This window comes from Flavobacterium branchiophilum FL-15 (genome assembly GCF_000253275.1).
Taxonomy (GTDB): domain Bacteria; phylum Bacteroidota; class Bacteroidia; order Flavobacteriales; family Flavobacteriaceae; genus Flavobacterium; species Flavobacterium branchiophilum.
Window position 1 is genome coordinate 3,393,870 of sequence record NC_016001.1, and the last position, 57,671, is coordinate 3,451,540.

General features: G+C 33.0%; 53 protein-coding genes, 1 tRNA gene and 1 pseudogene (2 of these 55 cut by a window edge). 20 read left to right on the forward strand and 35 right to left on the reverse strand.

Translation table 11 applies throughout. The features are described from left to right. The 5 genes from FBFL15_RS14845 to FBFL15_RS16570 form a co-directional block, all read right to left on the reverse strand. Positions 1-1,981, reverse strand: partial view of a carboxypeptidase-like regulatory domain-containing protein gene (locus FBFL15_RS14845; protein ID WP_014085327.1) — the 5' portion only. 647 nt of this gene lie to the left of the window's left edge; the window shows 1,981 of its 2,628 coding nt (coding positions 1-1,981); the start codon lies at positions 1,979-1,981; its stop codon lies beyond the left edge, outside the window. A gap of 28 nt (positions 1,982-2,009) precedes the next feature. Further along, the gene (locus tag FBFL15_RS15935) at positions 2,010-2,732 is read right to left on the reverse strand and encodes a GLPGLI family protein (RefSeq protein ID WP_014085328.1); all 723 of its coding nucleotides are present in this window, start codon (positions 2,730-2,732) and stop codon (positions 2,010-2,012) included. A 270-nt stretch (positions 2,733-3,002) separates the two neighbouring features. Further along, positions 3,003-5,657, reverse strand: a complete 2,655-nt coding sequence (locus FBFL15_RS14855) for a carboxypeptidase-like regulatory domain-containing protein (protein WP_014085329.1) — start codon at positions 5,655-5,657, stop codon at positions 3,003-3,005. 19 nt (positions 5,658-5,676) lie between these two features. Next, positions 5,677-6,474, reverse strand: a complete 798-nt coding sequence (locus FBFL15_RS15940; RefSeq protein WP_014085330.1) for a GLPGLI family protein — start codon at positions 6,472-6,474, stop codon at positions 5,677-5,679. A 53-nt stretch (positions 6,475-6,527) separates the two neighbouring features. Beyond that, a complete protein-coding gene (locus FBFL15_RS16570) occupies positions 6,528-6,698 on the reverse strand; it encodes a hypothetical protein (protein ID WP_014085331.1) in 171 nt (56 codons plus the stop codon). A 352-nt stretch (positions 6,699-7,050) separates the two neighbouring features. On the opposite strand from FBFL15_RS16570, the pseudogene FBFL15_RS14870 reads away from it, so the two are divergent. After that, positions 7,051-7,377, forward strand: a pseudogene (locus FBFL15_RS14870) (helix-turn-helix domain-containing protein); the annotation flags it as partial. Between the two features lie 130 nt (positions 7,378-7,507). Further along, the gene (bioB, locus tag FBFL15_RS14875; RefSeq protein ID WP_014085333.1) at positions 7,508-8,593 is read left to right on the forward strand and encodes a biotin synthase BioB; all 1,086 of its coding nucleotides are present in this window, start codon (positions 7,508-7,510) and stop codon (positions 8,591-8,593) included. A 458-nt stretch (positions 8,594-9,051) separates the two neighbouring features. On the opposite strand, the gene FBFL15_RS14885 is transcribed toward bioB, so the two are convergent. The 8 genes from FBFL15_RS14885 to FBFL15_RS14920 all read right to left on the reverse strand — a co-directional run bounded on the left by FBFL15_RS14885 (position 9,052) and on the right by FBFL15_RS14920 (position 18,093). Beyond that, a complete protein-coding gene (locus FBFL15_RS14885) occupies positions 9,052-9,822 on the reverse strand; it encodes a tetratricopeptide repeat protein (protein ID WP_223302332.1) in 771 nt (256 codons plus the stop codon). Beyond that, positions 9,823-11,595, reverse strand: coding sequence for a BatD family protein (locus tag FBFL15_RS14890; RefSeq protein ID WP_014085335.1), 1,773 nt, complete (start codon positions 11,593-11,595; stop codon positions 9,823-9,825). It abuts the gene before it with no gap. A gap of 36 nt (positions 11,596-11,631) precedes the next feature. Further along, complete coding sequence (locus FBFL15_RS14895) at positions 11,632-12,384, reverse strand: tetratricopeptide repeat protein (RefSeq protein ID WP_014085336.1); 753 nt, start codon at positions 12,382-12,384, stop codon at positions 11,632-11,634. Positions 12,385-12,394: 10 nt separating this feature from the next. After that, positions 12,395-13,426 carry a vWA domain-containing protein gene (locus FBFL15_RS14900; protein ID WP_014085337.1) on the reverse strand — a complete coding sequence of 344 codons (1,032 nt, stop codon included), beginning with the start codon at positions 13,424-13,426 and terminating at the stop codon, positions 12,395-12,397. 61 nt (positions 13,427-13,487) lie between these two features. Then, positions 13,488-14,489 carry a vWA domain-containing protein gene (locus FBFL15_RS14905; protein ID WP_014085338.1) on the reverse strand — a complete coding sequence of 334 codons (1,002 nt, stop codon included), beginning with the start codon at positions 14,487-14,489 and terminating at the stop codon, positions 13,488-13,490. Beyond that, entirely contained in the window at positions 14,489-16,105 is a 1,617-nt protein-coding gene (locus tag FBFL15_RS14910; RefSeq protein ID WP_044032357.1) for a hypothetical protein, read from the reverse strand. Before FBFL15_RS14910 ends, FBFL15_RS14905 begins: the two co-directional genes overlap by 1 nt. 39 nt (positions 16,106-16,144) lie before the next feature. Continuing rightward, a complete protein-coding gene (locus FBFL15_RS14915) occupies positions 16,145-17,008 on the reverse strand; it encodes a DUF58 domain-containing protein (protein ID WP_014085340.1) in 864 nt (287 codons plus the stop codon). Between the two features lie 80 nt (positions 17,009-17,088). Continuing rightward, entirely contained in the window at positions 17,089-18,093 is a 1,005-nt protein-coding gene (locus FBFL15_RS14920; RefSeq protein WP_014085341.1) for an AAA family ATPase, read from the reverse strand. Between the two features lie 172 nt (positions 18,094-18,265). On the opposite strand from FBFL15_RS14920, the gene FBFL15_RS14925 reads away from it, so the two are divergent. The 7 genes from FBFL15_RS14925 (at position 18,266) to FBFL15_RS14955 (ending at position 27,337) form a co-directional block, all read left to right on the forward strand. Beyond that, positions 18,266-19,135 carry an aldo/keto reductase gene (locus FBFL15_RS14925; RefSeq protein ID WP_014085342.1) on the forward strand — a complete coding sequence of 290 codons (870 nt, stop codon included), beginning with the start codon at positions 18,266-18,268 and terminating at the stop codon, positions 19,133-19,135. Between the two features lie 791 nt (positions 19,136-19,926). Further along, positions 19,927-20,556, forward strand: coding sequence for a hypothetical protein (locus tag FBFL15_RS14930; protein WP_014085343.1), 630 nt, complete (start codon positions 19,927-19,929; stop codon positions 20,554-20,556). Positions 20,557-20,929: 373 nt separating this feature from the next. Continuing rightward, positions 20,930-21,850, forward strand: a complete 921-nt coding sequence (locus FBFL15_RS15945) for a hypothetical protein (RefSeq protein ID WP_050881332.1) — start codon at positions 20,930-20,932, stop codon at positions 21,848-21,850. Positions 21,851-21,936: 86 nt separating this feature from the next. After that, the gene (locus tag FBFL15_RS14940) at positions 21,937-22,404 is read left to right on the forward strand and encodes a hypothetical protein (protein ID WP_044032359.1); all 468 of its coding nucleotides are present in this window, start codon (positions 21,937-21,939) and stop codon (positions 22,402-22,404) included. Positions 22,405-23,332: 928 nt separating this feature from the next. Continuing rightward, positions 23,333-24,376, forward strand: coding sequence for a helix-turn-helix domain-containing protein (locus FBFL15_RS14945; RefSeq protein WP_014085345.1), 1,044 nt, complete (start codon positions 23,333-23,335; stop codon positions 24,374-24,376). 475 nt (positions 24,377-24,851) lie between these two features. Further along, a complete protein-coding gene (locus tag FBFL15_RS14950) occupies positions 24,852-25,517 on the forward strand; it encodes a hypothetical protein (RefSeq protein WP_014085346.1) in 666 nt (221 codons plus the stop codon). Between the two features lie 257 nt (positions 25,518-25,774). Continuing rightward, positions 25,775-27,337 carry a hypothetical protein gene (locus tag FBFL15_RS14955; protein ID WP_014085347.1) on the forward strand — a complete coding sequence of 521 codons (1,563 nt, stop codon included), beginning with the start codon at positions 25,775-25,777 and terminating at the stop codon, positions 27,335-27,337. 65 nt (positions 27,338-27,402) lie between these two features. Here the strand turns inward: FBFL15_RS14955 and FBFL15_RS14960 are convergent, their stop codons facing one another. Together FBFL15_RS14960 and FBFL15_RS14965 are read right to left on the reverse strand one after the other, a co-directional pair. Then, positions 27,403-28,437 (reverse strand): glycosyltransferase family 2 protein, encoded by a 1,035-nt coding sequence (locus FBFL15_RS14960; RefSeq protein ID WP_014085348.1) that lies wholly within the window; start codon positions 28,435-28,437, stop codon positions 27,403-27,405. Between the two features lie 7 nt (positions 28,438-28,444). Continuing rightward, entirely contained in the window at positions 28,445-28,897 is a 453-nt protein-coding gene (locus FBFL15_RS14965) for a type I restriction enzyme HsdR N-terminal domain-containing protein (protein WP_014085349.1), read from the reverse strand. A gap of 111 nt (positions 28,898-29,008) precedes the next feature. Between FBFL15_RS14965 and holA the strand changes: the two genes are divergently transcribed. Both holA and FBFL15_RS14975 read left to right on the forward strand, forming a co-directional pair. Continuing rightward, positions 29,009-30,013, forward strand: a complete 1,005-nt coding sequence (gene holA, locus FBFL15_RS14970; RefSeq protein ID WP_014085350.1) for a DNA polymerase III subunit delta — start codon at positions 29,009-29,011, stop codon at positions 30,011-30,013. A gap of 55 nt (positions 30,014-30,068) precedes the next feature. Further along, positions 30,069-30,142, forward strand: a tRNA-Ala gene (locus FBFL15_RS14975). Positions 30,143-30,204: 62 nt separating this feature from the next. Here FBFL15_RS14975 and FBFL15_RS14980 read toward each other — a convergent pair. From FBFL15_RS14980 to FBFL15_RS14995, 4 genes are all read right to left on the reverse strand, one after another. Further along, positions 30,205-30,765 (reverse strand): hypothetical protein, encoded by a 561-nt coding sequence (locus tag FBFL15_RS14980; protein WP_014085351.1) that lies wholly within the window; start codon positions 30,763-30,765, stop codon positions 30,205-30,207. Between the two features lie 85 nt (positions 30,766-30,850). Further along, the gene (locus tag FBFL15_RS14985) at positions 30,851-34,255 is read right to left on the reverse strand and encodes a hypothetical protein (RefSeq protein WP_014085352.1); all 3,405 of its coding nucleotides are present in this window, start codon (positions 34,253-34,255) and stop codon (positions 30,851-30,853) included. 334 nt (positions 34,256-34,589) lie between these two features. Continuing rightward, a complete protein-coding gene (locus tag FBFL15_RS14990) occupies positions 34,590-35,024 on the reverse strand; it encodes a DUF3127 domain-containing protein (RefSeq protein ID WP_014085353.1) in 435 nt (144 codons plus the stop codon). A 27-nt stretch (positions 35,025-35,051) separates the two neighbouring features. Next, entirely contained in the window at positions 35,052-35,930 is an 879-nt protein-coding gene (locus tag FBFL15_RS14995; protein ID WP_014085354.1) for a flavin reductase family protein, read from the reverse strand. Positions 35,931-36,071: 141 nt separating this feature from the next. Here FBFL15_RS14995 and FBFL15_RS15000 point away from each other — a divergent pair, with 141 nt between their 5' ends. After that, positions 36,072-36,836 (forward strand): Eco47II family restriction endonuclease, encoded by a 765-nt coding sequence (locus FBFL15_RS15000; RefSeq protein WP_014085355.1) that lies wholly within the window; start codon positions 36,072-36,074, stop codon positions 36,834-36,836. A gap of 289 nt (positions 36,837-37,125) precedes the next feature. On the opposite strand, the gene dcm is transcribed toward FBFL15_RS15000, so the two are convergent. The 9 genes from dcm to FBFL15_RS15050 all read right to left on the reverse strand — a co-directional run bounded on the left by dcm (position 37,126) and on the right by FBFL15_RS15050 (position 46,285). Next, positions 37,126-38,361, reverse strand: a complete 1,236-nt coding sequence (gene dcm / locus FBFL15_RS15005) for a DNA (cytosine-5-)-methyltransferase (protein ID WP_014085356.1) — start codon at positions 38,359-38,361, stop codon at positions 37,126-37,128. Between the two features lie 106 nt (positions 38,362-38,467). After that, positions 38,468-38,881, reverse strand: a complete 414-nt coding sequence (locus FBFL15_RS15010; protein ID WP_014085357.1) for a methyltransferase family protein — start codon at positions 38,879-38,881, stop codon at positions 38,468-38,470. 37 nt (positions 38,882-38,918) lie between these two features. After that, positions 38,919-39,569 carry a carbonic anhydrase gene (locus FBFL15_RS15015; RefSeq protein WP_014085358.1) on the reverse strand — a complete coding sequence of 217 codons (651 nt, stop codon included), beginning with the start codon at positions 39,567-39,569 and terminating at the stop codon, positions 38,919-38,921. Further along, positions 39,570-40,541 (reverse strand): Tll0287-like domain-containing protein, encoded by a 972-nt coding sequence (locus tag FBFL15_RS15020; protein ID WP_014085359.1) that lies wholly within the window; start codon positions 40,539-40,541, stop codon positions 39,570-39,572. It abuts the gene before it with no gap. 164 nt (positions 40,542-40,705) lie between these two features. Next, positions 40,706-42,991, reverse strand: a complete 2,286-nt coding sequence (gene katG, locus FBFL15_RS15025; RefSeq protein WP_014085360.1) for a catalase/peroxidase HPI — start codon at positions 42,989-42,991, stop codon at positions 40,706-40,708. A 538-nt stretch (positions 42,992-43,529) separates the two neighbouring features. Then, positions 43,530-45,134 carry a hypothetical protein gene (locus FBFL15_RS15035; protein WP_014085361.1) on the reverse strand — a complete coding sequence of 535 codons (1,605 nt, stop codon included), beginning with the start codon at positions 45,132-45,134 and terminating at the stop codon, positions 43,530-43,532. Positions 45,135-45,193: 59 nt separating this feature from the next. Beyond that, complete coding sequence (locus FBFL15_RS15040; RefSeq protein WP_133063066.1) at positions 45,194-45,508, reverse strand: hypothetical protein; 315 nt, start codon at positions 45,506-45,508, stop codon at positions 45,194-45,196. A 273-nt stretch (positions 45,509-45,781) separates the two neighbouring features. Beyond that, positions 45,782-46,084, reverse strand: a complete 303-nt coding sequence (locus FBFL15_RS15045; RefSeq protein WP_014085363.1) for a thioredoxin family protein — start codon at positions 46,082-46,084, stop codon at positions 45,782-45,784. 9 nt (positions 46,085-46,093) lie between these two features. Further along, on the reverse strand, positions 46,094-46,285 hold the full coding sequence (locus FBFL15_RS15050) for a hypothetical protein (RefSeq protein WP_014085364.1): 192 nt from the start codon (positions 46,283-46,285) through the stop codon (positions 46,094-46,096). 404 nt (positions 46,286-46,689) lie between these two features. Between FBFL15_RS15050 and FBFL15_RS15055 the strand changes: the two genes are divergently transcribed. Further along, a complete protein-coding gene (locus FBFL15_RS15055; protein WP_014085365.1) occupies positions 46,690-47,298 on the forward strand; it encodes a superoxide dismutase in 609 nt (202 codons plus the stop codon). Positions 47,299-47,483: 185 nt separating this feature from the next. Here the strand turns inward: FBFL15_RS15055 and FBFL15_RS15060 are convergent, their stop codons facing one another. From FBFL15_RS15060 to FBFL15_RS15950, 3 genes are all read right to left on the reverse strand, one after another. Next, the gene (locus tag FBFL15_RS15060; protein ID WP_014085366.1) at positions 47,484-48,707 is read right to left on the reverse strand and encodes an NADP-dependent isocitrate dehydrogenase; all 1,224 of its coding nucleotides are present in this window, start codon (positions 48,705-48,707) and stop codon (positions 47,484-47,486) included. Between the two features lie 275 nt (positions 48,708-48,982). Further along, entirely contained in the window at positions 48,983-49,333 is a 351-nt protein-coding gene (gene rplS / locus FBFL15_RS15065) for a 50S ribosomal protein L19 (protein WP_014085367.1), read from the reverse strand. Positions 49,334-49,465: 132 nt separating this feature from the next. Next, positions 49,466-49,831 carry a helix-turn-helix domain-containing protein gene (locus FBFL15_RS15950; RefSeq protein ID WP_014085368.1) on the reverse strand — a complete coding sequence of 122 codons (366 nt, stop codon included), beginning with the start codon at positions 49,829-49,831 and terminating at the stop codon, positions 49,466-49,468. A gap of 174 nt (positions 49,832-50,005) precedes the next feature. On the opposite strand from FBFL15_RS15950, the gene FBFL15_RS15075 reads away from it, so the two are divergent. From FBFL15_RS15075 to frr, 7 genes are all read left to right on the forward strand, one after another. Continuing rightward, positions 50,006-50,332 (forward strand): hypothetical protein, encoded by a 327-nt coding sequence (locus tag FBFL15_RS15075; protein WP_014085369.1) that lies wholly within the window; start codon positions 50,006-50,008, stop codon positions 50,330-50,332. After that, entirely contained in the window at positions 50,332-50,589 is a 258-nt protein-coding gene (locus FBFL15_RS17245; RefSeq protein ID WP_014085370.1) for a bacteriocin fulvocin C-related protein, read from the forward strand. The genes FBFL15_RS15075 and FBFL15_RS17245 overlap by 1 nt, the downstream gene beginning before the upstream one ends. A gap of 56 nt (positions 50,590-50,645) precedes the next feature. Next, positions 50,646-51,488: a TlpA family protein disulfide reductase gene (locus tag FBFL15_RS15085; RefSeq protein ID WP_014085371.1), complete on the forward strand. Its 843-nt coding sequence runs from the start codon at positions 50,646-50,648 to the stop codon at positions 51,486-51,488. Beyond that, the gene (locus tag FBFL15_RS15090) at positions 51,485-51,832 is read left to right on the forward strand and encodes a hypothetical protein (RefSeq protein ID WP_014085372.1); all 348 of its coding nucleotides are present in this window, start codon (positions 51,485-51,487) and stop codon (positions 51,830-51,832) included. The genes FBFL15_RS15085 and FBFL15_RS15090 overlap by 4 nt, the downstream gene beginning before the upstream one ends. 253 nt (positions 51,833-52,085) lie before the next feature. Next, on the forward strand, positions 52,086-52,937 hold the full coding sequence (locus FBFL15_RS15095) for an OmpA/MotB family protein (RefSeq protein WP_014085373.1): 852 nt from the start codon (positions 52,086-52,088) through the stop codon (positions 52,935-52,937). A 193-nt stretch (positions 52,938-53,130) separates the two neighbouring features. Then, positions 53,131-53,838 (forward strand): UMP kinase, encoded by a 708-nt coding sequence (gene pyrH / locus FBFL15_RS15100; protein WP_014085374.1) that lies wholly within the window; start codon positions 53,131-53,133, stop codon positions 53,836-53,838. A gap of 36 nt (positions 53,839-53,874) precedes the next feature. Next, on the forward strand, positions 53,875-54,438 hold the full coding sequence (gene frr / locus FBFL15_RS15105; RefSeq protein ID WP_014085375.1) for a ribosome recycling factor: 564 nt from the start codon (positions 53,875-53,877) through the stop codon (positions 54,436-54,438). Between the two features lie 243 nt (positions 54,439-54,681). On the opposite strand, the gene rfbD is transcribed toward frr, so the two are convergent. The 4 genes from rfbD to FBFL15_RS15125 form a co-directional block, all read right to left on the reverse strand. Further along, positions 54,682-55,539: a dTDP-4-dehydrorhamnose reductase gene (rfbD, locus tag FBFL15_RS15110; RefSeq protein WP_014085376.1), complete on the reverse strand. Its 858-nt coding sequence runs from the start codon at positions 55,537-55,539 to the stop codon at positions 54,682-54,684. Continuing rightward, a complete protein-coding gene (gene rfbC / locus FBFL15_RS15115) occupies positions 55,533-56,084 on the reverse strand; it encodes a dTDP-4-dehydrorhamnose 3,5-epimerase (protein ID WP_014085377.1) in 552 nt (183 codons plus the stop codon). Before rfbC ends, rfbD begins: the two co-directional genes overlap by 7 nt. A gap of 20 nt (positions 56,085-56,104) precedes the next feature. Beyond that, positions 56,105-56,971 (reverse strand): glucose-1-phosphate thymidylyltransferase RfbA, encoded by an 867-nt coding sequence (gene rfbA, locus FBFL15_RS15120; RefSeq protein WP_014085378.1) that lies wholly within the window; start codon positions 56,969-56,971, stop codon positions 56,105-56,107. Between the two features lie 112 nt (positions 56,972-57,083). After that, positions 57,084-57,671: the 3' portion of a hypothetical protein gene (locus FBFL15_RS15125; protein ID WP_014085379.1), read on the reverse strand. Its footprint extends 420 nt past the window's final position; only the last 588 of its 1,008 coding nucleotides appear in the window; its start codon lies off the right edge, out of view — the gene reads right to left on this strand; it ends in the stop codon at positions 57,084-57,086.

The window sequence follows — 57,671 nt, forward strand, 5'->3', positions numbered from 1 at the left end:
TATTGGCAAAAAATTTGTCGCCCCAACTTCCAAAGGTATAATTTATAATCGCACTTGAGGAATTTAATTGATTGAACGCTTCTAAACCTTTTGAAAATGAACGGAAATCTGTTTGAACAAAACCCGAATATACGTCTAAAACTCCAGCATTTGTTGTGTTATAAGAATAGGAAGTGAGGATTTTATTTTTGTTGTTAATTGTCCAATCTAAGCCAATTTTTGGCATTACAAAAAACGGATTTTGTTTTAATCTTACATTAAAATTATCTAATTGATTGAACAATTGATGGGCATCTGATTGTATTAATAAAGTTATTTCCTTAAATTTAAAACGGTTTTTAACCGACAAATACATATCATTTGTAGTGTAAGTTAAATTATTTTGATACTCATTTGGAAGAGCTAAATTAATTGCATTTTGTAACAATTCAAAACGAGTATTTAAAGCGTCAATTCGTAGTTGATAACCCATTTTAATTTCAAACAAATCACCATTTGACTTTTTGTTTAACAAATGAGCTTCAAGTCCTGCAAATTGCATTTTATTTTCGCTAAATTGTTTGGTGTTGTTAGCATTATTTGTAAACAAATCATTAAAAATAAATTGATTTACTGAATAATTTTGTGGTGTTTTTTCGTTGATGTACCTTCCAGATAACATCAATACTTGTTTATCTTTAAACTTGTTTGTATAAACTACTTTTTGGTCAAAAAGTTGGTTGTTTGCATTTAATCTTTCATTTAGTATATCATTATTAAACAACAAATCACTTCTATTTTCTTCGTTGGTTTTGTTAAATTTCACCGTGTATTCAAAGGTTTTAGTTTTTGACATGTCGTAAGATAAATCTATTTTCCCAAAACCCGTTAATTGCATTTTTCTACCGTAAAAATCTTCGGTGTTTGTAAATGAAGTTGTTCCAACTGCAAAAGTTTGAAAACTATTTCTAAAAAAATCAATTTCATCGGTGTTTAAAAAGCCTAATGTTTTGAGTTTAACCTTATCTGATAGTGTAAAAATACTATTTAAAGACAACATTTCGGCATTGTTGAGATGGACTCTTTTTTGTTTAAGATTTGGTCTATCAAAACCTAAACTTAATAATATATTGGCTACCTGGTCATCGCCAATACTTGCGGGTTCATCATATCTATAAGGACGTATTAAGTGATTGATATCTCCAACAGCATCAACACCTATATCATTGAAATTGGTTAAGAAATAATGTTTACTTTTTTTGCCAAAGTTCATCAAATTGCTTCTCACTTCATATCTGTTTTCAGAAACTAACCCATATCCAGCTAGTATATTGCCAAACCAAACTCGTTTGGCATCTTCCTTAAGTGTAAGATTTAAAGCCACTTTTTCGCTATTTTCAATACCTTTTAAATGTTTGTTATTGGAATAATTTTGTATCACTTCTACTTTGTCAATGGGGTTTACTGGCATGTTTTTTGTAAGGATTTTGTATCCTTTTTCAAACATATCATCGCCATCCATCATTACTTTTTCAACTTCTTGATTACCTATTTTTATAGTACCATTTGTATCAATATTCAATCCAGGTATTCTTTTTATCAGATCTTCTACCACTTGTTCGTTTCCTTGCAAAAAAGATTTTGCATTAAAAATAACCGTATCTTTTTTTATGGTAATTGGACGATCTTGTTTTATTATCACTTCTTGTAAATATAATGGTTTACTAGTTAAAATGATGTCTTTTTCAATTACTTTTTTTTCACTTGTAATTCCAAGTTCTTCTGTTCGTATTTCGTAATTGAGTGAGGAAAATGTTAAAGTAAATTTACCCGTTTTATTAATTTTTAGTTCATAATATCCTTTTTCATTGGTAGTACAAAACATGATAATTTCTTTAGAATTTTCATCCTTTAGTATTACATTCGAATTCAAAGTAAAATTGTCGCTATTTCTTACAAAACCATGAACAGTAGTTTGGCAATAAATAGCATTACTTAACATAAATAATAGAAAACAGTGTAGTATTGTTTTAATCTCGTTCAATTTGTGCTTTATTATTAACTTTTACTTCAATAGAAAAACCTCTTTCTTGCTTAGACTCCATTGTCTGAATTAATTCATCAATTTTTTCTTTTTGAATACGTTTTACTTTATCAAAAGGAATAATATTCATAGGTTTTATTTTTATTGCAGCATTAAAGGGTATGCTGATTTTTTTTACCGAAAAGTGCACTTCATTTTCAGAATCATAAACTTCTAACATTAACCCAGGTAATCCACTGAATTTCCATGGTCCATAATTATTACTTAAATCTGTAGAGTACCAAGCTATATAATCTCTTCCTCTAAAGGTACATGTTGCCTTTTTGCATAATAAATTATAGATTGTTTTTGTTTCATTTGATATAATCCAATTAAAATTCGGAATGACTTCTTCAACCCAGTCATGCGTTTTTGGAGAGAATATACACGTATAATGTAATAGTTTTTTCTCTACTAAATCATTATAAACTATATGCGAAATAGTATCTGCAACTGTTATGTTAATATTTCCGTCTTGATCTGATTTTTCACTATCTTCGGATAAATCATGATAAGAAAAAATGGATGCTTCATTATTAAATAATAATTCTGCATTATACTTTTTTAACATAAAAGTCATTTCATATTCGATCTTACTATTAAAATTTTTCTCTTGCGAAAATAAAAAAGAAGTGTAAAAAATTATTAAAATTAAATGTCTTGTTTTCATATTTAGCTGATTTTAAATTATTTAGCACTTTAAGTAATTTGAAGGGCTATTGGTTAAAAAAGGTTTATAATATTTTGATCGCAATTTTGTTTCTTTCTTCTTTTATTGGCAAAAAAGTGCTCCTATTCATCTTTAAATTTTCTTTGGGCTAAAGAGACAAATCCCTCAATTCATAGCTAGAACGGTTCCATTTGGTATCCAAATAAGCCGCAACCCCCGTAAAAATGGGCTTTTTGAGCCTGAATCGTACAACTAAAAATTGACCATTTGTTAGTTAAAGCCAAATTTGACACCGACAACACATTGAGAGGGTCTAATTATGCTATTGTTTGAGGTAAATCCCCAGTTATTTAATACTATTTCTTCATACATTTTTGTGTTTAATATATTTGTCCATTTGAATTCAATATCAATTTTACGCTTGATATTAGTGTATTGATAACTTAAATCTAAAAATTGATTTTTGAAATTTTGATTATTCATTTGGTAATCATATTGGTCATAATAAAATCCAAATGTTTGATTTGAAAAAGGATAAAACAATATTTTCATATTGCTTTTAAGGGTATTGACCATATTACTATTTTCAATTTTATTTATGGCATAGGAAACATTATACTCAAATGTGAGCCAATTAAAGTAATTATTGTTTGTTGTAAAACCAAATCTATTTCCAATTGTATGAATCTTTACCATATTGGAATTTAAAATCATATTATTGGAATTGGAATTTATGCCACAATCAAGTGCTACTTTTGATTTGCTTTTTGTAAAATATTTGCTGATTTCAATACTTACATTTTTATTTAACGATTTGTTTTTTGTCAAAATTTGTTCCAAAATAGATTGTCCGTTATCCAAAAAACTTTGAGAAATAGTATTATTTGATACGTCTTGACTAAATTCATATTGTAAGTTTAAAAATAAATTATATAATAGTAGTTTATATTCCAAATTTCCTCCTAACTTTTTAGAATTTGTATGTTGAATAGCAGTATTTTGTTTTGTAAAATTCAAACCTGAAAAAATATAGGACGGATAAATTGAACTCAAATTACCAAAATTATTATGTATTGAAGCATATAAATTCTTTGAAAATTCAGTTGAGAACTTATATTTTGTATTGATACTTGGTTCAAAAGTAAATTTATTTAAATGTCTATTAAAGTCCACAAAACCATCTTTTGCCTCAAACATATAATATTTTACAGGTAAATTTGTATTAATAGACCAAGATTCGTTTATATAATTTATTGAAACACCCGCATAAGGAAGGTATTTTTTCCAACCCATTTGGTTATTAAATTCACTTCCAAAACCCATTTCGCCATGATTTGAATATTCACCAAAAAAATGAGTTGCTAATTTTTTTGCTTCTATATCAAAACCAATTGAAGGTATCAAAGAAACTTTTTTTATAGCTAAAAAATAAGCCGCTTCATTTTGTAAGCTTAATGTTTTTTCTAAAACATTTTGTATTAAATTTTTAGTGTTGATATTTGAAAATGAAGGTATGTTTATATGATTTGGCGGTGCCACAATATATTTTTGTTTGTCGAAAATATAATTGAACGTAGATTTAATATTGGCTATTTTTTGACCAACTAAAAACAAAGCACTCAAAGAATTTTGTAGTGAATAACCAGGCGATGAAATCGTTTGATTTGTGTTGGCATCATGAAGTACGGTACTACCTTGTATGGTGTTCCAATTTCCTTTGTATGTAGTAGTGTTTTTTAGAAAATTTTTATCAGAATTTTTAGACAGTATTATTTGACTTTTGAATTGATTATTATCCGTCAAAAATTCATTCTCACGTTTATATGCTATCGTGCTTTGCAAATTCCCAAGAGCATCAAATACATTTACTTTTGCAAATTGATTACTATTGGTATTTATTTTATGATTATAAAAATTAGTATTTGCCTTAAACTCCCAGTTTTTAGACAAATTTACCAGCAAATTAGCCGAAAAAAGTTGTGTTTTATTAAACAAATACCTCTTTTCTTCTATTTTTGGCAAATCGGTTTGCGAAACTTGCAACCAATTACCTGTTTGATTGTCAAAAGTTACACCTTCAAAACCTTCATCAAAAGATAAAATTTGCAATTCATTAGTAACATTTTCTCCAATGTTGTTTGATTTGTAATTCAAAAGATATTGATATTTTTTTGTAAATACCATAGGTGTTATTGCTACTTGCCATAATAAAGGCGACAATCCCACACCAATATCAGCTTGGCCAGTTAATGTAATATCTTTTTTTAATTTAATATTAATAGCAGCTCGTTCATTCGGCACAGTTGTTTTGAGTGCTTTGATGGGCTGATGGTTTTCTAATACTTGTAGTTTTGTTACGGCATCTTTTGGCATAGAATTGATTAATGTTCCATACCCACCGGCCATTAAATCTTTGCCGTTAACATAAAATTTATTTATAGGAGCTCCTTGGTATTTTATTAATCCATTGGTATCAACTTCTATCCCAGGCATTTTTTTCAAAACATCTGCCAAAGTTCTGTCCTCTTTACCTTCAAATGAATTGATGTTATATGTTAGGGTATCTCCTCTTTTTTGTATTTCTTTTATATCAATTTTTACTTCTTCTAGTTCTGTTATCTGACTTTTTAGTGTAAAATTCAACTCTTGAGATTGTGAATTTATGGGTTGAATTATTTTTTCATAATTCATTGCAGTAATAACCAAGTTTAATTTTAGGTTAGTATTTTCAATATCTACCTTATAGTCGCCATTTTTATTCGTAATTGAAAATGCCAATACACTATCGTCCGAAGGGTCTTCAATAGTAATACTAGCATTTTCTACGAACGCTTTGTTTTCATTAATCACTTTGCCACTTATTGTAATTTGTGAATAAGTGATTGAAATTATTAATAAAAAAAACAAGGTTACTATTTTTTTCATTTCATACTTGTATTGATTATTAATCCGTTAGTTCTATTGGATTGTAATTTTTTTCTTTTTCTTCCAAAAATTGTTGCCCTTTTCTTAATAATTTTGCATCTTTTTCATTCGTTAAAAAATAGGGGTGAATTGCAGCTTGTTTTCTTATTTTTTCATACTGAATTTTAGATGTTTTTTTGGATTTAGATGATTGATGGGTTATAAAATTATTACTTACTCTTTTTTTATACTTATAAATTAAAAAGTTGTAATCCTTTTTTTCATCATATATTTCAAAAATCAATCCTGGTAATCCATTAAACTTATAAGGTCCAAAAGGCATTGCATGCTTTGGCGAATAATATGCAATCCAATTTCTACCCCATTTAGTAGTTGTCGCTTTTATACATTTAATACCATTAATGTTTTTTAACTCTTTGGTTATTTTCCATTTAAAGTCAATAGGCTCTTCATAATAATAAGAATTAGACTCTATTTGATTGGTAAATTTGATTTGACCTTCCTTAAAAAAAACTGTAAAAGGCAAATCGGGCACATATTTCCCAAATGTTTCAAAATCCTTTTGTATATCTCCAGTTTCTCTAATTTTACCATAATCCAACAAGGAGTCTTTTACATATACACTCATATTCTTAAAAAAACTTTCTTTTTCATTGCCTAATAAAATAAAAGTATTTTTCAAAAAATCGGGTTTCTGATTTTTATATTCTTTAAAATTTAATTCATATCTAGCCTCAAATGTAATATTCATTTTTTGCTGACCAAAAATTGTACTTAACGCAATAAAATAAATTAATAGGGAAAATGTTTGTTTCATATTGTTTTTTATAACCGCCTCAAATAGTTTAAGGCGGTTGAATACTTTAATTATTAATGAAAAGTTATACTAACTCTATCTACTCCACATGTCATTCCATTGATGTATCGTAAATAACTAACTACTTCGCTTACTGTATTAGCTCCTGGTTGGTTTATAGTTAAAATAACCCCACAAGAAGTACGAAATACACCACTCCAAGCAAAAGATTGAGCTGTAATCATAAAAACTGAAATAAATAATAATATTTTTTTTATTTTGGTTAAAAATTTTAATTCATAATGTTTGTTTTTTTTATCTTTTATTGGCAAAAAAGAGCTCCTATTCATCTATAAATTTTCTTTGGGCTGAAGAGACAAATCCCTCAATTCGTAGCTACTGAATATTTTATAGTTTATTTATTAAAACTATATCTCAAAAATATACAATAATAGAAGAAAAAAGGTGTCAAAAATGATGTTTTTTATGTCATATTTGATATTTATTTTGTCATATTTGACAAATGTATTAAAAATGTTTTATATTTTTATCGTTAATTAGTTATATTTTTATGTAAATAGGTAAAAATTAAAAGCATTAAAGGCTGCAAAAGGTTATTCTACTGATGAAATCGCAGAAATGTTAGAGATTTCAAAATCTACTTATGGAAGGTATGAACGAAATGAAAGTACCCCAGATTTGAAAACTTTAGAAAAAATAGCTCAAATATATAATATTGAACTGCACGAACTTTTATCGCAGGAACATTTTACTCTGAATCAAAAAAATAAAACCGGAATTAATAACGGCATTGTTTTCAATCAAATATCTGAAAAACTCATAGAATCATTTGAACAACGTATTGCTGAAAAAGATGCCATAATAAACGATTTAAGAGCTTTAGTACAAGAGCTTAAACGTTAATTTTCTTTAGCCCTATTTGCTCCTCATTTTTCAAAATAAAGCAACAAAAAACCTCATTTTAAAAAAAATGATTGAAGTTATAGCAAAAGTAATTGTAATTCCTTAATTTTGAAGCCTTATATTATGATTTATGACAACTACCAAACACAACTGGAGCAAAGAAGAAATAATTGCTATATACAACAAACCCTTAATGGATTTGTTATTTGAAGCCGCCAGCATTCATAGGCAACATCACGACCCAAATGTAGTGCAGGTTTCTACACTTTTGTCTATAAAAACAGGGGGGTGCCCAGAAGATTGTGGCTATTGCCCACAAGCTGCCCGATACAATACGGGGGTTGCTGGCAACGATTTGATGTCGGTTTCGCAAGTAAAGGCACAAGCTTTGAGAGCCAAATCGAGTGGTTCGTCTAGGGTGTGTATGGGTGCGGCTTGGCGAAATGTGAAAGATGGCCCCGAGTTTGACCAAGTGCTAGAAATGGTACGAACCATTAACAAACTCGATATGGAAGTGTGTTGCACTTTGGGTATGCTTACCGAAAATCAGGCACAACGTTTGGCCGAAGCGGGTTTATATGCCTACAATCACAACTTGGATACATCCGAAGATTATTATAAAGAGGTTATTTCGACTAGGGCTTTTGACGATAGAATTAAAACGATTGAAAACGTTCGTAAAACTAATGTAACGGTTTGTAGCGGTGGTATTATTGGAATGGGCGAAAGCATCGAAGACCGTGCAGGCATGCTTGTAGCTTTGTCCACTCTAAATCCTCAGCCAGAATCGGTGCCAATAAATGCTCTTGTGGCCGTAGAAGGTACACCTTTGGAAGAAGAACAACCTGTTGAAATTTGGGAAATGATTCGTATGGTAGCCACAACCCGCATCATCATGCCTCATACTCAAGTACGATTGTCGGCTGGTAGAACCAATATGTCCAGAGAAGGACAGGCTTTGTGCTTTTTTGCGGGAGCCAATTCTATTTTTGCAGGCGATAAACTTTTGACAACACCAAATCCTGATGTGAACGAAGACATGAAAATGTTTGAAACTCTGGGTCTTGTGCCTCAAAAGCCGTTTATCAAACTCATGCAACCTGAAACTGTGGAAGCAGAAGATTCTAAATTTCAACCTTTGGGCGAAAAACCAAAATGGACCAGACCCGAACATAAAATTGAACGCAATTTAGAAGCTGCTGGCAAACTGGATTAAGCCATTTTATATTTGTATAGCTCAATGATTATTTAGTACATTTTGCGTTGGGGATAGCAGTAGAAATCCTTTTTTGAGGCTTTTTTTGCCTCAAAAAAATTATACCAAATATATTTATAAAATAGTCCAAAGATGCGTAGTTATTTTTTAGAGAAAATTTTCAAAAAAAATCGTTGCATAGCTGGGCTACGGAACTATTTTTTTTGGATAATTTTAGCAAAAAAGAACAAGTAGATTGGACTATTTTATATGTATATTTGGTATTATTTCACAATATTATATTTCTTTTGGAATTCAATAAACATTGTTTGAAATGGATAGCCCAACCCTTTGGGGAACGCCCAAAATATAGGAATGCTCATGGGCTGTTTTATACCAATTATACACATAAAATATATTTGGTATTAGATAAAAGCCCTTAAAATCAGTTACTGATTTTAAGGGCTTTTCTGTGTTTGCTATTTTACTTCTTTGATGTCTGATTTCAAAAGCCAACCCTTTGTACCATCGGTTAGTTGTACTTTTTGAAAATTATTTTGGGTTTCAAACACCATTACTTTTGTGCCTTCGTGCAGCACTTTTATATTTTTGGAGTTGGCTGTGGGGGTCTTTTTGAGCCCAGTAGATGCCGCAAATATAATGGCTGGCCTGTCATTATCAAATACGTTTTTTTCATATATTCCAGATCCTAAACTTATTAAAATGGACAACAAACACAAGGCCATTGTAACAAAGAAAAATCGTTTGAATGTGGTATTTTCTGAAAAATAATACAAACAAAAAAACAACAACACCCCAACACTAAAGCCCACAGCTATCCAAGCCCAAGTATTGTAATGAAATGTACCAGTTAGGTTTTGAAGCAATTTTGCAAAACCCACTTTTGGCACGTCCTTAATGTCGTCTATTTGTAGTTTGTGGGCCAGTTGCAAATTGTTTTCGGCTGCGGCATTTTTGGGGTTTAGCACCAATGCTTTTTCATAATAATAAATAGCAGGTGCCACTTGGTTGAGTTTATAATAGCAATTACCCATATTAAAATACAGTTCAGACGACTGTTTGTGTGTCGATAAAATATTTTGATAAGCCTCTAAAGCGGCTTGGTATTGCCCTGATTTATACAGCACATTGCCCGACTCAAAGTTATTTTGTGCTGTGGCAAATGGTAAGTAAAATAATAATATTAGGATACAATATCTCATGTTGATGATGTCTAATTTTTTGTACAATTATTGTTTGGTTGATTGACTCAATTGTTTTTCTAAATCGCTAATAATCATTACGGCTCTATCATAATCCTGTTGGATACTAGCAGTAGATGATGGAGCATATCGGGCTATTTCACAATTTTCTGTAAGGTCTAAAAAGGCAGTTACCGTTTCGGGATTTGCACTTTTGCCCAGCAACAAAGCCTCGATGTTTTCTTTGCTCATTTCGGTTGTTTCAAGATGCAGCTTGGCTTTCAAAAAGTTGTGCATGGCTTTTTCCAATGCAATATAAAAAGCGGCTTTGTTTTGCAATTGTTTCTTGGCTTGCGACAAATATTTTTTGGCCAATTTTTGATTCATTCGGATTCTATTGCCCACAATGTCGCTGTCTAAAGCTTCTTTTTTCTTTTTCAAGAAAATAATAATTGGAATCATTAGCAATGGCAATAGCAAAAATAAATAGCATTTTGTAGAACCCAAAAAGTCGTTTCGTTTTGTAGAAATCCATTGGGTTTTGGTCAAATTATCTATCATTTTTAAATTTTTTACCTTATTGGCTTTACCAATTCCTACAACAGGAGTAGTCGATACATATTCTGGTCCTTCGAGTACATCTACCATAATTTCGGGCGATGTAAGGGTTTTATAGGTGCCCGAACTAGGATCAAAATAGGAAAAAGTCATTGGTTTTACAGGATATTTGCCTTTAAATTGGGGTACTATAACATATTTGTCTGTAATGCTGCCCGTCATGCCACTCAAAGGGGTGGTAATATTCTCGGTGTGTTCTGGATCATACATTTCGAGGGCGGTTGGCACAACTGGTTTGGGCAACGAAAACAATTTCAAATTGCCCTTGCCCGATACACTTACATTCAAATTCAAACTTTCGCCACTTTTCAAACTCGTTTTAGATGGCGTTACTTTTAAGGCAAATTGCCCCACAGCACCTGTAAAATCAATAGGTTTGCCTGCCTCAGGAAGGGGTTTAACGTTGATCACTTTGTTGCCTGCCGATACTCTTTTTTGATCTTCGACAACCATTATTTGACCAAAAATATTACGCCTATTGGTTGGCAATTGCACATCTACATCAATAGCAAGTGGCTCTATTTCGAGTTTGCCCGATTTTTGTGGATACAAAACTACTTTTTTCAACACTACATAGCGGTAGTCTTCGCCTTTGAATTTGGCTTGTTCTAATTGTAGCTCTTTGATTTCGATATTCTGACTCCAAAAATCATTGTATTTTGGTTTATTGGCTTCCAAAAAATTGGTAATTCCAATATTGTTACTAAAATACAATTTATACACCACCGTAATGGGTTCGTTGATATAAGGATTGGTTTTAGAAACATCGGCTACCAAGTGCAACTCTGTGTCTGCCGACAGTTGCGGCTGTTCGCTTGGGTCTCTTGGTCGTTGCACGGCGTTGGTAACGGTAATTTTTACGGGATTCGATTTGAACACTTGCCCGTTGTATTCGATCGTGGCCGATTTTAATGTTAAAACCCCTTTTTGAAGGGGCAACAAGTAATAGGAATAGGCTTTATTAAAAGTGCCTCTTCCATTTACCCAAGTTTGACTAACCTGTTGGCTTGGTCCGCCAACCACCCGAAAACCATCTGCCTGAAAATTGGGGGGTACAAAATTGTCTCCATCAAAATTCATCGAAAAATCAACCCTCAAATTCTCGTTGATTCCAAGTGTGGTTTTCGATACTTTAGCTTCAAATTGCATTTGAGCCAAAATACTTTGACTACATATAAGTAATATTAATAAATATTTTTTCATTTTTACTTGTTCATTCTTGTTCTAATACAAAGCTTCCTACCAATCTTTTTCTGTTTGTTTTGGTTTGCCTTTTACCTTTTGTGCATTGACTTTGTCTTGTACTTTTTTCTCTTCATTGTTTACGGCCTCCATCAAGTTTTGAAGCCTTTGTTTAGATATTTCTCCTGGTTTTTCTTTTGGCTCGCCTTGGTCTGGGTTTTGTCCTTTGTTGTCTTTTTTGTCGTTGCCTTTACCGTCTTTTTTGTCTTTATCTTGGTCGCCTTGATTGTCTTTTTTGTCTTGGTCGCCTTGCTTCTTATCGTCTTTCTTGTCTTTGTTTTTATCTTTATTTTTGTCTTTATTTTGATTGGGATGTTCTTTATTCATTTTTTTTGCCAATGCAAAATTATAGCGGGTTTCTTCGTCATTTGGATTATTCCGAAGGGCATTTTTATAAGCTTCTACCGCTTCTTCATAATTTTTTTCTTGCATACAAGCGTTGCCCAAATTATGATAAGCATTGTGTTTTTCTGGAAATACTTTGGCGGTTTTGGCTGCTTTATTAAATGCTAGTTTAGCTTCGCCATGTTGTTTTTGAACATAAATTGCGTTACCTAAATTGTATGTAGGAATGTTTTTTTGTGTTGTTTTGCTGTTTGCCAATCGATAATTGGCTTCGGCATCTGTATATTTTTTGGCTTGAAACAAGTCATTGCCTGTGGTAATATCTTTGTTTTGTGCGCACACACTTATACTATTTAGCAACAGGGTAAATGTGAGCAACAATATTATCTTTGCTTGTTTTTTCATGTGTATCAAATTATTTTTCATTAAACAAATTCAGGTTTTTTATCCATTTTGTTTTTCTTTCTAAAAAGAAAACATCTACAAAAAGCAATACCAATGCAATACCTAAAAACCATTGGAATTGGGCCTGAAATTCTGCCATTTGTGTGGCTTCAAATGTTGTTTTCTGTATGTTGTTCAACGCATTTTTGATGTATTCTAAAACTTCTTTGGTGTTGTTGCCGTCCACATAGCCTCCTTTTGTGGCTTTGGCAATTTTGGTTAATCCTGCTACATTGCGTTTGGTTATTACTTCGGCTCCTTGATTGTCTTTCTTAAATCCTTGTAACACACCGTTTTGTTTCAAAGGAATTTTTCCTCCGTTTTCTGTACCAACGCCAATGGTAATAATTTTCATTCCAAGTTTGTTGGCAGCTTCGGCCGCGGCTTCGGCCCCCTCAGAATGGTCTTCGCCATCAGAAATAAGAATCAATAATTTACTGGTTTTTTTATCGTCATAAAATGTTGATGCTAGTTTTATGGCTTCTTCTAATGATGTTCCTTGAGACGATACCATATCAGTATTGGCACTTTGCATAAACATTTTGGCAACGCTATAATCTGTTGTAATAGGCAAAACAGGAAAAGCACTGCCCGCATAAGCCACTATTCCTATACGGTCGTTGCCCAATTGCCCAATAATTTGGGATACCAATTGTTTGCTTTTGTCGAGCCTGTTTGGAGCAATATCTTCGCAAAGCATACTTTTTGAAACGTCTAATGCAAACACTATGTCGATACCTTCTCGTTTTACGGTTTCCATTTTTGTACCAATCCTTGGATTGACAAGCGCAATAACCAAACAAAGTAGGGCTATGCTAAAAACGACAAATTTGAGGATGGGTTTAAACTGCGATTGGTTTGGACTTAATTTTTGAACTAAATCTAAATCGCCAAATTCTTGTTGCTTTTTCTTTTTCCATATTTGATTATAGAAAAACAAGGCCCCTAACATCAAGATGATGGGCAACAAATAAAAATATTTTTTTTCGTCTAAATCGTACATTACTTTATCTTTTATTGTTTTTTTATGTTAAAAAAACAGTCGCTTTGATGGCATTACGTTGTTAAATAAAACTTTTGAAGATTGTTTTTCTTAAACCAAATTCTACAATTAATGCCATAAAGGCTAATAATGCAAATGGCCTGAATTTTTCATCATAATCATAAAATTTCAGCTCTTCAATTTCGGTTGTTTCTAGTTTGTTTATTTCGTTATAAATGGCCTCGAGCTTGCTGTTGCTTGTGGCTCTAAAGTATTTGCCTCCTGTGTTTTTGGCAATACTTTTCAATAGTTTTTCGTCTATTTCTACAGGCATCATTCTAAACAAGAAAGTGCCATTTGGAGCAATAGCATACGGAAATTCGGCATTCCCATTGGTACCAATACCAATAGTATATACTTTTATACCAAATTCTCGGGCAATGTCTGATGCGGTTTCGGGTTCTATAAATCCATTGTTATTTACACCATCTGTCAATAAAATCACCACTTTGCTTTTGGCTTTGCTGTCCTTAAGTCGGTTTACAGCAGTGGTTAGTCCCATACCTATTCCTGTTCCGTCTTGTAGCACACGATCGTATTTTATGCCTTTGATGGCTTCTAGTATAATGGCTTTGTCGCTTGTTACGGGTGTTTTGGTATAAGCTTCAGAGGCATATACTACTAGCCCAATACGGTCGTTGGGTCTGTTGGATACAAAACCTTCGGCAACGTCCTTTAGTGCTTCCATCCTATTGGGTTTCAAGTCTTTGGCCAGCATACTACCCGATACGTCTATGGCCATTACAATGTCTATCCCTTTTGTAATTTTGGTTTGATTGCTAATGTCCACTGTTCGTGGACGGGCCATAGCAATGATAATGGCGCTCAAAGCCAACATTCTCAGGACTATTAATATTGGTCTGAGCTTAATTTTTAGCGTAGTACTCCCTTCAAAACCTTTGATAGCACTTACCGTTAGCGTTGGTGCATTTTGATTTTTTTTCCAAAAATGCCAAGCTATGGCAAATGGCAAAAGCAAAAACAACCAAAAGAAACCTGGATTTAAAAAAGTTACTTTTTCCATTATGATTTTGTGTTTTTGATTTCGATAGATTCTATAATTCTGTTTGCAATTTGATTGCCATACATATCGCCTCCTTTGTGTACAATAACTACTTGCTGAAAGCCTCCATTTTCTTTAAAAACGATAATTTCAAAAATCGTATTTTGCTTTTGTTTAGACACTGGATCCATAACTTCCATTGTTCCAGTGGCTTTTACACCCTGAACTCCTTGTTTGGTTTGAAAGTCTTCTTGGTTTTGAACAATATTTTGTGCCCCAACGGCTTGCCATGATTGCAAAGTACCTTCGATAGCTTTTTTCAAATCCATTTCCGTTTCTTGTTTGTAGGCCGTAGATGTTACCAATACATAAAAACTATCGAGTAAACTACCATATCCAAACATGGAACCGTCTTTTGTTATGGCCAAAACTTCTTTTGGAATAAGCTTGCTAATGTCCATGCGTTGCAACACTTTTGGGGTTTCTAGCCCTACATTGCCAATGCCATATTCGCTATATACCCATTGTCCGTCCAATAATTCTTTGGTTGGATGACCAATCACATTGTCTTTTACATAATCAAATCCTCGGGTGGCAATAAAATAAATGGTTGTTACAAAAAGCAACATTATAGCTACCAATGCAGAGATGACAATGCGTTTGATTTTTTGTTTTCTTTGCAATTTTTCTTTTTGAATGTTGTTGTCCAAATGATCTGTTTCCGAAGGGGTTTCGGTTGGAATCGATTGATGTACTGCAATAATCACGTTTTCTATGCGTTGCTGATCGGCGGTAATAAAATCGTCATCGGGCAACACTTTTGCAAATTTGACCAAATCGGCTTGTTTCAACACTTTTTCTAAACCAAGGATTGTTTCTTTTGAAAGGGCTAATTTTTTAGTTTTTGTTTCCTTTTTCAGTGCTAAAATCAATTCTGCCGTAGTACTTTCTTTGGCCGGAATTTCCATAACCTCTTCTATATATTCTCGGGCAATGTCTGTTAGCTCGCTATAATGGGTTTTGATTTCGCCTTTCTGCCAAAGTCCTTTCTTTTCTAACAATTTGAGTTCGCCAATAGCTTTTTCAATAGGCGAAGCATACCCCACATTTTCTAGTTTTTGTGCTTGTTTTTTCTTGATAAAATAATACACTGCGGCTACAATGCCCCCAATAAGCAGCAGGCCCAAGAGCCACTTCCACCAGTTTTTGTTGTTTGATTCAGGACTTGCAATGGGCTTGATGTCAAACATTTTTTGTTTGAGTGTATCTACAACAACATCGGCAACTTTCACTTTGAGGCTGTCTGTCCAAAAGGGTTTGTTGTTGATCAATACTTTCATTTTTGGAATAACATATTGTCCTGAGTCAAATTGGGTTAGTCCATATTTTTTTATCAATTCATATTGGGCATCTTTTTGAATGGTATCGGTTACATAAACCCGAATTATTTCAAACGAACCCCATTTTTTGTCTTTAGGAAAAACAACTACCGTTCCCGTATCGACCGTAGTTTTGAGCGTAATATTGAATTGTGCTCCAATTTTTTTTTGGGTAGCATCTATGGAAGTAGCCATTTTGTTTTGTGCCAACAAAATAGTACTTACAAAAAGCATTAATAAGGATAATTTTTGTTTCATTTTATAAAAATAGCAAAACCAATTTGTAATGGATCAATTTTACCTTGATTTGAAATACGTTAATAATTTGGTAACATAGTTTTCATCAACTCTAGTTTGAACAGTGCCTGCACCGCATTTTCTAAAAGTATCTTTAAAAAAATGTACATTTTCATGGTAGTGTTTTTCATAATTCAACCGCACCGACTGGGCACTTGTGTCTATCCATTGGGTAACACCCGTTTCGGCATCTTGCATGGCAACTACACCCAAATTGGGCATTTTTTCTTCTCGGGCATCATATACTCTAATCCCTGTAATGTCGTGCTTTTTGCTGGCAATTTTAAGGGGGTGTTCATAATTTTGAGACATAAAATCTGAGATTAAAAACACTATGGCCTTCTTTTTTTGAGTTCCCGACAAAAATTGAAGTGCTTGTGCCAAGTTGGTTTTTTTGCTTTTGGGCTCAAATTCAATCATCTCTCGGATGATTCTCAACACATGTGATTTGCCTTTTTTGGGCGGAATATACAGCTCTATTTGGTCAGAAAATAAAATAAGTCCAATTTTATCGTTGTTTTGTGTAGCCGAAAAAGCCATTGTTGCGGCTATTTCGGTAACAATTTCTTCTTTAAATTGGTTTTTGGAACCAAAACTTTCAGAACCAGAAATATCTACCATCAATAGCATAGTAAGTTCCCGTTCTTCTTCAAAAACCTTGATGTGTGTTTCGTTGTAGCGGGCCGTTACGTTCCAATCGATAGCTCTAATATCGTCGCCATATTGATAAGGACGTACCTCGGCAAAAGTCATTCCTTTGCCTTTAAACGACGTATGGTATTCGCCCGAAAAGATGTGATTGCTCAATCGTCGGGTTTTTATTTCTATTTTGCGAACTTTTTTCAGTAACTCTTTTGTTTCCATTGCTGCTTGGTTTCAGGTTTCAGGTATTCCTTGTTTCAAGTTTTTTTATAAACTTGAAGCTTTATATTTGAAACAAAAAATTAAGGTACTTCAATTTCGTTTACAATTTTGTTGATGATATCTACCGAGGTTACATTTTCGGCCTCGGCTTCATAAGTAATTCCTATTCGATGACGCAATACATCATGAACTACTGCACGCACATCCTCTGGAATTACGTAGCCTCTACGCTTGATAAACGCATAACATTTTGCGGCTATTGCCAAATTGATGCTGCCCCGAGGCGAAGCTCCAAAACTAATTAAGGGCTTCAAACTTTCGAGTTTGTATTTTTCGGGGTAGCGGGTTGCAAAAATAATATCGAGGATGTATTTTTCTATTTTTTCGTCCATATACACCTCTCTAACAGCACTTTGAGCTCTTAAAATTTGTTCTACAGATACTACGGCATTCACTTTTTCAAATGCCCCTTTCAGGTTTTGACGCACCACTAATCGTTCGTCTTCCATTTTTGGATAATCGATAACCGTTTTAAGCATAAAACGATCCATTTGTGCTTCGGGCAACGGATAAGTCCCTTCTTGTTCGACAGGGTTTTGTGTGGCCAAAACTAAAAATGGCTTTTCTAACTTAAAAGTAGTATCGCCAATGGTAACTTGTTTTTCTTGCATGGCTTCCAACAAGGCCGATTGTACCTTGGCTGGTGCACGATTAATTTCGTCGGCAAGTACAAAATTTGCAAAAATAGGCCCTTTTTTGATAGAAAAAGCATTGTCTTTGATGTTGTAAATCATTGTTCCCACTACATCGGCAGGCAACAAATCTGGCGTAAATTGGATTCTACTAAAACTGCCGTGCACGGCTTGAGACAGGGTATTGATGGCCAATGTTTTGGCCAATCCAGGCACCCCTTCTAATAAGATATGGCCTTGTCCTAAAAGTCCAATCAACAACCGTTCGACCATGTATTTTTGTCCTACAATTACTTTGTTCATTTCCATAGTAAGCAAATCGATAAAAGCACTTTCTCTTTCGATTTTTTCGTTGATGGCTCTAATGTCTAATGATGTGCTATGCTCTTCCATTTTAATCTCTTTATTTTTTGAATTTTCGACTTCTGTCTGTTTACGAGTGCAAATTGATATTTTTTTTAGAAGTATAATGTTAAAAATTGGTTAAAACTTTAAGACCGATGCTAAATTTATGCTTGTTTTATGATTCTTTTGGTTTAATTTTAAGAACTCAAACAAAAAAACGATGAAAAAACCTATCTCAAAACTAGTTGCAGGCACCATGACATGGGGTGCATGGGGCAAAAATTGGAATACCAATCAAATGATAGACATGTTACATACTTGTTTAGAACACAACATTTCGACTTTTGATCATGCCGATATTTATGGCAGTTATACTACCGAAGCGGCTTTTGGCAAGGCTTTTTCTGAAAGCAAAATAAACAGAGAAAAGCTACAATTTATTAGTAAATGTGGCATTCAACTAGCTGCCGAAAACCGCAAAACAATAGTCAAGCACTATGATTATTCGGCACATCATATCATACAATCTGTAGAAAATTCGCTCCAAAATTTGCAAACTGATTATTTAGATGTATTGTTGCTCCATCGACCTAGTCCGTTGATGCAGCCCGACGAAATTGCCAATGCAATTCAAAAACTCCAAACAGAAGGTAAAATCATTAGTTTTGGGGTGTCAAACTTTACCGATTGGCAAACGCAGCTCATTGCATCCAAAATACCAGTTGAATATAACCAGATACAATTTTCGGCCAGCCATATTGCCCCCATGCTCGATGGCAGTTTGACTTATATGCAAGCCCAAAATATTGTGCCAATGGCTTGGAATCCACTGGGCAGTGTATTGCAAGGTACAGACGACACCTCGATACGATTGAGCCTATTTGTTACACAATTGGCAAAAAAATACCACACCACGCCAGATGTCATCCTGCTGGCCTGGATACTCAAACACCCTGCCGCCATTATACCCGTGTTGGGAACTACTACGCCAAGTAGGATACAAGCAGCCGTTTTGGCTTTGCAAATAGAATTGGAATTAGAAGATTGGTTTCATATTTGGGAACACAATATAGGCAAAAATGTGCCATAGGGTGTCTTTAAGCTTTTTGCTTGTTTGCAAATTATACTAAAAAACTATTTTAATTAATTTTATATAAAAATAACAAGCATAAATAATGTTATATAATAGAAACAGAAAGTTTAGATTGAATTGATCAAAACAGATTACGTTTTTTATCATAAACTATTCATTACCTAGGAGATAAAATCCATATTTGAAGCTTACAATTGCAGTAAGTTTATTGAAATAACAGAAAAATTACGTGGAAGCAACCCGTGAATTTATATATATTCTTGTTTAATTAATTTAAAATCAGGCTCTAAATAATCCAATAGGTATCAACATATTTTTGTATAAAAATATGTTGATATTTGTTTATAGCTTAGTTTTTTTGAAAAAATTAGCCCAAAGACCAAGTAATATGTATATAATATACTTGATAAATATAATCAGATTTTAAATCTTTCATTTTCTTTTAGAGCATCTAACATAAATTTTTTGTAAATTTTTGACACGTAATATCATTTATTTTAAAACTTAATCTTTTATTTTTATTAAAATTATAAATACATATAAAATTTTAATAATATTTTATATTTTATATTTGAAATCAAAAAATCGATAAAACGCCTATTTTTATCGACAAAAAATACATGTTGTTTAAATTAGATTGCCTCTTTTTTGATAATCAAAAAGGTATAATTCTAAAACACCTGATTTATATGTAAGTATGAAATATTCTTATTTGGTAAATCAAAAAAAAAATGTAATTTTGTACCAAGATAAAAAATATAATTAGCAAAATAAAGAAAAATAAGTCTTTGAAAACTAAATTATTCCTTTTGATAACAATTGTCATCTCGCAGTTGTCGTTTGCACAACAAGCGAACGATTCCTCGGATGTTTATATCAAAGGCATTTTTTATATCGCTAACCAAAATGTAGTGATTCAAAACATGGATATCACTTTAGATCATTCAACTATATCTGGCGAAGGCACTTTTGAAATACAATCTAACAAAATACAAACCTTAACCTGTCGATCGGCAAGCATCAAACGTATTTTGGTTTCAAATCCAAACGTACTGCACATTGAGAATGAAGATAGTTTTGATACTGAAATAGTGTATCTTTCTGATTTCAATAAGATAAATCCAGCAAGTGAAGCAAACATTTTATCAAAACGAACAAATCCTATACTAAAAAATGTAGCTTGTGAAACGGCATTGACCAACAAAGACAAGCAATACTTATTTTTTAAAGATACCAAAATCAAACCCATCAAACCCAGTTTAATTAACCAACAATTGGTTTTAGATTGGGCTATAAATCCATTATTAGATATACAGATAGCGGTATTGATGTTTGATACTCGCAAATCCATTTGTGATATCACAAATAACTTCAAAGATTGGACACTCTCATTAGAAGATAATCCACCTATAATTTAACTAATACTAAAGTCGGAGTTAGTAAAGCCTATATTTTTCATAGTTTGAGGATGATATTCTCATTTTGTCATGAAATTATTTCCAAAATCCATTGATTTTATTGGATTTATCTACTTGATGATGAACTATAATTGAAATTTTTGTATCATTCACTATACTTAGAGAATGTTATAGCAAAAATTCAAAAATTTCAATTTGCAATGCTTTAATATACCATAAATTACCAACTCCAGAACTTTAAAGAATTACTTTAACATCATACCTAATTGCTTAGGCACTGTACTCTTTAAATTACAATTATAATACAATATTTTTTGACTGCTTTTAATAGGGTAAGTCAACTTGAGTTCATAAATTTAAACTAATATATACAATGAAAAAACCAAAATTACTATTATCACTATTACTGCTTACAGCAGCAGGAACTTATGCACAAGTTGGAGTTGGAACAACCAATCCGCAAGGCATTTTCAATGTCGATGGAGGCAAAGATAATGCAAGCTCGGGAACTCCTACAACTGCACAACAAGCCAATGATCTTGTTGTATTATCTACAGGTAATGTAGGTATAGGAACAACATCTCCATTGAATAAACTAGTTGTAAAAGGAACCAACAATCAGCCTTCTGCTCAAAATGTGGATGCTACTAATGCTATACTAAGAGTAGATGGCAGTTCAAACCACGCATTGGATTTTGGAGTTTTAGCCAATTCGCCTTATGGAGCTTATATACAGTCTCAAAATAAAACTGGAGCAACTGGTTTGCCTTTGGCATTGAATCCTTCGGCAGGAAAAGTTGGTATTGGAACTGTAGATCCTAGTGAAGCATTGACTGTTATAACAAGTACCAATGCAGCGGATTTTGGTTTATTTTCAAATGTTACGGTTCCGCCTACATCAGATGTTATGGCGGCTCAAATTAAATTAGGGCATTCAAAAGATTGGTTTACAGGTATTCGAAGTATATTGCCATCTGGATCTGCCAATACAGGATTATTGGACTTGCAATTGACAACAGGTACTGCCTCTTCAGACAATACTCAAGTGGCTAGATTAACTGTGAAAGCCGTGTCTGGTAATGTAGGTATTGGAACAACTAATCCAAATGCAAAACTAGATGTAAGATCTGACTTAAAAGAAGTGGCTCGTTTTACAAGCTCAAAAACCCTTACAGATTTCGCACATATTGCACTTGGTAATGATACAGGTGTTTGGGCAAAACTTGCTGCTGGCTCAGGGGCTTTTGCTATTAGAAATTATACAACAGATGCAACTGTTTTTATACCGATTTAGTAACAGGAAGTACAGGTATTGGTACCGCTTCTCCATCAACTAAATTAGAAGTAGATTCTGGAACTGCCAACGACAGTGGTTTCAAAATGACCAAACTTACCTCTGACGCATCTACTACATCCAATGCCTCTGTAGCTGCTATTGGTGTTGATGCAACTGGAAAAGTAGTACCTCTTGGTTCATCAAAAAGAACATCTAGTGTTGCAACAAACGGAACTGTAGATGTTGCTGTAAGCACCTTTGGTTGTTATGAAGTAACGGTTTCAGGTTCATTTGGAGGTTATAAAACCTTTGCTGACCGATATATAGTGTCTTATGCTAACAATGTAACTAAAATGTCTGTAAAACATATCAATACTATTTATTCAGTATCAAACGGAACTACAGATGATGCTCTAGCAGCTAGTTCATTAAATATTTCTAGTGCTACCCTTGCTCCTGGACATGGATTATACAACATAACTTTTAATGTTTCAGGTAATACTAATGTTATATCTGCAAAAGCACTGGTTAATACTGAATTACTTTCTGTAAAAACACAATTGATGTGGTAAACTAAGCTACTTTTTTTAAAATAACCCGGTTTTGAGCTGATTCAAAATCGGGTTTTTTTTTATTTTTCATGCACTGTACTCTAAAGGTAGGTTTGGGGCTGTATCAGATCAAGTAGGTAAAAGTAAATTGGGGTTTACAGTAAATTATACTATAGTTATATAGTTACAATTGTATTTGTACATTCTTCCTAAAGTTATCACTATAGTTGATACTAATTTTTCATAAAAGCTATTCAACAAGTATTTAGTCCTAAAATAACATTTGATTAATTTAGTCAAAATACTATACCTATTGAAATATACCATTATTAGCTTGGATTTATTAAAAAAGGAGTAACTAAAATTGTTATAATCTGATCTTGATAAGGTATAAATTAAATTAGCTGAACTCATTTTAACCCCAACATCAACGAATGTAATTGAAGTCAAAAAATGATATACAAATCTTCTAATTGTATCAAATCTTTTCAATATCATTGTATTGTTTGCAACTAGAAAAAAACCAAAATATGTTTTTATAGAAACTTTTGATTTAATTCCAACATGGGAAAAATTTACCCAATGAAAGAAAAGAAAAAACAATAGAAATTTTTCCATATTTTGTTCTTGAATTTAAATTATTTAATTTTTTGCATTACTTTTGTCATTGCAAAGATGATACAAACATTTGTATTGAAAAAAAATAGCATAAGTGTTTTTATGAAATCATTATAATGCCCCATGTATTTACATGTAAATCATTTAATATAAAGTATTTATAAATAATATTAGTGTTGTTTTTTGAGTTTTATATTTAGTTTTTAATGTGTTTTTTATCATTTCATTTTATGAATTCATTATATTAAACAATTTTTATAACAATAATAATGCTTAAAAATACATTCAAAATCAAAAACAACACAATTGTTTAGTCAAAACCTACTAAGTTATGTTACTTCAACTCTCGAATTTAAAAAATCTATTCAAAATTTACTTTTTGTCTTTGTTTGTATTTTTAGCCATTAACGCTACTTTTTATTATTTGATGGACGTTAAATTCTATTTTATAGGATATACCATTTTTATACTATTTAATATTTTATATTTAATCTATTTATATTATTTTCAATTAACCAAAAATAATTTTTTATTCTATACCAATTCTACTTTAGTATTTGTGTTTTTAGGTACATTCTTCTATTTAAAACTTTCACCGCATTTAATTACTTGGCACTTTTCAGTAGGAATAGTAGCTTACAACATCACAAGCAGGTCTTATTTTTATAAATGGTTATTTATTGTAAGTTTATTAACTATTTTAAATTTAATAATTTTGAAATATAATTGTTTTAATTATATCAATAACCTTGATGAATTGTCTATAGTAAGCGATGATTATTATTTTTATTTTAATATGAATACTTCCATATATACAATCTTAATTCTTATATTAACCTTAAAATTCATTACTTATAGTGAGTTATTTAAGAATAATGATTACAAATATTTCGTTTTCAGAGAAGAGCATGAACAAGAGAATTTACCAATAACTAAATCTATAACATCCATTAAAAATACAACGCTTGCATATTCTAATTTGAATCCTGAAACTGTATTTGATAATGAACAAATCAAAAATTTATTTGATAAAATTAAATACAGTATAGAGAAAGAGCAAAAATTTTTAGATAGTTCCCTAACATTATCTAGCCTTGCTTTATATTTGAATTCCAATTCTTCCTATGTTTCAAAAGCTATTAATCAATATGCCGATATGAATTTTAATGACTTTATCAATCAATACAGAATAGATTATTTTAAATCACTTTTGAATAATAAAGACAATGATACATTCAAAGTGAGTTATTTATCAACTATTTCAGGTTTTAAAAACCAATCGACTTTTAATAAAGCTTTCAAAAAAATTGAAAATATCACTCCGTCAGATTACCTTAAATTATGTTATCCTCAAAAAAACGACAGCCGATTTTAATGTTATTGATTTTTTTAAACTTTAATTTATTCATTTTGAATGTTTTACATGTTATTTTAGAAAGATTAAACAATTATTTAACACAAAGCATAATTTAAATAAAAAATAGTTGCTAAATTTATACTTTTATTAATATTTTTAACATTTATAATATTTTTTTCTTATTTATTTTAATTTATTAAATAATTTGTAAACAAAAAATACATGCTATAAATATTTTTTAAAATATTTAAAAAAATCATATAACCAAAAATAAAATAAAATAAAATAAAAAAATCGACAAGTTAATTTTTTTTAACGTTGAAGTTTTAATTTTTCAACATTTAACCCATTTACAACTGTAATTTATGTTTTAAAATTCAAAAAAAAAACCACATTTTAAACAAGTGTAAAAAAATCAAATTTGGAAATACTGACACAGTTTATGTATATTTGTGGCAGTTATATGTATTAGATTATAAACATTACTATTGTCGTGAATTTTAAACTTTTTCTTATATTTGCAATTGTATTTTCGCATTTGTCATTTGGGCAACATGCAATAGATTCTGCTGGTGTATATATCAAAGGAGTTGTTTATATAGCTCAACAAAATGTAGTGATTCGAAACATGGACTTAACTTTAGACCATTCGGTCATTTCAGGAGATGGTACTATTGAAATGCAATCAAACCGAACTCAAAACTTAATTTGTCGTACCACAAACGACAAACGTATTTTAATTTCATCACCAAATGCAGTGCATATTGAAACGGGTAATCATGTTGAAATAGCCATTGCTAGTATTTCAAATCAGGGAAAATGTAATGATTTTAATGAAAAAAAGATTTTATCAAACCCTATTTTGATAAATGTAATTAGCGAGACAGCACCAAATATTAAAGAAAAACAGTATTTGTTTTTTAAAAATGCTAAATTCAAACCTTTCAAAACCAGTTTAATTAACCAACAATCAGTTTTGGATTGGGATTTAAACCCTAAGATAGACATGATAGTCATTTATTTTGAAATAGATACCCGCAAAATCATTAGTACCCCCACAAACAAATTCAACAATTGGGTGCTACCTTTTGATGAAAACCCTCCAAAAAGTATAATATCTAGGGCTAATTTTTATAAATTACATCATTTTTGGTGTTAGGGATTGTAGTGGAAATCGTTTTTTTGAGGCTTATTTTGCCAAAAAAAAGATTGGATTTAACACTCGTCCCTGTAAGGACACCTAAAAAATGCTAGATTCATTTATTGTTCTATTTACAATTTAGCCCCCTTTAGCTTTGAATAATTTCAACTATAGCCGAGGTATTAAAAATTTTAGCGATTATTATTAGCCAAACATATAATTTGACAGCTTTTTTGTAAAGCTAGTCAATTCAATCCAATTATTTAATATATACAATGAAAAAAACTAAATTACTATTGTCATTTTTGCTGCTATCTGCAGCTGGTACCTACGCACAAGTAGGAGTAGGTACAACCAACCCTCAAGGTGTTTTTAATGTGGATGCGTCAAAAGATAATGCTGCAACAGGAGCCCCTACAGTTGCACAACAAGCCAATGATTTTTTTATTAATGCTGCTGGAAGAGTAGGTATTGGTGTACTACCCGGAACAAATAAGTTACTTGTTAATGGTAGCGGGAAATTCACACCTACTACAACAAACGATGGTGCTGGAGAACCCGTATCTATAGAAATGTATGGCAAAGCAGGAACTGGTACTTATACCTCTGTAGGTGGAATAAAATTGTCTTGGTATGTTGCAACGGGTGGTATTGATATCCTAAGAGGTCCATCTGATAAAGGTGTTGGATTAGGTTTTAGTATTGCATCTGAAACAAACGTTACATCTGAAGCTATGCGAATTAGTGCTACTGGAAATGTAGGGATAGGAACTACAAGTCCCACGGAAAAATTAGATGTAGCTGGTAATATTAAATTATCCGGAAAGTTAATGCCTGGAGGCAACGCTGGAACAACTGGTCAATTGTTATTTAGCCAAGGGACTTCTGCAGCACCACAATGGATATCGCCTTCAGTTACAAACTTACCTACTTTTTATTCAGTTGATGGTGTTCTTGCTGGAAATAGAAATGTTGTAATGGAAGATAAAACTATAACGTTTTCAACAGATAATACAAAAATCAATGCCTACAATATTGATAGTGGAACATTTTCTTTAGATGCCTTGAATGACAGAGTAGGTATTGGTACAACAAGTCCTTTGGCAAAATTAGATGTTCAATCATCCGTAAAAGAAGTAGCCAGATTTACGAGTAGTCAAACTTTGAATAATTTTAGTTATATTTCTATCGGTAATGCCTCGGGTTCTTGGACAAAACTAGCCTCAGGTTCTGGAGCTTTTGCTATTAGAAATTATAATACTGACGCCACAGTGTTTTATTCAGATTTAGTTTCTGGAAATACGGGAATTGGAACATCTTCACCTTCTACTAAATTAGAAATAGATTCTGGTACAGCAGATGATAGTGGTCTTAAATTAACCAAACTTACCTCTGCGTCTGTAAACACATCTACTGCCTCCACTGCAGCTTTAGGGGTAAATGCATCTGGTAAAGTAGTAACTATGGGGACCTCCAAAAGAGTTGATAGCGTGGCTACTAATGGAGTGGTTACTTTACCTGTTGCGGCTTTTGGTACTTATAAAGTAACCGTGTCTGGATCACATGGTAATTTTAAAACTTTTGCAGATGAATATTTAATTTGCTACGCCAACACTTTTGTTAAAATTACAGCTGTTCATTTATCAAGTGCTTATTCTAACGGTACCACATCAATAGCTACTACTCCGCCTAATACAGATAGCTTTAGTTTGACACCAGGACATGGCATTTATACACTGACATCCTCTATGGCTTATGGTGATCAACAATGTAACTTGGTTGCTACGGCATTAACAAATACTGAAATTATTGCAATAAAAACGCAAGTACTCTGGTAGAACAAAATTATGAGAAGGCTGTACAAAAATATTGTGCAGCCTTTTTTTTATCCTATTTTATTTTTCTAAAATTCCATATCAGTTGAACTGTTTTTTTTCAAATCAGAATATTTTTTTTGCCTTTTTATAAAATATAAATATACAATACTCTGTACCTTATAATATGTTTGTATTGTAGGGTTGTTTCGTTTTTTGTAAAACCGGACAAACATTTGATAAAATTTAAAATGAGCTTTGATAATTGCCCATATATGACTCCATTTGCCTTTTGTAAGAAATTGTATCCCAGCCAATCCATCTAAAATCAATCGAAAAAACAAGGTACTATATAACTGATTTTGAGGAAGGTTTTTGGTAAGCATCAATAATGAATTTCTAAAATTCAAATACGTTTTTTGTGGATTTCCTTGTTCTAATGTTGCTCCACCCACATGATACACCGTGGATTGACTCACATATTTGATATGATAATGTTGGTTGATAGCCCTCCAACACAAATCAATTTCTTCTTGGTGTGCAAAAAAATCAGGATCAAAACCTTTTAAGGAATCAAAAACGGGTTTTCGTATAAAAAAACAAGCCCCCGAAGCCCAAAATATTGTGGTATTGTCGTTGTATTGTCCACAATCTTCTTCTATTGTGTCAAAAAAACGACCTCTACAAAATGGAAAACCAAAACGGTCTATAAAACCACCAGCTGCTCCTGCATATTCAAAATATTTCTGTTTTTTGAAATCCAAAATTTTTGGCTGAATTATTGCAGTATTTGGTTCGTTTTCAAAGGTTTGTATAATAGGGACCAACCAATTATGGGTTACTTCAATGTCAGAATTTACTAGCGCATACACATCGGCATCTACCTGCTGCAAAGCTTCGTTATAGCCTTGTGCAAAACCAAAATTATAAGCATTTTGAATGATCTGAACCTCTGGATAATGGTTTTGTAACCATAAAACAGAATCGTCTGTAGAGGCATTGTCGGCTACATAAACCGTTACTCCATCCGAAAATTGAAGTACCGAGGGCAAAAACTGTTCTAAAAGTGTTTTGCCGTTCCAATTTAAAATGACAATGGCAATTTTTAATGGTGATGCTATCATAAAAAAATCAATTAGGTTGGTTCATTAAAGGCAATTGAGACAAAAAAGTATAAGCTTCTGCATCAAAATCCAAGCTACAAAAATAATGATTCAATCCATTACTTACCATCAAATATTGGGCTTTGAGCGTCAAATTGTAGCGGGCTATTTGGTCGAATGTGTCTTGCGAAATTTTAATTTGTGGGGCTTTACACTCCACAAGCAAAAAAATAGATCCATCTTTTTGAAAAACGACAACATCATATCTTTTGGTTAAATTATTGATTTTCAATACTTTTTCAACATTTATCAACGATTTTGGATACCGCAAAACTTGTATCAAATATTGAACCACGTGTTGTCGCACCCACTCTTCGGGGGTAAGGATTATAAATTTTTTTCTGATTTCATCAAAAATAGCCGTTTTATTGGCTATTTTTTTAAATCTAAATTCAAAAACAGGAAAGTTTAATTCTTGCATGGCACAAAAATAAATAAAAATATAGGAATTATAAAGTGCCTGTATTGAGGTTTGTTGTAATTTTGTTTTTTTATTAAAAAAATCAGTATTGGGATAGCCCAAAAAAGCATTATGGACGAAGCAGTAAAAATAGTAAACGATATTAAGGCAGGAAATATAAAACCTATCTATTTTTTGATGGGTGAGGAACCGTATTATATAGATAAAATATCTGATTATATAGAAAAAAACGTATTATCTGAAGACGAAAAAGGTTTCAACCAATCGGTTTTATATGGCCGAGATGTTACCATTGAAGACATTGTTGGGAGTGCCAAACGCTACCCCATGATGGCCGACCGCCAAGTAGTTATTGTAAAAGAAGCCCAAGAACTGAGCCGAACTATAGACAAACTTGAATCCTATGCTGCACAACCCATGGCTACTACGGTTTTGGTGATTTGTTATAAATATAAAACCCTAGACAAACGCAAAAAAGTAACCAAACTCATCGAAAAAAATGGCTTGGTGTTTGAAAGCAAAAAATTATATGAAAATCAAGTTGGCCTATGGATCACACGTGTATTGAAAGGCAAAAACCTTACGATAGAACCTAAGGCAAATGCCATGTTAGTCGAATTTTTGGGTACTGATTTGAACAAAATTAATAACGAAATAGAAAAATTACAAATCATTTTGCCTTCTGGTGCTGCAATAACACCCAAAATTATTGAAGACAATATTGGCTTTAGCAAAGATTTTAATGTATATGAATTTAGAAAAGCCATTGGCGAACGCAATCAAGTAAAAGCCTATAAAATAGCCCATTATTTTGCCGAAAATCCTAAAGAACATCCCATTGTAGCTACAACAAGTTTAATATTTAGTTATTTTGTACAATTGCTTCAATATCATGGATTGAAAGACAAGAGTTCCAAAAATGTAGCGGTCGTATTAAAAATCAATCCTTATTTCGTGAAAGATTATGATATAGCCCTAAAAAATTATCCGATGCGAAAAGTAAGTGCCATTGTGGCTACCCTACGTGATATAGACGTGAAGAGCAAAGGTGTTGGCAGCAATTCTATACCAATGGGCGATTTGCTTAAAGAAATGTTGATTAGCATTTTTAATTAAATAAACCCATTATTTTTTGTACATATCCAAAATATGTTTATATTTGCACCGCATTGGGGGATTAGCTCATTTGGCTAGAGCGCTTGCCTGGCAGGCAAGAGGTGGTCGGTTCGAATCCGATATTCTCCACATCAAAAAAACCGCAATCCTTTTGGAATTGCGGTTTTTTTTTACTTTTATAGGAATATAAACTACTTATCTTTAGCAATATACGTTTTGTTTCCGTTGTCGTTAATGTAGTATCTGCCTCCTTTTGGTCCTGTATATACTTTTTTTCCATTGTATTCGCCTGTTACTTTGTCTGTCGTTTTTGTAACAGTGGTTTTGGCTTTGGTTTCAGTAGCTTTTACTTCTTTTTTGGCTTTAGTTTCAGCAGCTTTTGGCATTTCTTTTGCCTTGGTTTCAGCAGTTTTTGCCTCTTTTTTGGCTTTAGTTTCAGCAGCTTTTGGCATTTCTTTTGCCTTAGTTTCGGCGGTTTTTGCCTCTTTTTTGGCTTTGGATTCGGCAGCTTTGGCGTCTTTTTTAGCTTTAGCTTCGGCAGCTTTAGCCTCTTTTTTAGCTTTGTCATCTGCATCTGCAGCGTCCTTTTTAGCTTTAGCTTCGGCAGCTTTAGCATCTTTTTTGGCTTCAACTACTTTTGTCGAGGCTTCTTTTTTGGCTTTTTTAGCTTTGGTAGCCATTCCTGCCACATCTTGTGCATAAAATGAGTTTGAAAATAAAGCGAAAATGGCTAATAATAGTAACTTTTTCATTGTGTTTGATTTTTTAAATTATAATATAAAATTAATCATTTTTTTGATTCAAAAATACATCTTTCAAAAATCGAGCCACATTTTTTTAAAAAAAGGCTTTTAACTGAATATTTCCAGTATGAATGGTTTGCGAGGTGGCCGATTTTCTGCCTTGGTATTGTATGCTAAGATTCAAATATTGGGTAATATTTTTTTGAACCATCAGTCGCCAGGTGCTGTTTTGTCCAGCCTGAAGCCCTTCGAGCATTTGAAAAGCAACAGGCGAAATGGGATTGCCCTGAAACTGATTGTTATAAAAATGAGTTTCGGCACTAACCGATGTTTTGCTTTGACCCATGTACGAAAAAACCAATCCCAGATGGCTTTGCTTTAAAGTTTCCGAACCCAAAAGGACGTTTTCTTTTTGCTGATAAGCCATAATAAAATCCAAATTGGTTGTTTTGGAAAACAAATACCGTAGGGAAGGCATCAAATCAAAACTTTTGATTTTGTAATTTCGACTGGTATAATTTTCTGAACTGACCTCAACAATACTCGATTTGACCTGAAAAGCGGCAAGCCAACTTTTTTGTATCAAATGTTCGTATTGCAATTGGTGCAACTGGTTTTGGTTTTCGACCGAGCCAACAGATAACCAGTTTTTGATATTGCTTTTCAAAAAAGTGTAGGTTATAGCGTGCTGCTGTTTGCCTCTGTTATAATAAAGGGCATTTCGCAAATGAGTATTTATACTCAAAGCTTGATTTGAATTTCCAAAAGGATTCAAATCAAAATGATCTGATAATTGCAGTATTTTTCGTTCAGCCAAAAGATTGGTGTGGTTGTAAAATCGTGTCCAAATTGATTGGCTTCCAAACTTATTTTGCCAAACACTTGGATTGATAATCAAATTTTCTGTTAGTTTATTTTGATGTGTTTTAACAAAAATTTGGTTTGGCAAAAACACCCTTACATATTTGGCTTGATCTGGAAATGGAGCTGTTTCAAATTCTTGTAGTTCCTGAATCCCATTTTGATTGTAATCGTTCCAAGCATAAACTCCTTGTCCTGGGGGCACTTCAATGTACGTAAATTCTTGTTGAGAAACGCTGCCCGACTGGGTTTCATAACCAAAGGTGTTTTGTATCAATTGATTCAAAAAAGTGCCGTTGTATAATATCCTAGAGTTAATTGCGGTTTCTTTTTTTTGTAAAATATTTTCAAAAGCAAGGGTTCGATGGTTCAGATAAAAAGACAACTGTTGAGTTTGGTTTTGAATTAATTTTGATTTGATATAATAAGTTGTGGATTGATTGACTCTTTTCAAAATACCTTGTTGAAGGCTGTCGTTGAATCGTTTTTGAAATCCCAACTCTACAAAAACTTTGGTAGAATCGCCCCTTGAAACAAAACCCGAAAATGCATTAAATCGTTGGCTTAGTGCTGATAATGTATTGGTATTCCATAGCCTTTGTTGGTTGTTTTCTGACTTGGAAGTCAATCCAAAACGATTTTGTTGTATTGTATATGTTATTTTGCTGTCGTTTTTAAAAAAAAGGGTGTTGGCCTCCGTACTATGGCTTTGCAAATAACTGGTTTGTTGAAAAATGTGCCATTTTTGATGTCGCATTTGAGCCAAAAAAAGGTGTTTGTTCCCCGAAAATGAACTGCCAAAAGCCAAATTTTCATATTGGTATTGCAGCAATCCTTTTTGTGGGTGGGTTGCCTGAAGCCCCAAAACCCAATATTGTTGCTCCCCTCCTACTGTTGGCAAACTCCAATCACGGTTAAACTCTATAGACAAAACCCTCTCGATGGGTTTAAAATGTTGTTGTATAATATCAAAATTGGCCAACGCATCCAATTGCCATTTTTTGCTGATTAACCGTTGCTTGAGGTGCCATTTGCTGGCCAAGCCTATATTATTTGCATCATCAAGATTTGAAAATAAATTTTGATCGTGCTGGCTCACCGCTACTTCAAAGCTAATATTTGTTTTGTCGTTTGGATTATATTTCCCAAAAACAGTAGCCATTTGAAGTTTTATAGGAGCTACTAATTTGACTATTGGCTCATAATTGCCTTGAAGTATGCCGCCTATGGGTGCAACATATTGGTAAATTTTGCCAATAGCATTGGCACTTTCCAACCTGTAATGCCCTTGATTATTACCTACCAATAAAAATTTTACTTGATACAACTCGTCTGTACTATTATTAGAATATTCAAAAAAAGTTTCGTTGTTTTGGATGACTTTTTTGTATAAAATTTTATTATTAGAATACGTATCCAAAAAGGCCGACGGTGCCACCATCAGGTTTGGATTGTCGCCAGCGGCCACCAAATATGATACTTGATCTGCTGATAGGTTTTGCATCAATGGTTGGTTTTTTACATCATTTTCAGAGTATATAAAACTACTCAACTGCCATTTTTTAGCTTCGTGTTGCACGCCAGAATAAGCCACAAATCGGGTAAAATTTTGATTTGTATATTGGTATTCGACTGCAATTCTCATTTCGGAGTTTATAGGAAACAAAGCTGTAAATCTAATTTCGCCAGCATTATAATCGATAACATATTGTTTGTTTTCGCCTCGTTCCAATAAAATTCCATTTACAAAAACACGTTCAGAACCTGCAATGACTAATACATACAATTCGTCGTTGCTGCCTCTAAGTTTGTAGGGCCCTTGATTGCCTTCTTGTCCTACAAAATTACTTTTAGCATATTGCCCTCTAACTACTGCTGCCGAGGCATAGATATTGGTTTTTGCATCTTGGCTATGGGTTGTTATTTGGGTTGAAACGCCTTGTAGTTTTTTATTGAAATTTAAAAAAGTGGATTGTCTGTTTTCCAAAAACAAATCTCCAGCCCTAACCTGCCATTGCGGTGCCTGAAGTTCAATAAATATTTGATCAAACTCGTTGAGCCTTTGCGAATATCCATCGTTTTTTAGGGGAATATTACTGTCCTGAATTGAGGCTTTTAGACTGATATTTTGGGCTATTTTTCCTGTAATTTGCAAATCGAGGTTTGAATTTACAACCGAGTTTTGATTGTTTCCAATAGTGAGTCCACGGCTAATGCTACCCGAAGTATTTAGTCCATCTAATGGTTTAAATGGCGTTATTTGGTCGTCTTTACTTTTATACAATTGGTCGCCATATTCGTTTTTTACAATTCTATTGTCGTCAAAATAAGCATATTTTTTTGTTAAAAAATCGGGCCATTTTTGATAACTCACTTGTATTGAATCTGTACTTTTTTGAAATTTTGGTTTAAGAATTAATAACGATTTTTGAAAATCAATATGATAATAAGAGGTGTCTAAAATTTGATTTTGAGCATTTTTCAGTTCAAAAAAAGTGGGATTGATACTGTTTTTTTCTAAATAAATACTATCTTTTAAAACATGTATTTTTTTTTTTTTTTGCAATATAAAAGTTTCTTGAGCATAAGCTGTGCTACAACAAACAAATAAAATGACTTTCAAATAAAATTTCAACATACTTTATACAACGAATAAGTGCCAAAAGTAGTATGTTTTTATAAAATAAAAATTTTTTTGACTTGGGTTGTTTGATATTGTACTAATACCAAATATACATATAAAATAGTCCAATCTATTGGTTCTTTTTTGCTAAAATCATTCAAAAAAAATAGTTCCGTAGCCCAGCTATGCAACGATTTTTTTTGACAATTTTTTCTAAAAATAACTACGCATCTTTGGACTATTTTATAAATATATTTGGTATAAATTATAGTTTAGATTACAATAAACCCAAGCTTTTTGATATTCTTAGGATCAAATACCATAAAGTTTGGGTTTAGAAATATTAAAATTAAAAAGGCAAATCATCGTGCTCTTCCTCTGTAAAGTTGGTTACTGGAGGAAATGTTTGAGCTTGAGGGGGTGCCTGCTGAAATTGCTGCGCAGGAGCTTGCTGCTGGTATTGTGGGGGTGCTTGTTGCTGATACTGTGGAGGTGCTGGAGCTCCTGGTGCTGCCAATCTTTCGATTCGCCATCCTTGAATGTCGTTAAAATATTTGACTTCGCCTTGTGGATTTACCCATTCTCTTCCTCTCAAATTGATTGAAACTTTAACGTCTTCACCAATTTGAAAATTGTTCAAAGTATCGCATTTATCTTGAACAAAATTGATTGAAATATACTGCGGATACTGCTCTTCTGTAGCAACCACGATTTCTCTTTTTCTAAACGACGCACTAACCTGTTGCTCTGGATTAATGACTTTGATTTTTCCGATAACTTCCATTTTGATATATATTAAATAATTCTGATTCTATTGTTGATAAGCTAAAAGAACTTTCCAAGCCATAAGGACTTGATTCTGATCCAAATAAGCTTTGGCTTTTTCAAAAACCGCATTTTCGCTAGATGTTTTCAAAAAATTTTGCATCTCTAAATTTTCTTGTACAAATGTATTAATTTCTTCTGAATTTGGCAAAATTTCTATATTTCCTAATTTTCCCAAATCGTTGCCACAAAATACGGTACTTTTTTGAATAGCCATCGGAATGGCATCTACGCCTATACCCAAATTGACCAAGGGTTTTGCTACTTCAAAAAGCCCCTCTTTGGCACGAGAATACCAGTTTTTGCCTAATCGAGAGACTAAATCTATTTTTTCGGGGTCGATGCTGCCATCTGCATCCAAAATCGAGGGGTTGATGTGTATTTTCACTACTTCGCAAATGATCAAATGCCCTGCCCCTCCTTGTGTGCCTAAAGGTTTGATTTCGTTTACCTTACACTCCAATTGAATGGGACTTTCCAAAACTCTAAAAGGTTTGACCTCATGCGATGCTATTGGAGTAAATCCAGATTTTAAAAATTCGTTTACCCCCGATGGATATTCTGTGCTAGAGAGCGACATTTGTTGTACCATATCAAAAGACACAACATTAATAACCACTTCGTTTGTGGCCTCGCAATTGATAAGGGTATGTTTGAGCGAGTGATCTCGAACACGGCGGGCAGGCGAAAACACCAATATTGGTGGATTGGCACTAAAAATATTGAAAAAACTGAAAGGCGACAAGTTGGGACATCCCAACACATCAACGGTGCTAGCCAATGCAATGGGTCTAGGAGCAACTGCCCCCTGAAGGTAGCCTTGGAGCTCGGAAACCGAGAGTTCGGAAGGTATAATACTAATCATTTGAAATCATTTTTTAGCAAAAATACTAAACATCTTTTTAGATTGTATTGAAAAGCAATTATTTATTTTGCAATGCCCATTTAGATGGATTACACTTGCAACCCCAGAAAAAAAATGTAATTTTGCCTAAAAAACAGCCACATGAAAAACAAATATGTCGATTTTGTTTCTGATGATCATTTTTTAAAGTGTGTAGCCAATTTACATATCGCTTATTTGAAAGCCAAAAATAACGTTACAAAAAAGCATTTTTATTCCAATAAAGTAGATACTATTAAATTAACTTTTGATGCTAAATTCAATGCTATTGACGAAGAAAGCTTGATTCGGGCAGAAATATTGAGACAAATTGACAAATCCATCAACAATTCAATAGGTACATTTCACGAACAAATATTAGGCGGAATTGCTGGTTTTGAAGTGGGCAATTTGAGTGGTTTTGATATTAAGGCAACGGATAATAGTTTGTTTGCAGATATTAAAAACAAACACAATACTATGAATAGTAGTTCTGCCGAAGCACTATTTCAAAAGCTATCTAGATATGCGGATGATTATAAAAAATCTAAATGTTATTGGGTACAAGTTTTAGCAAAAACAAGTTTTTGTGAACTTTGGAAAGGAGATATAAACGGAAAAGAATACGGACATAGTAGGGTTTATAAAATTTCAGGCGACCAATTTTACGCATTACTTTCAGGTCAAAAAGATGCTCTTTTTCAATTGTATAAAAGCTTACCAATTGCAATTAATGATTATTTAGAATCCATTGAAAAAATAGCAACAGAAAAAGAAAACTCGGCTTTAGAGGAAATTAAAATAGAAACAGAAATTTCAAAAAGAACCATTTTAGATCAAATTACCTTTGAAAATTATAGTTATTATTTAGGGTTTGATCAGTTATAATTTTCTTGTAAAAGCAAATATTTTAAAATAAGTTCAATGTTTTTCTTAACCTGAATAATATTAGAATTCAAACCGAAATGTTGCAATTGATGGATAGGATTTTCAATTATAAAATCAACAGTAATATAGACAGGGATTAAATTACCCCTTCCTTTTTTAACAAAATCTATTTTTTTTGCCAGTTAATGTTTTCAAATCGATTGTCATCTTTCCAATTTTCATGTAAAACTTGTTGAATTCTTTTCAATTGACCTATTTTGATTACGCCTGAGATTTCATTTTTCATACTTTATTTTTTCATTAAATTATAATAACTATTCAAAAATTTAACAATTGAATAACCTACTTCTTTTCCTAGATTCACTGGAACGGCATTTCCTATCTGCTTATACTGCTGTGCCACAGAGCCTTCAAATTCCCAATCATCGGGAAAAGTTTGTATTCTGGCATATTCTCTAACGGTAAACGGTCTTGTTTCTTCTGGGTGGCATCTTTCGGTTTGCTTTTGAGCTGGACTACAAGTTAAAGTCAAACAAGGTTCGTCCCAACCAATACGTCTGGCAATGCCCGTTTTGCCTCCGCCAAGATGAAAACTTCCTCCCATAAATTCTTTTTGAATCTCTAATGGTAAATCCCGCCAATAGCCTTTTGGCGGAACCAAATCCAAAACTTCTATTTTGCTTTTTGGATATTTTGAACCTTCTGATTTTGGTACATCACAATCAAATAATTCTCCTTTTTTCAAGGCATCTTTTAAATTGTAAATTTTCTTGTAGGGTGTTGGATATTCGTATTTTATGTCAATATCTTTTCTAATTCCAACTAAAATCAATCGTTCTCTTTTTTGTGGAACATTAAAATTTATCGCTTTCAAAACTTGAACAGGAACTACGTTGTATCCAATTTCGTCCAGAATAGAAATCATGCCTTGCAAGGTTTTTCCGTTTTCATGGCTTAATAATCCACGAACATTTTCGCCTATACAAATGGGAGGATTTACTTCTTTTACCGCTCTAGCAAATTCATAAAACAAAGTACCTCTTGCGTCTGCTAGTCCTAATTTTTTTCCAGCATAACTAAAGGCTTGACAAGGAAAACCACCAGTTACAATATCCACTTTGTTTTCATATTCGGTGAAACTAAAAGAATTGATATCACCTTCTAAAACGTTCCAATTTGGACGATTCTTTCTTAATGTTTGACAAGCCCATTTATCCATTTCATTCAAGGCAACACATTTTAAGCCAGCCTTTTCCATTCCAATGGCTAAACCTCCCGCTCCTGCAAAAAGTTCGAGCACAGTATATTCATGATGTGGTTCTACAAAATTAGAAACTGTTTCTTGATTGTTTTCATCCAAAAAATTAGCAAACAAAGTATCCACGTCTGATTTTCTATATACCCTATAATTGCTCATGGGTTCCCGAACTGCTGTTAGCTTTCCTTCTTTATCCCAACGTCTTAATGTTTCTTTACTTTTACCTATATAGTCAGATGTTTCTGAAAGCGTCATATATTCATTCATAACCAAATTGTTTAACCTTATTCAAGGGTTACAAATTTAGATTAAAGAATGTAAATTACCAAAACTATTTTTAATAAAATAAGTCATATTTTTATTGCGGAATTTCTCAAAAAAACCTTCTCACTTTTTTTTGATAGTCTTGGTATTCTGGAAATTTTTTAGCTAGTTGTTGCTCTTCATATTGTGATTTGAAATAAAACAACACAACAAGTAATTCGCTGATAATCAATTTATAATATGATGTTTGCGAGATGGCATTTCCAACTGTCAACATCAAAATACCGCTATAAATAGGGTGTCGGGAATACTTGAAAACTCCCTTGGACAACAAGGTCGAATGGCTTTTTGGGGTAGGAAATATGGTTAAACTCGTGTTCAATTGCAAAACGGCCATCAATACAACTAAAACTCCGAAAACAGTTAGTATCAACCCCATATCAATCAGTGTTTTAGGGGCTTTAAAATGGGGCAAAACATCAAAAGCATACAATCCAAACAAGAGGAACTGTATGCTTACCATTAGATAATCTTTGGTTGTTTTTTTCAAAAGAAGGTGTCTATAATGGGGTAACTTTTCCGTTTTTGACATCATACAACAACTGAACTACCTGAACGTGGTGTTCTTTAATCAACTCGTCTTTGCTTAACGAGATTGCTGCATGCAAGGTATTGGCTTTGATACAACTATTCAAATAATTGTCGCTTATTTTTGGAATTGCTTTTATTTCCTTTTCATGGTCTATGGAACTCAAAATGTCGTCAATATGGGTGTGGTGTTTTTTGAAACATTTGTTTTTATCGCTCACAAAAGCTTTGACAGCACCACAATCGGTGTGTCCCATAACCACAATGAGTTTTACATTCAAATGTTCGACGGCATATTCTATTGTGCCAAAATCTATATCAGAAATCACATTTCCTGCATTTTTGACAACAAATAAATCCCCTATTCCTTGATCAAAAATAATATCTGGATCAACCCTACTGTCTGAACAAGTAAGCACCACTGCAAAGGGATGTTGTTTTTTACTACTATTGGTAACGGCTTTTAAATCATGGTGGATGTTGAGCGATTGTCCTTCGATAAATCTTTTGTTTCCATTCATCAATTTTTCATAACCTGTTTCTTTTCTGGATTTGTCCGCAGCTTCGTTTTGACAACTATTCAATAGTATCAAACTTACAAATAATATTACTACTTTTTTCATTTATTGTTTTTTAAATGTTATACTCCATAACCCCCTTATATTGTTTTCTACATAGCCCACGGCCAAGTCCTTTGGGTATAATTTTTTAATTTGATTGCCCACTTCAGGCTTTATTTGTTTTCCATGACATTGCAAGCACATCATATTGGTTTCTATTGGATAATAAAACTGTACTTGCTTTCCTCTTTCAATAATTACGGGTTTCATTTCTTTTTTGGCAATCATATCAGCTTTAAATTTTTCGATGTACTTTTGTTCCTCTGCATTAGCCTTGTTGTTTGGATTTCTATTTTTATCTGATACTCTTTTGATTACGGCATTGTATTTTGTTGCCATACTATCTGTTAATGGTATTGCATGATGGTTACAAAAAGCTAGTGCTTGCAATGTTCCTTTTTTTTGAATAGTTCCCATAAGGTTTTTACCTAATATTTTTTTGGTTTCAAGCGCATAGTCTAACCCAATATTATCTAAAGTTTTATGGGCAGACGCTTCCTGATATATATTTCCTGATTGTGTCCAGTTTTTATTGCCATGGGCTTCCCAGTGGGCTTTGAACCATTCTGGTGCTTCTATTTGGTAATCATACATAAAATCAGCTATTTTTTCTATGCTTGCTTCAGGATATGCTTGCTTTGGCATTAGCCCAAATCGATCAAAAGCTCCTTTCAAGTGAACTTTATCTGTTGTTGGATTTTGCACAAAATTTTGTATCAAAGCTATAAAATCTTTTTCATTGTTTGCCACTTTTAAATAATGCTCTTTTACTGCAATCATCGGAGGTGCAATTCTGCCTGCTGTCGCTGCTGCCTTCGGACTGTGGCAAGTGTAACAGTGGGTTTCCATTAATTGTTTGCCTTCGTGATGGGTTAGGACAACTTTTTTTTCAGAAAGGTTTTGGTTTGATTGTGCTTTTTTTTCTTGACATCCAAACATAAATATTGAACTTATCAAAATTATTATATACTTCATGTTGTTTGTATTTAATAGTACAAAAGTAGGAAGATACACAACTGCAACCTGTGACTTATGTTACAAACCTATTGTTAATTTTGATTTGAGATAGATTTTAAATTTGCAATTCATAAAAAAGCCGCCTCATAACGGAGGCGGCTTTTGGTATTTAATGGGTTTTATTATTTTTTTGCTGTAAAAAAATCAAGCATCATGACTTTGTTCCAAGCGGCAACAAAATCGTTTACAAATTTTGCTTTTGCATCGTTGCTTCCATATACTTCAGCCAATGCACGTAACTCTGAATTTGAACCAAAAATTAAGTCGGCACGAGTAGCTGACCATTTTGCAGCACCAGTTGTTCTGTCTTTTCCTTCAAAAACCTCTTTTGAGTCATCAATAGCAGTCCAAGTGGTATTGATATCCAATAAATTAGTAAAAAAATCATTGGTTAATTTATCTTTTTCTTTAGTGAAAACGCCATGTTTAGCACCATCAAAATTAGCGTTCATTGCACGTAAACCACCCACTAAAACGGTCATTTCTGGCGCAGTTAAAGTTAATAATTGTGCTTTATCAACCAATAATGCCTCTGTTGCAACGGTATATTTGGTTTTTAAATAGTTACGGAAACCATCAGCTGTTGGCTCCAAAACTGCCATACCTTGTACGTCTGTTTGCTCTTGGGTGGCATCCATTCTTCCTGCTGTAAAAGGTACATGAACTGTATATCCTGCATTTTTAGCAGCTGTTTCGACTCCATAAACTCCAGCCAATACAATTAAATCGGCCATAGATACTTTTTTAATAGCACTTTTTGTGTTAAAATTTTTCTGTATTTTTTCAAGACTTGCTAACACTTTTGCAAGTTGTTTTGGGTTGTTTGCAGCCCAGTTTACTTGTGGTTCCAATCGGATTCTTGCTCCATTTGCGCCTCCTCTTCTGTCAGACCCACGGTATGTTGATGCAGATGCCCAAGCTGTTGCAACCATTTCGCTTACTGTTAAACCAGATTTTGCAATTGCTGCTTTTAAGGCTTTGATGTCATTATTGTTTACTACTTCATGATTCAATGCAGGAATTGGGTCTTGCCAAATTAAATCATCTTTTGGAGCTTCTGGCCCTAAGTAAGTAGTTTTTGGCCCCATATCACGGTGCGTTAATTTGAACCATGCTTTGGCAAATGCTGTTTCAAATTCTTTTGGGTTATCATAAAAACGTTTTGATATTTTTGCATATTCAGGATCAAATCGAAACGATAAATCCGTTGTTAGCATAGTAGGTAAATGTTTTTGTGATTTGTCAAAAGCATCAGGAATGATAGCTTTTCCGTTTTTAGCTACCCATTGGTGAGCACCAGCGGGGCTTTTGGTTAATTCCCATTCATTATCATATAATATTTTGAAAAATCCAAAGTTCCATTGTGTTGGTGTTGCGGTCCAAGTAACTTCTAATCCAGACGAAATGGCATCTGTACCCTTACCAGATTTGTAGGCACTTTTCCATCCTAAACCTTGCTCTTCTATACCCGCAGCTTCTGGATCTGCGCCCACATTACTTGCAGGGCCTTTACCGTGTGTTTTACCAAATGTATGGCCACCTGCATTCAAAGCGGTAGTTTCTTCATCATTCATTCCCATTCTTCCAAATGTTTCTCTGATGTCTTTGGCAGCCAAAAGCGGATCTGGATTTCCTGCAGGCCCTTCTGGGTTTACATAAATCAATCCCATTTGAGTTGCAGCCAACGGATCTTCTAAATCCCCGTCAAGGCTTCTTGCATGATCCAACCATTTGTTTTCAGAACCCCAATATACATTAGATTCTGGTTCCCAAACATCTACTCTACCTCCAGCAAAACCATACGTTTTGAAACCCATTGATTCTAACGCTACATTTCCTGTAAGAATCATTAAATCTGCCCATGAAATTTTGCTTCCGTATTTTTGTTTAATTGGCCATAACAATCTTCTGGCTTTATCCAAGTTTACGTTGTCTGGCCAGCTATTTAAAGGGGCAAAACGCTGCTGTCCAGCTCTAGACCCGCCACGTCCGTCTCCAGAACGATAGGTTCCGGCACTGTGCCAAGCCATTCTAATAAATAAAGGGCCATAATTTCCAAAATCGGCAGGCCACATATCATTAGATTGTGTCATCAAGTCTTGCAAGTCTTTCTTTAAAGCGTTGTAATCCAATGTTTGAAATTCTTTTGCATAATCAAACTCTGCACCCATTGGATTGGACAAACTAGAATTTTGACGCAATACATCCAAATTCAATTGGTTGGGCCACCATTCTTTGTTACTCTTGGAATGAGTAATACCCTTACCATCCGAAGCAACATGCTTTTCATGGCCAGCTCCCTCTTTTTCTGAAGTTCCAGACATTCCTGTTACAGGACATTTTCCTGTTTGTTGTGCCATACCTAACGAGGCAACTGATAAAGTTGTTAATAGAATTACTTTTTTCATGCTTTATTGTATTAATATTAGATAAGACAAAGGTAGTATTTAAACCCTTGCTTAACACATCAGATACAATGTTTATCATGATATAGTAATAGTTTTTAATTATAATTTCTGTATTTTGAATCATTTTTAATAATAATTTTTTCCAATAGCTAGTTTATCATGGAATGCCAAGTGATTGAAATGAAAGGCTTTTTGATTTGTTTTCTTATCAAAAAAAAGTTGACCTAAAATGACGACTAAAACCACTTGAAATTCAAAAAATATTAATTTATTTTTGATTTTGTTACACAACATTAAAATTTTAGACATAAAATATGTTTACATTTGACATAATACCAAATATACATATCAAATAGCCCAATCTATTGGTTCTTTTTTGCTAAAATGAGTAAAAAAAAGTTCCGTAGTCCAGCTATGCAACGATTTTTATTGAAAATTTTTTCTAAAAAATAACTCCGCATCTTTGGACTATTTTATAAATATATTTGGTATAATTAAAAAAAAAGGCTGATAAATAAATATCAGCCTTTTTTTATGGTTAATTTACTTTGATTATCTTCTCCGAAACATAAAATTTTCCATCAAATATAAAAGTAACCACAACCATATTGGCATTTTTCGCTTTTGCAAGGCTAAAATTCATTGCCGTTTTTCCTGCCTGAATCGATTCTATTTCGCCTTCCTCAACTACTTTCCCGTCTATTGTAGTGATCATATAATTCACTGTGGCAGCGTAGGGCATATCAAATCCCAATTGAATCGTATCTTTTGTGGTTGGATTTGGTGAAAACCGAACTTCAAACGGATTTTTCCCATCAATAGCTGCAGTGCTCAAAGTTTCATTTTTTACTAATTTCACTTCATAAACCGTTGGGTCTGCGGAGGTGTTCGAGGTTTGATTGTCGGTAAAGGCAGAAATGGAACTACTTAATATGCCTCCATAGATATGACCAATTACAAATTCATTTTCCGAAATTGCGGCCAATTGTATCACTTCATTGCTATAATGAGGTATGTTTTTATTCGGTATAAATTCAGCTCCTGAACCTTTTAAATTTGGCATTTCAATAGGTAATTTATACTCAAATAAGGCTCCTGAAGCATTTCTACTCACACGACTTATTGTTTTCACAAAAGGCACATTATCATCTTGAATCAAGGTGCTTCCGTTATAATAATATTGACTCATACCTCCAAAAAATAAATTGTGCATTTCATTGGAAGTCGCATTATATAAACCCACTTTCCCCGAATGATAATGACTCAAATATTGATTGAAATTGGTCTGTGGATAATATCCATCTACTTTAATATCAACAGGATATAAAAACGGCAAATCAAATGACACTTGAAAAACGCCTGATGAAATCGTATAGCCCAATGTTCCATCTGGAAACACTTGTGGTACCAAATTATAATCTCTTCGGTGCAAATGAACCCCATCGGTTACCGTTTCATAATTGGAAAAACTCAAACTGTTTCCCGAATTATTGATAGAAAATTTTCGTATTTGATTGGAATAAGTTTGTGTAAAAGTAGGATTATTCATTGGATTATATCTGCCGTCAAATTGATGCCCTCCTATCAAATAAAATGTGGAACCCATTTTACCCAGTTGCCCTCCTGTTATCGCAAAATTTGAATGGGTAATTTGTTTAAAATAAGGCGTAATTGAAGTGCCTGCAACTATGGCAGCTATCAAATTGGGAACATCAACCGCTGTTAAATTGGCAAACGTTTTATGATCATTTGCCGTTGCCGAAAAAGCATAGCCACCCGAAATATACAACGTGTCTTCGTCTTGATAAAAATTAAAATTTGTAGCTTGTAATTGTTCTTTAAGTCCTGTGGATAAAGCAGTTACAGAAGCCGTCCAAACTTGATGGGTTGCCACATCAACCACATAAATAGTCGTATTATTTTGTGCATTTGGAAAGGCATTAAAGGGTTGACGAGCATGAATTCCGTCTTTTCTTCCACCGATAATCAACCATTTTCCATTGTCTTGACCAAAGGCATACGAATGCAATCCTGGTAAATTTGGAACAGAAATTGGAGTTAAAACTACATCATAATTAAAAGTAGTTTGTGCCTTTGTACTCAAACAAAATAGCACCAAAAGCAATTGAGCAATTTTTTTCATTTTAAAATAAATAATAAGTTAAATCGTATTTTATTATACGAATTTTAATAAATTAAACGTCATGATGGAATGAAAAATTTAGGTGGATGCCAAATATTATGTTGGTATTTTTGAATAAAAAGGGTTTCGTAATACGATTTTTTCGTAGGTGTATTGTGTAAATCATAAAAAGAAATAGAATGAAAAAAGAATTCATTTATAATTTGCATCGGATTAAATTGTAAACTCATAATAAATTTACTTTTTTCACAATCTGGTTTGTCTAGCTCCATTTTTTCGCACGAATGGCCCATCCATAACTTGATAGCTCGAACAGACGGCAAAGTTGTCAAAGTCATTACGTAAAATAGTAACAAGAAAATTCTAATTTTCATAAATCAAATATCCGTTTAATGATACACCACACACAAAAAAAACAACATGTTATCAACAAATAACTTTTTTGGGCGTTGCCCAAGGGTCGGGCTATCCGTTGCAAACAACGTTCATTGAACTCCAAAAGAAATATAATATTGTGAAATAATCTTTTTTGATTACCACATTCAGAAACTATATTCGTGCAATACAACTCCTCTTTTGGGGGCTGGCTTCTAAAGGATTTCTACTACTATCCCTAATACAAACACGGTCTTTTAATGAACCTTCGCTTAATGTGTATAATCTATCACTTTTTTGATTATGGCTTCTTTAGACAATACAGCCGTAGATTGCCACACTTTTTCTCCTTCAAAAAACAAAACTAACATAGGCAAAGAATGGATATGGTATTGAGTAGCCAAATGAGGTACCTCATCAATATCCACGGTATATACCGCTACACGTTGTCCAATAGCCTTTTTTACTTGCTGAAGCGTTGGTGTAATCATTTCGCATGGATCGCAGGTTGCCGCCTTGAAATTGATCAAAATAGCATCCCTATTTTCGATGAGTTGTTTGATTTGTTCTTCCATAAACTTGTATTATTTCGATTTTGGTACACTACAGCCATTAGCACCACAGCCTATATCAAATAGTGCTTGTATTAAAAAAAAACCTGCAAAAAATAAGAAAAAATACGCCTCCGTACTAATAGCATGGTATGCCATAGCCAAACCAGCTACCAAACGTACCCAACGCATAAAATGCCAATTGCTGAAAATTAGTTTTTTCATTTTGATAAAAAATTATTTCTTAGTTAATGATGCAAACACCTATAATGATGTTGTTCAGGGTGTGAAGCAATCATTAAAAAATGTTGTCTGAAAATTGGTAAAGTTAGCATAGTACCTCCTTATGATGTGTAACAATTATCACAAAGGCATACAAAATAGGTTATTTTTTTGGATTTGTTTCACGATGCAGTATCTGTTCCTCTTGATTTTGTTGTGTTAAATGTTTTATGTAATGCTGTTTCTTGCTATATCAAAAAACTATTTTTTTAACAAAAAACCTGTGTATTATATTGTACTACAACACAATTGCTAATTTTATCATAATTTTATCTCAACTGTATTTTGATTCCAAATAATATTGCTTAATTTTGAATAAAATTTAATAAACCTAAAAACAATTAATTATGGCATTTGAATTACCTCAATTACCTTATGCGTATGATGCGCTTGAGCCACACATTGATGCACGCACAATGGAAATTCACCATTCTAAACATCATAATGCTTATACCACCAACTTAAATGCAGCCATTGCGGGAACAGATTTGGAAGGCAAAACGATAGAAAATATTTTAATCAATTTAGACAAAAACAATGCAGCGGTTCGCAACAATGGAGGTGGTTTTTATAACCACAACTTGTTTTGGACAGTAATGTCGCCAAACGGTGGGGGATTGCCAACAGGTGATTTGTTAGCCGCTATTGAAAGAGATTTTGGAACTTTTGAAGAGTTTAAAGCCAAGTTTGCAAAGGCAGGTGCTACACAATTTGGGTCTGGATGGGCTTGGCTTTGTGTACACAAAGGGGGCAAATTAGACGTATGTGGTACACCTAATCAAGACAATACCCTTATGCCTGGCGTAGGTTGTGGCGGTACTCCTATTTTGGGTATGGATGTATGGGAACATGCTTATTATTTGAACTATCAAAACCGTCGCCCTGATTATATCGAAGCTTTTTTTAATGTAATCAATTGGGTCGAAGTTGCTCGACGTTTTGCTTTAGAAAAATAATACCAAACTCTTTTATAAAATTGCCAAAAAAATGGTTGCTTAGCAAGGGTACGGATCTATTTTTTTTGACTCATTTTAGCAAAAAAGAACCCATAGATTAGCCTCTTTTATAGGAGTGTTTGATATAAATAAAAAACCGTTTTCAATAAAGAAAACGGTTTTTTTTAACCTTTTATAAAAAATATTTATGCTAGTTTAGCATCCAAATTTGTTTTGATGGCTTCCAAAAATCCTTCCGTTGTTAGGTAGTCAGCCTCTGTAAGTCCTTCTGGTTTTACAAGCATTGCAAGGTCTTTTGTCATTTTACCACTTTCAACAGTGTCTATACAAACTTGTTCTAGTGTAGTACAAAAATCTATAAGTGCCTGATTGTCATCTAATTTGCCTCTATGCTCCAAACCTCTTGTCCATGCAAAAATAGAAGCAATTGGATTTGTAGAAGTAGCTTTGCCTTGTTGGTGCATTCTATAATGACGGGTTACTGTTCCATGAGCTGCTTCGGCCTCTACGGTTTTACCATCTGGTGTTACCAAAACAGATGTCATAAGACCCAACGATCCAAAACCTTGAGCAACCGTATCCGACTGCACATCGCCATCATAATTTTTACAAGCCCATACAAATCCTCCGTTCCATTTCATACAAGAAGCCACCATATCGTCTATCAAACGGTGCTCGTATATCATGCCATTGGCCTCAAAATCAGCTTTGTATGTTGTTTGATATACTTCTTCAAAAATATCTTTGAATCTTCCATCATAAGCTTTCAATATTGTATTTTTTGTGGATAAATACAAAGGCCATTTTTTGGTCAAAGCCATTTGAAACGAAGAGTGTGCAAATCCATAAATGCTTTCGTCTGTGTTGTACATAGACATGGCCACACCATCGCCCTCAAAATCATATACTTCCCATGATTGGGTTTCGCCATTTTCTGGTACAAAAGTCATTGTTAGTTTGCCTTTTCCTTTTACAACAACATCTGTAGCTTTGTACTGATCGCCAAAAGCATGACGACCAATAACGATAGGTTTTGTCCAACCTTGAACGTATCTTGGAACGTTGCTCATAATAATAGGCTCACGAAATACTGTACCTCCCACAATGTTACGAATTGTACCATTTGGCGATTTCCACATTTTTGAAAGTCCAAATTCTTTTACTCGCTCTTCGTCTGGGGTAATAGTGGCACATTTTATTCCTACATTGTATTTTTTTATGGCCTCGGCAGAGTCAATAGTTACTTGGTCTTTAGTAGCTTCACGGCTTTCTATACCCAAGTCATAATATTTAATATCTAAATCTAAATAAGGTAAGATTAATTTTTCTTTGATAAAAGCCCAAATAATTCTTGTCATTTCATCGCCATCCAATTCTACCACAGGATGGGCTACTTTAATTTTTGCCATATTTTTGTTTCTTTTTTGGTTTATTTTTTAATTTTTTTAGTGGACAAAGATAAATAATTTTATTGAAAAAATAATGATTTGGCTCACTATATCGTTTGAATTGTGAATTTCTTAAAATACAATCCCTTAATTATCAATTCTATAAAAATTGTTTTTAAAAAATATCAAAAAAAAACCTCAACAATGTTGAGGCTTTATTTGTTATCAATATCGCTTTTGGAAGTGTTGTGTTTGTTTGTGGCATAACGCTTCCTATTTTCGATAGTAAACAGCGTTTATCTTCTTTTATCTTTAATTTTAGCTTTTTTACCCGTAAGGTTTCTAAAATAGAAAATTCTTGCTCTACGAACAGCACCTTTTTTGTTGATTTCAATTTTTTGCAACGCTGGCAAATTGATTGGAAAAATACGCTCCACTCCTATTGCTCCAGACATTTTGCGAATCGTAAAAGTTTCTGTGTGTCCAGAACCTCTTCTTTGAATTACAACACCTTTAAAAAACTGTGTTCTTGTTTTTTCACCCTCTTTAATTTCATAATACACGGTGATCGTGTCTCCAGCTCCAAACACTGGAAAATCTTTTTTAGTAACAAATTCGTCTTGTACGAATTTCAATAAATCTGCCATTTTTTTAGTATTTTAATGTTTTATCAGCTCAACATTCACGGGTTTCGCCAGAGGTTGGTCCAATATTTGGGTGCAAAGATACTGTTTAATCCAGACTTATACAAATAAATAAGTGTCAAAATTATTTAAAGGTTACTGTTTTTTATCGAGCTGTGCCCTCAAATAGATTATTTCGTCTTGCAACGAGGCTATAAATTTTTCGTTTGTAGTGTGATACAAATTATTGACATTGCCAATAGATTGGTCTTTCAAATCCTGGTTAAAGGTGTGGCCTGTTATAAGCTCAAATAGTTCGGTAAGAGGCAAATTCAAAACCTCTTTTATCTTTAACAATCGTTCTAAAGACAGGGTAGTTTCGCACCTTTCTAGTTTATTGTAAGCCGAAGGGCTCATATCCAGCTCCATAGCCATATTTTCATGGGAAAAACCCTTTGTTTTTCTAGTTTCTCTAATCTTTTTTAAAAATTTTTCAATGGTTTCTAGTGTGTTACCTTCCATAAATCGAAATATATTGTATGTAAATATATATAAATAAACCGAAAATCAAAATTTTTTTTAATTTTTTTGTAATAAGTTTGCCTCAACAAAATATCTCGAGAAAAAACTTTGTTAAACTAAAAACTTTTTATTAACTTGACCAAGTTTTATAACTGGGCGTAAAACTTTACAATCATGAAAAAAATTTTATTTGGCTTAATAGCCACAGTTATGTTTAGTGTTATGGGGAATGCACAAAATTTGAGAACTGAATTTTTAAGAAGCAAAACACATAAAGAAGCCGTTATTGCTTTCAACAAATTATCAGAAGGTGAACAGAAGAAATTATGGCTTGAAAAATTAGACCAATTATTATCATTAAGTTTATCTAGTGAACATAAAATTTTATATCAAAAATTAAAAATGGTGTTGAACAAGGAGTTGAGAGTAAACAATCTGATGTTTTTTTGCAAAATATTGTTAATCTTGCTAAAATTACACCAAAGAGAGATTTTGGACTGATGTTTGAGACTTTAGAAGATTACAAATATAATGGTAGATTTATTGATACTAAAGAAGTTCCTGAATCTATTATTAAAGATTTATCAAATCTAAATTTATTTATAGATGCAGGTACTTCTGTAGTTGCAAGAGGAAATTGTTCTTGTAGAAGGTGTATAGGATTCGAAGGTCATACTGGAACAAACTGTAATCCTTCAACTAGTGGCTGCGGTTTTTTATGGATGCAATCTTGTAATCAATGCATATTATGTCTATAGATTAAATTAAACAGGTTTTCAATTTTTTTTTGATAACCTGTTATTAAATACATATTATGAATAAAACAAAAATTATTTTAATAGGCATTGCATTAATTTTATTATATATATTGTTTGGTGTTATCACTGACGGAGATCATATATTAATTATATTATTAACACTTTTATCAGTATTTTTTATAACAATTTATTTTTTTAGAAATTTTAAAATACCAAATTATGTTAATTGTATTTTTTTAATTGCACCAATACTACTTTTGTTTACTTTAACTGGTTTTTTTTTCAATGATTTTTCAAGAACTTTACAATATTTAATTTTTATTCCCGTAAGTTCTTTACTAGCTTATGCTTATTTAAAAAAAAAGCAAATCATAATCATTCCTATATCTTTAATTTTATTTTATTTTATTTCAAACTATCTTTTTAATACAATTTTTATTTTTGTATCAAACAAAGATGGGGAAAAAAATATTGATTTTCCAGCGATAACATTACTTGACCATAATAAAAAAAGAATTGATTTAAAAAAGGATAAAATTATCGTGCTTGACTTTTGGTCAACTACTTGTGGTATTTGTTTTAAAAAATTTTCAGATTTAGAAGAATTGCATAATAAGTATAAAACAAATAATCGAATAGAAATTTATGCCGTCAATTTTCCGTTAAAACGAGATAAATTTAACACTACAATAAAAATTTTGGATAGTATTGGTTATAAATTTAAAAAAGTATACGCACAATCATCGAGTGAGATTGAAAACAAACTACATTTCAATACTTTTCCAAATATGATAATAATTAAAGATGGTAAAATCAGATATGATGGAGTGTTTGAAACAGAAAAAAACACATTAATTTTCAGTGCAGAATCTGAAATAAATAAACTATTAAAGGAATGAAAAATAAAATTTTAATTATTTTATTAATTTCTCCTATTTTTTCATTTTCTCAATCTGATTTTGAAAAAATATTAAAAAGCGGTGAGGTGATAATAAACGGATTAGCTATAATAAAAAATACTAAAACAGAAGCAAAATTAAGTTCAAAATTAATTGAATCTGTTTGCATAAAAAACAAATTGTCCGATAAAGTCATTTTTACGCTTAGTGGCAAAGACGAAGATGGTAATGCTATTAGAAAAGAATTGGTAATTCAAAAAGATGGAAAAGAATGTATATTTGATATACAAAAAGGTGTTTATTCGTATGAAATAATGTTATCTAACAAAGAAATATTTAAATAAGGTGAATATAAACTATCCGAAAGTATTATCATATCATTAAAAGATGAGCAAGCTGCATCAAATTAAAAGAAATTTTATATGGTGTTAATGAATTTCAATAAACCCCTTGTTTATATTTTTCACAAAAAATTAACGATTCAAAAAGCATTTCAGTTTATAAAAAAATGTATTTTTGCAAGATGCCTTATATGATATTTTGGCAACATTTTTAATGATTTGTTGCTTCGCATAGCTATAAACTAAATTTACTGAAATGAAAAAAATTTTTATTTGCCTTTCGGCCCTTGCAATGATGACTTCGTGTGTATCTAAAAAGAAATATGCGGAACTTGAAACCAAAAACAAAGAAATTCAGGACTTGTTGAACACCGCAACCGTAAAATTAAATTCGTGTTTAGAGGACAAATCAGGTTTGAATGCTACGCTTACCAGCTTGAGAGAGCAAAACGATAACCTGAAAAAAAACAATACCGATTTGATAAACAACATGGGCAATATGACGACCTTATCTACAAAAGGGGCTCAGAATATTGAAAAAGCCTTGGAAACTATCAAAGAGAAAGATTTGAAAATCAGCAGGATGCAAGACGCTCTTACTAAAAAAGACAGTGTTACTTTGGCTTTGGTAACGAGCTTGAAAAGTTCTGTGGGAATTTCTGATCCAGATATCGAAGTAAACGTAGAAAAAGGAGTGGTTTTTATATCCATTTCAGACAAGTTGATGTTTAAAAGTGGCAGCTATAATGTGAGCGACAGGGCCAAAGAAATTCTGGGCAAAGTAGCCAAAGTAATTAATGACAAACCTACTTTTGAGTGTATGGTAGAAGGTCATACAGACAACGTACCTTTTTCTGGCAATGCTCTATTATTGGACAATTGGGACTTGAGTGTTAAACGATCTACTGCTATCATCAGGGTTTTGACCAAAGATTTGAAAGTAAATCCAGCTCAATTGATTGCCGCAGGACGTAGTGAGTTTATCCCACTAAAAGCCAATGATACTGCCGAAAACCGCTCCATAAACCGTAGAACTCGTATTGTGGTATTGCCAAAAATTGACGAGTTTTATGATATGATTGAAAAAGAAATGAAAAAACAGCAATAGTTTTTGCAAAAGCTTTTCCAAAATATTATCCAAAAAAAATGCAAACTGCTCTAAAACAGAGCAGTTTTTTTTTTGTAAAAATTTATACCAAATATATTGGAATTAGACTATTTGTTGTTGTCAAATTTTTAGGTACATTTTTTTTATAATAAAAAAAGAATATTATTATATTTGCACCATCAAGATACACACCATGAAATACAAAAGAATACTCTTAAAATTGAGCGGCGAAGCCTTAATGGGTGATTTGCAATATGGTATAGACCCATCAAAATTAGCCGAATATGCCGAAGAAATCAAACAAATACATGATAAAGGAGTAGAAATAGCCATTGTTATTGGTGGAGGCAATATTTTTAGAGGGGTTTCGGGAGTTAGTTCAGGTATGGACAGGGTTCAGGGCGATTATATGGGAATGTTGGCCACCATAATAAATGGAATGGCACTTCAGGGTGCGTTAGAAGATAGAGGCATGCTTACCAGACTACAAACAGCCCTAAAAATTGAAGCCATTGCCGAACCATACATCAAACGAAGAGCCGTTAGACATTTAGAAAAAGGTCGGATTGTAATTTTTGGTGCGGGCACGGGCAACCCTTATTTTACAACAGATACGGCTGCTGTATTGCGAGGGGTTGAAGTAAATGCCGATGTTATTTTAAAAGGTACACGAGTAGATGGCGTATATACTGCAGATCCTGAAAAAGACAAGTCGGCCATAAAATTTGATTATATTTCGTTTGAAGACGTTTTGAAAAAAGGTTTAAATGTTATGGATACCACCGCTTTTACTTTAAGTCAAGAAAATAAATTGCCTATTGTAGTTTTTGATATGAACAAGAAAGGAAATTTATTGAAAATTTGCGAAGGCGAAAATATTGGAACTATTGTGAATATATAAAAACAAACTGCAGAAAAATATAAAATAGCATATAAAATGACAGAAGAAATAGATTTTATTTTAGATAGTACAAAAGAATCCATGGAAGGCACTTTGGCTCATTTAGAAAAAGAGTTTCTAAACATTAGAGCAGGCAAGGCTTCGCCAGCCATGTTGGGCGGTGTTTTTGTTGATTATTATGGTGCTCAAACACCTTTGTCTCAAGTAGCCAACATTAATGTGCCCGATGCACGAACGATTACCATTCAGCCTTATGAAAAAAAGATGTTGCAAACCATAGAAAAGGCCATTTTGATTGCCAATTTGGGTTTCAATCCCATGAATAATGGCGATGTTGTGATTATTAGTGTGCCACCACTTACTGAAGAGCGTAGAAGAGACTTGGCCAAACAAGCCAAATCAGAAGCCGAGGATGCTAAAATTGGTATAAGAAATGCTCGAAAAGATGCTAATACCGATATTAAAAAACTGGAAAAAGAAGGTACTTCTGAAGATGTTTGTAAAGTTGCCGAAGATCAGGTGCAACAACTTACTAATGCTTATATTAAAAAAATTGATGATGTATTGGCTATAAAAGATGCCGAAATCATGAAAGTTTAGTTCAACTAAAAAAAGCAGTAATTTTTTATATTTTTAAAAAATAAAATACTATCATTTTTAATACCAAATATAGTTATAAAATAGTCCCAAGATGCGTAGTTATTTTTTAGAAAAAATTTTCAAAAAAAATCGTTGCATAGCTGGGCTACGGAACTATTTTATATGTATATTTGGTATTAGTTCCATTTATACATAAGATAAAAAAAATCCGCAGCAATTGCGGATTTTTTTATTGTGACAATTTTATAAAATGGTTTCTTTAAGTCTATCGTCCCAGTTTTTTATAGTAATTCCTAATACTGTTTTGATTTTTGTTTTGTCCAAAACACTATAAGCAGGACGTTTTGCGGGTGTTGGGTAACTTTGTGTTGGGATGGGTTTCACATCAATTGACATTTGATGGATTTCAAATATTTTTTGAGCAAAATCAAACCAACTGCACTGCCCTTCGTTACTAAAATGGTAAATTCCATATTGTGGGAACTCATTATTTTGATCGGTATAAAGAGCCATTTGAATTAGGGCATCGGCCAAATCTAGGGCATGAGTAGGTGTTCCAATTTGATCCTCTACAACCGACAAAGTATCCCGTTCGGCACCCAAACGGAGCATGGTTTTCATGAAATTATTGCCAAATTGCGAATATACCCACGAAGTTCTAACAATATAATACTGACTAAAAACAGCCGCAATAGCCAGTTCGCCATCGAGCTTGGTTTGTCCATAAACGCCTGTTGGTTTTGGAATATCTATTTCGGTATAAGGTTTTTGATGCTGTCCGTCAAAAACAAAATCAGTAGAAACATGAATCAATTTAGTGTGAAACTCTTTGCATACCAATGCTAGATTTTGTGCTCCTTTGACATTAATTTTGATGGCATTTTCCTGGTCGGATTCGGCCTTATCTACTGCCGTATAGGCCGCTGTATTGATACAAACATCTGGATTTACTGATTTGAAAACCGCTTTTACAGCTTCAAAATCGGTGATATTCATTTGTTTTGAATCACAAAAAACAAAGTCAATTTGTGCATATCTAACAGACAAATGAGCTATAGATTGTCCTAGTTGTCCATTGGCACCCGTTACAAGTACTACCATATTTTTCGAGCATTTTCAAGGGTTGGCAAAATTTTATCTTTATCAGAAATAATCAAATCGCTTGTTGGAAATTCCCAATCGATTTGAATTGTTGGGTCGTTAAAAATAAGGCCTCCTTCAGATTCTTTATTGTAAAAATTATCGCATTTGTAAAAAAATGTGGCCGTTTCGCTTACAACTAAAAAACCATGTGCAAAACCACGTGGGATAAAAAACTGCTTTTGATTGTCGCCCGATAATAAAACCGAAACATATTGCCCAAAAGTTTTAGATTCTGGCCTAATATCTACCGCTACATCCAACACCTCGCCCTGCAACACTCGAACAAGCTTGGCTTGAGCGTGAATACCCGTTTGATAGTGCATCCCCCTCAAAACTCCTTTTGATGAAAATGATTGATTGTCTTGAACAAATTTTATGTCTTGATTGATGCCCGCCTGAAAAGTTTGTTGGTTATAACTTTCCATAAAATAGCCTCTTTCGTCTTGATATATTTGGGGTTCTAAAATATAGCACCCTTCTAATTTTGTTGGTATAAAATTCATGTTTTTTTGTTGCTAATCGATTATGATTCTTTTGCTATTTCCATTAATTGCGTGCCATAACCACTTTTCAATAGTGGAGCTGCCAAGGCTTCCAGTTGTTGTTTGTCTATAAAACCCATACGATACACGGCCTCTTCTATAGATCCTATTTTGAGTCCTTGTCTTTCTTCTATCACTTGAACAAATTGGGCGGCTTGCATTAGCGAGGCAAAAGTGCCCGTATCAAACCAAGCCGTTCCTCTGTCTAAAATACTCACTTTAAGTTTGCCTCTTTTCAAGTATTCTTTGTTTACGTCGGTTATTTCAATTTCGCCTCGGTGGCTTGGCTGTATATTTTCGGCAATAGCCACTACGTCATTATCATAAAAATAGATGCCTGGAACGGCATAATTGGATTTTGGAACAGCAGGTTTTTCCTCAATAGACAGCACCTTTCCGTTGTTATCAAAATCTACAACTCCGTACCTTTCAGGATCATGAACATGGTAGGCATAAATGATGCCTCCGTCTGGATTGTTGTTGTTTTGCAAAAGTCTTCCCAATCCGGAACCATAAAAAATATTATCTCCCAATATTAAAGCTACTTTATCATTGCCAATAAATTTTTTGCCAATAATGAAGGCTTCGGCCAACCCGTTAGGATGTTCTTGTACCTCGTATTCAAATCGGCAACCATATTTTTGACCATCGCCCAACAATTTTTTAAATAAAGGCAAATCGTGTGGCGTAGATATTATAAGTATTTCTCTAATCCCCGCACAAATCAGCGTTGAAAGTGGATAATAAATCATTGGTTTATCATAAATGGGCATCAACTGCTTGCTTACAGCAATCGTGAGGGGGTGTAGCCTTGTGCCAGAGCCTCCTGCTAAAATGATTCCTTTCATATTTGTAAGTTTTTATTTTTATTGGTTATTCTGCAATTATCCAAACAGCGTTTTAAACTTTGCAAAAACTGACGATGTTGATAATTACATTTTTGGGTTGATTGGTTTTATATTATGAAACAGGGTTTAATTTTGCGGCTTGTTTTTTATAAAATAAACTTAAAAAACTATACAGTATATAGCCAATTACAAATATTATTGGCAATAAGATTGTTTTTTTCTGGTATATCTTTGATGTGTTTTTCAAATTAACCACGGTACTTGTGGCTTTTATAAAATAATCTAAATTAATCAATTCTATTTTTTGTAATCCAATATCTCTAATTAAGCCGTTTTTAGTAGCAATTAATTCGTTGAGCTGGGTGTTTTCATTATAATATACCAGCTTGTTGTTTTGTTGCGTACTATTTGATGTGGCAGCAAAACTGTTGAGCAAACCATCTATTTGTTTGATAACCTCTTCGTTTTTTTGAATTTTATCTTTTACATTGGCCGTATAAATTGCTCGGATTTTATTCAAATAAGCATCATTATTCAAATACAATAACAATGGCGTTATGGTATTTTTTTCAGAAACTACTTTTTTGGTCGAAATGGTAATCAAATGTCTGTTGTAATTTTTGCTGGTCAGTTTTTCTTTTATCACTTTATTAATGTCGCTTTCTTCGGCAAGTAACTTGATCATTTCAAAATTTTGCGA

Coding starts and splice junctions, on each gene's coding strand:
- FBFL15_RS15940 (WP_014085330.1), bottom strand. CDS start 6,474: ATGAAACAAACATTTTCCCTATTAATTTATTTTATTGCGTTAAGTACA.
- FBFL15_RS14905 (WP_014085338.1), bottom strand. CDS start 14,489: ATGGAAAAAGTAACTTTTTTAAATCCAGGTTTCTTTTGGTTGTTTTTG.
- rfbA (WP_014085378.1), bottom strand. CDS start 56,971: ATGAAAGGAATCATTTTAGCAGGAGGCTCTGGCACAAGGCTACACCCC.
- frr (WP_014085375.1), top strand. CDS start 53,875: ATGACAGAAGAAATAGATTTTATTTTAGATAGTACAAAAGAATCCATG.
- FBFL15_RS14985 (WP_014085352.1), bottom strand. CDS start 34,255: ATGTTGAAATTTTATTTGAAAGTCATTTTATTTGTTTGTTGTAGCACA.
- FBFL15_RS14990 (WP_014085353.1), bottom strand. CDS start 35,024: ATGGAAGTTATCGGAAAAATCAAAGTCATTAATCCAGAGCAACAGGTT.
- FBFL15_RS15010 (WP_014085357.1), bottom strand. CDS start 38,881: ATGGTAAGCATACAGTTCCTCTTGTTTGGATTGTATGCTTTTGATGTT.
- FBFL15_RS14965 (WP_014085349.1), bottom strand. CDS start 28,897: ATGCAAGAATTAAACTTTCCTGTTTTTGAATTTAGATTTAAAAAAATA.
- bioB (WP_014085333.1), top strand. CDS start 7,508: ATGACAACTACCAAACACAACTGGAGCAAAGAAGAAATAATTGCTATA.
- FBFL15_RS15000 (WP_014085355.1), top strand. CDS start 36,072: ATGAAAAACAAATATGTCGATTTTGTTTCTGATGATCATTTTTTAAAG.
- rfbD (WP_014085376.1), bottom strand. CDS start 55,539: ATGGTAGTACTTGTAACGGGTGCCAATGGACAACTAGGACAATCTATA.
- FBFL15_RS15055 (WP_014085365.1), top strand. CDS start 46,690: ATGGCATTTGAATTACCTCAATTACCTTATGCGTATGATGCGCTTGAG.
- FBFL15_RS15090 (WP_014085372.1), top strand. CDS start 51,485: ATGAAAAATAAAATTTTAATTATTTTATTAATTTCTCCTATTTTTTCA.
- FBFL15_RS14995 (WP_014085354.1), bottom strand. CDS start 35,930: ATGATTAGTATTATACCTTCCGAACTCTCGGTTTCCGAGCTCCAAGGC.
- FBFL15_RS15035 (WP_014085361.1), bottom strand. CDS start 45,134: ATGAAAAAAATTGCTCAATTGCTTTTGGTGCTATTTTGTTTGAGTACA.
- FBFL15_RS14855 (WP_014085329.1), bottom strand. CDS start 5,657: ATGAAAAAAATAGTAACCTTGTTTTTTTTATTAATAATTTCAATCACT.
- FBFL15_RS15095 (WP_014085373.1), top strand. CDS start 52,086: ATGAAAAAAATTTTTATTTGCCTTTCGGCCCTTGCAATGATGACTTCG.
- FBFL15_RS17245 (WP_014085370.1), top strand. CDS start 50,332: ATGTTTGAGACTTTAGAAGATTACAAATATAATGGTAGATTTATTGAT.
- FBFL15_RS15040 (WP_133063066.1), bottom strand. CDS start 45,508: ATGAAAATTAGAATTTTCTTGTTACTATTTTACGTAATGACTTTGACA.
- FBFL15_RS15075 (WP_014085369.1), top strand. CDS start 50,006: ATGAAAAAAATTTTATTTGGCTTAATAGCCACAGTTATGTTTAGTGTT.
- katG (WP_014085360.1), bottom strand. CDS start 42,991: ATGAAAAAAGTAATTCTATTAACAACTTTATCAGTTGCCTCGTTAGGT.
- FBFL15_RS15020 (WP_014085359.1), bottom strand. CDS start 40,541: ATGAAGTATATAATAATTTTGATAAGTTCAATATTTATGTTTGGATGT.
- FBFL15_RS14890 (WP_014085335.1), bottom strand. CDS start 11,595: ATGAAAAAATATTTATTAATATTACTTATATGTAGTCAAAGTATTTTG.
- FBFL15_RS14895 (WP_014085336.1), bottom strand. CDS start 12,384: ATGAAAAAACAAGCAAAGATAATATTGTTGCTCACATTTACCCTGTTG.
- FBFL15_RS15085 (WP_014085371.1), top strand. CDS start 50,646: ATGAATAAAACAAAAATTATTTTAATAGGCATTGCATTAATTTTATTA.
- FBFL15_RS14945 (WP_014085345.1), top strand. CDS start 23,333: ATGTTACTTCAACTCTCGAATTTAAAAAATCTATTCAAAATTTACTTT.
- FBFL15_RS14980 (WP_014085351.1), bottom strand. CDS start 30,765: ATGAAAAAGTTACTATTATTAGCCATTTTCGCTTTATTTTCAAACTCA.
- holA (WP_014085350.1), top strand. CDS start 29,009: ATGGACGAAGCAGTAAAAATAGTAAACGATATTAAGGCAGGAAATATA.
- FBFL15_RS14920 (WP_014085341.1), bottom strand. CDS start 18,093: ATGGAAGAGCATAGCACATCATTAGACATTAGAGCCATCAACGAAAAA.
- FBFL15_RS15950 (WP_014085368.1), bottom strand. CDS start 49,831: ATGGAAGGTAACACACTAGAAACCATTGAAAAATTTTTAAAAAAGATT.
- FBFL15_RS14915 (WP_014085340.1), bottom strand. CDS start 17,008: ATGGAAACAAAAGAGTTACTGAAAAAAGTTCGCAAAATAGAAATAAAA.
- FBFL15_RS14900 (WP_014085337.1), bottom strand. CDS start 13,426: ATGTACGATTTAGACGAAAAAAAATATTTTTATTTGTTGCCCATCATC.
- FBFL15_RS15045 (WP_014085363.1), bottom strand. CDS start 46,084: ATGGAAGAACAAATCAAACAACTCATCGAAAATAGGGATGCTATTTTG.
- FBFL15_RS15050 (WP_014085364.1), bottom strand. CDS start 46,285: ATGAAAAAACTAATTTTCAGCAATTGGCATTTTATGCGTTGGGTACGT.
- rfbC (WP_014085377.1), bottom strand. CDS start 56,084: ATGAATTTTATACCAACAAAATTAGAAGGGTGCTATATTTTAGAACCC.
- FBFL15_RS15060 (WP_014085366.1), bottom strand. CDS start 48,707: ATGGCAAAAATTAAAGTAGCCCATCCTGTGGTAGAATTGGATGGCGAT.
- FBFL15_RS15935 (WP_014085328.1), bottom strand. CDS start 2,732: ATGAAAACAAGACATTTAATTTTAATAATTTTTTACACTTCTTTTTTA.
- FBFL15_RS16570 (WP_014085331.1), bottom strand. CDS start 6,698: ATGATTACAGCTCAATCTTTTGCTTGGAGTGGTGTATTTCGTACTTCT.
- FBFL15_RS14960 (WP_014085348.1), bottom strand. CDS start 28,437: ATGATAGCATCACCATTAAAAATTGCCATTGTCATTTTAAATTGGAAC.
- FBFL15_RS14955 (WP_014085347.1), top strand. CDS start 25,775: ATGAAAAAAACTAAATTACTATTGTCATTTTTGCTGCTATCTGCAGCT.
- FBFL15_RS14925 (WP_014085342.1), top strand. CDS start 18,266: ATGAAAAAACCTATCTCAAAACTAGTTGCAGGCACCATGACATGGGGT.
- dcm (WP_014085356.1), bottom strand. CDS start 38,361: ATGAATGAATATATGACGCTTTCAGAAACATCTGACTATATAGGTAAA.
- FBFL15_RS14940 (WP_044032359.1), top strand. CDS start 21,937: ATGACCAAACTTACCTCTGACGCATCTACTACATCCAATGCCTCTGTA.
- rplS (WP_014085367.1), bottom strand. CDS start 49,333: ATGGCAGATTTATTGAAATTCGTACAAGACGAATTTGTTACTAAAAAA.
- FBFL15_RS15945 (WP_050881332.1), top strand. CDS start 20,930: ATGAAAAAACCAAAATTACTATTATCACTATTACTGCTTACAGCAGCA.
- FBFL15_RS15015 (WP_014085358.1), bottom strand. CDS start 39,569: ATGAAAAAAGTAGTAATATTATTTGTAAGTTTGATACTATTGAATAGT.
- pyrH (WP_014085374.1), top strand. CDS start 53,131: ATGAAATACAAAAGAATACTCTTAAAATTGAGCGGCGAAGCCTTAATG.
- FBFL15_RS14910 (WP_044032357.1), bottom strand. CDS start 16,105: ATGAAACAAAAATTATCCTTATTAATGCTTTTTGTAAGTACTATTTTG.